We start from the raw sequence: 57,671 nt of genomic DNA on the forward strand, positions 1-57,671 counted from the left end.
ATTTGTTTCAAGTTCGGGTGGATCGGTTCGGTTGGTGGCCAGGTCGCTCGCTCCCGCGTGCATGACCAGCATTCCGACCACAAGCACAGGCGTCGCAAGCGCCAGCAGCCCCAGGAACAAACCTGTGAGCGCCGCCGGCACGCCGGGTCCGCCATAGGTCCAGATCCGGTGGAAGCCGAACAGGGCAAGCAGGATGGCGGCGAGCGCAATCGTAGCCGCTGCAATCAGAGACAGGACAAACACATCCGCGTCGATCAGGCCGAACCGCTTTTCCAGAAAGGCAATTGCCGCGAGCGCCAGCGCCACGGAGCCTGTCGTGCGACTGGCCGGTGCCGAAGCTGTTTTATAGACGGCGTAGCGCTTCATGAGATCCTATCTCGCCTGGCTTGCCGCATCTGCGCGGCAAGGTGTCCACCTGATTGTTTCTTCGTTTACAGCCAATTTGTCAAAAATGAACTTCACTTCGACAGCGAACACATCATACATTCCTTCTGGGCAAACGATAAACGTGCAAGCAAGACACGCCGGAAATACAGTTGCAAATCGGGGTAAGGCATGACCGGATTGCGGTCCCGTCATACGGCGAGCGAACAGGAACACCGCGCTGCCGGTGACGGAAAACAAAAGGCGTTTTCACCATTTGGCGTGTTTCGGCCAGGCTCTGCCAATATCTGCCTGTGCCACCTGCTGGTTCTGACGATACTCCTGTCGCCCATCGCCCTGGCATTTGCGATCCTCTATGCCGAACCGGGCGGACGCTGGCTGCAAGCCCACTATCACTACCTGCGGACAACCATCGCCCTCTTGGTCATAGGCCTCGGCACAGGAGGCCTGATGATCCTTCTGGGAGCTTCGATCTCTTCTATATTGATGCTGGCCGGACTGGGGCTTTGTGCCACGACGGTACTGCTCAGCTACGCGCGATCACTGCTAGGATTCTGCAGTGCCTTGCGAGGCTCTCCACTACGGAATCACAGAAGCTATTTCATATGAATGGGCAGTCATATACTTGCTCAAATGACTGGCAGGCCTAATTCGTAAATAAATCCTTACTGTATTACTTCAAATCCGGCCGGGATTCGTTACATCTTGTTATTGTTTTTGACTGGCCGATTTCCGCCAATAAGCGCATGCTTTTTCACATCCATTGCGAAAACCGGCTGAAAGGCGTGTTTTCTGCCTTCCGTTTGCCGCAATTGGATACGACATGCACACCGCCCGCGAGCCATGAAAACTTTAACCCAGAGAGCGGGCACTGGAAAAGACAACGGACGAGACAAATGTCTGAGCAATCTGCCCGCCCTGCCCCGAAGCAAAGCGCCGATGCGAAACTGGTGAACCTCTACAAGCCCGTCGGCATCGCAGCCCTCAATGCAGCTGCCCTTTGCAAGAATTCGGGCACGGTGGCCAAAAAGAAGAACTGAGCCGCTGCGCTATAGCGTCCGAAGACGCGGCAAGCCGCTGGTGACGGCCAGCTTGCCATGTTGTTTCGAGACGCTGGTTGACGGCCGGCGTGACCGGTCCAGGATAGCGTTCGGACATACAATCGGTGACGATTGAATGTCCGCCATCCTGAAGCGGCCAAGCCCCGTCGGGGTGCCGCAAAATCACTTTCTTCAGACGGTTGCCGTCTTCCGATCTGTTGGGCAAACTGCCGCCGAACAGGGCACGCTCCGTGTCCTTCGGCGGAGATTGCCTGCATGATCATTGCCTACTGCCCGACCGTCAAAGGTCTGGAGCGTCTTGAGCTTGCCTCCGGCGCGCCCCTTCCGACCACGTCTGTATGGATCGACCTGATCGCCCCGACGCAGGAAGAGCAAAAGGCAGCAGAAAAGCTGATGGGCGCGGAAATCCCGACACGGGACGAGATCGCCTCCATCGAAACCTCCGAACGCCTTTACCTGGAACCTGGCGCCGTGGTGATGACCGCGCAGCTTCCGATCGCCACGCAGATGATCGACCCGGCGCTTTCGTCTGTCACATTTGTCGTCAATGCCAAGCGGCTGGTGACTGTGCGCTATGGCGAACCGAAATCCATCGCCCTTCTGTCCCGCAAGGTTCAGGCCGATTCGACGATCGCCCACAAGGGGCCGGCTGTTCTCTTCACGATGCTCGACATCATCGTCGACCGGTGTGCCGATGAAATGGAAAGCGCGTCAGCACGGTATGACAAGCTGGCAGTGCAGGTGTTCGGCGACGGCCTCAACATGCGCAAGACCGCAAGCTATCAGATCGCCATCAAGCAACTGGGGCAGATCGGACTGCATGTGTCCAAGATGCACGATGTCTGCACCAGCCTGTCGCGGATGATGCTTTACCTCAGCACACATGCCAAACGTCTGAACCTGAACGAAGAGCAGGAAGCCGACTGCAAGATGTTCGGCAGGGACATCCATTCCATCAAGGAACACGGCGACGCACTGGACAACAAGCTGTCCTTCCTGCTGGACGCAACGGTCGGCCTTGTCACGCTGGAGCAGAACCAGATCTCGAAGATCTTTACGGTCGTCAGCGTGATCTTCCTGCCACCGACCTTGATCGCATCGATCTACGGCATGAACTTTGCCAACATGCCCGAGCTGAACTGGCAGCTCGGGTTCCTGTTCTCGTTGGGCCTGATGGTGTCGTCAGTCGGGCTGACGTTCCTGTTCTTCCGCTGGAAACGCCTGCTTTAACCGGTCCGGCATCTTGCAAGTTTCAGCCCTGGTCGCAGGCGCGTTACGGATAAAGGCGCGCCTTGGACCATGGCTGATCCGCGCCAGTTCGGGTGAACTGCACGCGGTCATGAAGCCGGAACGGCCGGTCATGCCAGAATTCGATGGAAACCGGCACCAGGCGCATGCCTGACCAGTGGTCGGGCCGCGGAATGTCGCCGATACCGAACTTGGCGGTATATTTCGCCACTTCCTTTTCCAGCGCGAAACGGCTTTCCAGCGGCCGCGATTGCCTGGACGCCCAGGCACCGATCCGGCTGCCGCGCGGCCGGGAGCGGTAGTACTCGTCCGCCTCCTCGTTCGAAACCTGTTGGACAAGACCACGGATGCGAACCTGCCGGCGCAAGGACTTCCAGTGGAAGCACATGGCAGCCTTGCCGGCGGAGAGCAGCTCCTGCCCCTTGGCGCTTTCGAAATTTGTGTAAAAAACAAAGCCGCGTTCGTCGAAGTCCTTCAGCAGAACCATCCGCACATTCGGCAGGCCGTCTGGGTCGACGGTCGACAGCGCCAGTGCGTTGGGATCGTTGGGCTCCGAAGCCCTGGCGTCCTCAAGCCATTCTGCAAAAAGCTCAAATGGCTTCACTACCTCTGTAAAGTCACCTTTTGTTAACTCTTCAGGGGGATCTTTAAGGTCTGTCATCGGTAACCTGTCGAAGGAAACGACAGCCTTTAAAGCGGCTCGAAAAGCCGGACCGGGGGGCTGCCTGAAAAATGTATCGTATGCGTTCATATACTGCCGGGCACATAAAGATCCAACCCTTAGCCGCACTTTGCATGGCCATTGCAACCGCGCTTGGCGGCTGTAGCCAGTTGTCCGTTCCGGTGGGCAGCAACAACATCGATTCCCCGACAGTCCTGACCGGCTCCATTCCGTCCGCATCCGACGTCGCCTATGCCGATATCAACGAGGACGACCGGTCTGTGATCGCGCAGAACCTCGACACTATCAGCCAGGACCTTGCCGCCGGAAAGCCGACGCAGGCCTTGTCGCTGACTTGGCTCAACGCGATCAGCGGCAATTCCGGCACATTGTCGAACATCAATGCATCCACCTACAGCGAGACAGGCTGTCTCGGCTTTCAGACGACGGCGAATACCATCGTCGGCATCAAGCTGTACTCCGGCACGGCCTGCCGGGACATCACGCAAAAATTCGCGGTCACCAGCCTGACTGTCGCCGAAGCTTGAACCCCGTCAAAAAACCGCTAAAACCGGAAGGTCCTCAAGACGAATTCGGGGTCTGGAATTTTTTCCTATCCATCCCGATATAGAGGACAAGTCCGGTCAAGCATGACCTGCTAAACTTGCACGCTTGTGTTCGGCTCGCCGAACGGAGCAGTGCGCGGGGCAGCCTGCCGGAAAATCTTAGGAACCTGGTGAGACGAATGCGTGATCCCTATAGCGTTCTCGGGGTGGCAAAATCTGCCAGCGAGAGCGAAATCAAGAAGGCCTTTCGGAAGCTGGCCAAAAAATACCATCCGGATCAGAACAAGGATGATCCGACGGCCGCACAGCGTTTTTCCGAAGCAAATCAGGCCTATGAAATTGTCGGCGACAAGGAAAAACGTGCCAAGTTCGACCGCGGAGAAATCGATGCGGAGGGCAAGCAGCGCTATCAGGCGCATGGTTTTGACGGCTTTTCCGGATATGAAGACTTCGGCGGTGCACGCACCCAGAAGACATCCGGTGGCGGCGGCAGTTTCGACGATATTCTGAACGACATTTTCGGCAGCTTCGGCGGTGGCCGTGCACGCGCCGGCGCAGGTGCAGGCGCTGGACCCGGCGCAGGTTTCGGCGGAGGCGCCCGTGCGAAGGCGCCGCCCAAGACAAAAGGCGCCAACGCGGAAATCGTCGCCCGCGCCTCGCTGGAGGACATCGTCAACTCCGGCAAGACCCAGGTAACGCTTCCAAGCGGCAAGACGGTGAATGTTACCCTGCCCAAGGGGGTGGTCGAAGGCGAAAAGATCCGGCTCAAGGGCCAGGGGCACCCCGGGGAAAACGGCGGTCCTGCAGGCGACGCCCTGGTCGAGATCCGTTTCAAGCCTCACAAGCTTTTCGAAGTGAAGGGATCCGACCTCCACCTCGACCTGCCTCTGACACTTTATGAAGCTGTTCTGGGCGCAAAGGTGCGTACGCCGACCCTGTCCGGTGCTGTCAACCTGACCATTCCGGCCAACGCCTCCAGCGGCAAGTCCATGCGGCTGAAGGGCAAGGGCCTGCCGACCAAGACCGGTGGTCATGGCGACCTTCTGGTCAAGCTGCAGATCGTAATGCCGCCGCACGGCGACGACGAGTTGGACACGCTGATGCGGGCCTGGAAGGAAATCACTCCGTACCGCGCACGCGGACCGGAATTCGACTAGGCGGCGCCTTCGTCAACTGTTGACCGTCACCTCGCCCCGCCAGTGCCACTGGTGGGGCGACGTTTTTGACTTTCCTCATCTCAGCCTCGGATCAGTCTCCAACTACTTCACCCACCAGGCCTTGCGAATTTACATAACTAGTTATATATCAAGTTATGTAAATGGAGTGACCCATGAGCGAAGATGTCGTCCGCGCGCTTGGCTATGCCACCCTGGGCAGCCGGCTGAAACGGATCGGGGAAATGCTGCAGGCACAAACGCAGATCGTTGCGGCCGAGCTTGCCGACACCAGTCTGCCGACGCCGCACAACCCCGTTCTTGCCGCACTCGACCGGCAAGGCCCGCTGAGTATCGGCGATCTGGCGAAGACCCTTGGCCAGAGCCAACCGGGCGTTACCAGAACGATCAACAAGATGAAGTCGGATGGACTGGTTGAATCCGTTCCCTCGCAACAGGACCGTCGCGTGACGACAATCGGCCTGACCGACAAGGGAGTCGCCCTCGTCGCCCATCTGAAAGAAACGCTCTGGCCCGCGATCACACTGGCAGTTGCCGAAGCCTGCAACAGTCTGGAAGGTCCTTTGCTAGACCAGCTTGCAGGTCTTGAGGATGCCCTTTGCACGAGGCCGCTTTCCGTCCGCTGCAAGGACAGGCCGTTGCAGGACTGGAACTCTCTGCAAACGCCCCCGGAGATTGAACGATGATCAAGCGCATCTGGCACGGCTGGACGGATCCCGGCATGGCCGACACCTATGCCCATGTTCTCACGACACAGGTCATTCCGGGCATCGAGGCGAAAGCCATTCCCGGATATCTCGGCATCGAGGTCCTTCGAAGGAACCTGGAAACCGAGGTGGAGTTCATCACCATCATGAGTTTCCGCTCGCTTGACGACATCATCGCGTTTCAAGGCCCGGATTACGAGCGCTGTTATGTGCCCGATGCCGCCCGGGACGTGTTGAAGCGATGGGATCTGATTTCACAACACTATGAGCTCGAAGATGCACGCAGTTATGAATGAACCGAGCCGGGACAGCCTTCTGAAGCGGGTTGTCTGGTCAGCCCTGACCTCCCGGCATGCGCAATTCAGCCAGGGAGGCGACCTTGCCCGCCGTTTCGATCCGGCCATCTCCCCCTTTGCGGCAGCGGCGAACAACTCGCCCGAAGCTCTGGCTGCGCTGGCGGAGCTGATTCAACCGGGTGACGACCGGGCGTTCATACTGCAGGCGGATGACATCGCACTGCCTCATGAACTTGAGGCAGAGATCACCGCGCTGGGTGTCCTCATGGTGGAAGTTTCCCCGTCAGAAGGCCCATCCCGATCGACTTCAATCGTGCAGCTGGACGAAACCGATGTCCCGGAGATGGTCGAGCTTGCAGCACTTACAAAACCGGGTCCGTTCACCGCGCGCACGCCGGAGCTGGGCACTTTCTTCGGCATCAGGCTGGACGGCCGTCTGGCTGCAATGGCGGGTAGCAGGATCAACCTCGACGGCTATACGGAAGTCAGCGGGATCTGCACTCATCCCGATTTCCGAGGCAGAGGCCTGGCATCCGAGCTCTCTCTTCATGTGACTGAAGTCATCAGGAGCCGCGGCGACATTCCGTTCCTTCACGCCTATGCGGACAATCACGGAGCAATCGCACTCTACCGCAAGCTGGGTTTCGAGATATGGCGGGAGGTCAACGTAGCCGTTGTCAGACGCAAGGCTCAGATCGACCCGGACTGATCCCTTACATCGGAATTGCGCCGGTCTCTTTCCTCCTGAAACTGAGAAAGACGTTGGCGAAGATATTTCGAAGCCGACCGGTAATGGCTTGGACCGGCGGCTTCCGCCCAGCGTCCCGTCGTCCACTTGTTGTTGGAGCCTTTCATCGGTTCGCCGTAGAGTTCGTCATTCTCCAGACTTTCCACGAGGGCGAGCAGTTCGGCGTGGTTTCCCTCCAGAAGGGATCGCACCGATCGCCAGGAAAGACCGGATTGCTTTTGCCGCAAGTCGGCATTGTATCTGGGTGTCTCGTTCCACTTGTAGCCTTTGGCCGGAAACCAGACCGGTCTGCCAGCCTGGCCGTCCCGGTACCAGCCCAGAAACAGGTCTATCCAGTGGGCCCGGTGACCGACGATATCCTTTGGAGATATGCCGTCCGCATCCTTTTCAAGACGCAGCATCGCGGGCAGGTCATCGAGGAGCGTTTGCAGCTTTGAAAACTCGCTCTCGCTTGCGGCGAGCAATTCCGTTTTCGTGGTTGCAGGCATTCCGCTCTCCCGTGACCACAACATTCAGTGCGAACTATGCGGAGCTAAAGCCTTGTTGGCCCGTGGCGACTACAGGCTTCGCCCGCACCAGATGGTGCCATGAGATCCGCTGTTGCTGACTGTCAGAACCGGATGGAACTCCCGTGCTGTCCAGAAAGCAAGCCCGGCTTCGTTGGCAGCGCTCACCCCGGCATGAACGGCCGAGACACCCTTCAGTTTTGCAGCGGCAATCCAGGCGTCCAGCAGCCTGGTACCAACTCCCCTCCCGCGCGCACGCGGCAGGAGGTTCATGTGAATATGCGCCGGATATTCATCGATGACGGCCCGTGGCACGGGCGACGGATTGTGGATCGTGCGGATCCGCTGATCATCTGCTGACTGGTCGGTTTCCTGCTGCACCGGTTCCGGGTAACGCTCCCGCAAAGCCGGCCACCATTCCCGCTCCAGTTCGCGCTCGAAAGCCCGTGTATCGCTGACGCCGACGGCATAACCGAATACGCCGAGATCATCTTCAGCGACAAAGCTGATGGGACCTTTCAAAGCCACATAGGGCCCTGCGTAGATATGGCCGATCAATGCGGGGTCAGAATAAAGATCCGTGGCGTCGCGCCCGGCCTGGCCGGTTTTCAGGCAGATATCGTAAACGGCTTCCAGGTCCCGAAGCTCGGCCTGCCGAACGATCATGGTATCAGTCATAAGCATCCGATTTCTGTCTTCAATGGTCCCGGATCATGGCGAATGCAGATCTGCGGTTTACCTGTCCTGCCAGCCGTACCACCAGTAAGCGCCCTGAAGATAGAGTTTGCGCAGTGACGGCAGGGGAAACCTTGCAAAAGGCCGGCGCAGGGCAACCGGCAAATCTTCCGGCTGAAGCTTGCCCAGGATCAGTCCGGCGACCTTCTCCCCCGAGATCGATGCCATTGCTATGCCGCTGCCATGCCACCCCATTGCGGCATAGACGCCGCCAAGACCGGGCACTTCCCCAACGAAGGGGGTCAGATTTCGCGCCAGGCACACATGTCCATACCAGCTGTGTTCGGCCTCAATGCCCGCCCAGGCCGGAAACATCTCGTCGAAATCCGACCTTGCACGCTTGTACATCGCCGCGAGCGACTGGGCATTTTCGAAGATGCCGCCGCGCGTTCCGAACAGGAACCGCCGGTCGGGCAACAGGCGGAAATAATGCAAAAGGTTACGAGTGTCGGCAGCCATGGTGTCGGAGGTCCAGCCCTGTGCGGCGAGTTCACCCTCGCTCAGGGGGCGGGTCACCAGGATTGACGACATGACCGGCAGCGTACGCCCATGCAGCCATTTGGGCGCATCCTCGCGTGCATAACCGTTACCCGCCAGGACAACCTTCCGGGCCCGGATGAAGCCGTGTTCGGTCTCCAGTTGCCAGCGGTCATTGTCCCGGGTCATCCCTGTCACCGGCGACTTGCCGAAGATCTTGCCACCGGCTCGGCGTACCTGATCCGCCAGGGCCTGGACATAGGCCATCGGATTGAGTGCAAAGCCGTAGGGTACTTGCAGTCCGCCGTGGAATGTCGGCCCGCCATAGCCTTCCGCGTCCAGGTCCGTCTTGGAAAGCACCCGGGCCTTGATGCCAAAGTTCTCCTTCAGGAACGCTGCTTCCGCCTGAAAGCCGGCAAAATCCTTCCGACGGTGGGCAAGATAGATCTCCCCATTGGAATGGCGGTCGGCGTCAACACCCCAGCTGTCGAGCCTCTGGGCAACCAGATTGACGCCCGCGACCTGATAGGCAACGAAACGGCGCGCTTCCTCGAGGCCGAATTTCTTGATGAGGCGGCGTTCATCGAGTTTGGTACCACCCAGGCAACAAAATCCGCCGTTGCGGCCCGAAGCGCCGTAACCAACGTGTTCCGCTTCCAGAACGCACACGGAAACGCCTGCCTGCGCGAGCCGTAGCGCAGCGCTCAGCCCGGCGAACCCGGCGCCGATAATCGCAACATCGAAAAGCGCGTTGCCGATGAGCTGCCGGTCCAGCTTGACCTGCGGAACACTGGCTTCCCAGTAACTGCCGATCGTCCGGCGCGCTTCTGTACGGCTCTGCGGCATCTCAGAACCCGAGCCTGTCCCGCAGAGAGAACCACGTCATGGCAAGTACCAGAAGCGGGAAGCGCAGCCGGTCACCGCCGGGGAATGCCGGTACGTTCAGTTTTTCAAAGACATCGAAACGACCCGCAGTTCCCGTCACGGCTTCCGCCAGCACCTGACCACCAAGGGTTGCCATGGCAACGCCGTGGCCGGAATACCCACCTGCGGTCAGCATGTTGGGCGCAATCCTTGCGAAATAGGGCATGCGCTTGGGCGTAATCGCCAGCGTACCGCCCCAGCCGTAATCGATGGCCACGTCGCTGAGCTGGGGGAAGATTTCCAGCATCGGTTCGCGCACGAAGGCCTTGATGTCTTCCGGAAAGCGATAGCCGTAATTCTCACCGCCACCGAAAAGCAGCCGGCGGTCTGCCGACAGACGGAAGTAGTTGATGACGAACTTGCTGTCGGCCACGGCAACGTTGTTGCGGATGATCTTTTGCGCCTCGTCTTCCGAAAAGGGCTCCGTTGCGACGATGAAATTGTTGATCGGCATGACGTGCGCGGCGGTCTGCCGGTCGAGGCGGCCGAGATAACCGTTGCACGCCAGAATGACGTGCTCTGCACGAACGTCGCCCTGCCCCGTCCTCACGGTGATCCGTCCCGTGCCCTGGCCGTCAATGCCGGTGACTTTGGTTTCCTCGAAAATCCTGGCCCCTGCCGCTTCGGCTGCCTGCCCGAGACCCAGTGCGAAATTGAGTGGATGCAGATGGCCTGCGCCCGTGTCCAGAGAGCCGCCGTAGTACCGGGGACTGCCGACCTGTTCGCCGATTTCATCCGGACCGACAAAGCGAATGTCCTCATAGCCGTAGACGAGCCTGAGATGCTCGACATAGTCCCGGCTTTCCTCGACAAAACTCTTGCGGTGATCGGCATGCAGTATCCCCGGCGTGTAGTCGCAGGCGATCTGGTGCTTGATGATCAGGTCCTTGACCAGTGCCTTGGAATCCTCGGCAAGGTCCCACAGCAATCTGGCGTGAGACTTGCCGTGGCGTTCTTCCAGAACCGTCTGGTCCATGCGCTGGCCGGAACCGACCTGGCCGCCATTGCGGCCCGAGGCGCCCCACCCGATCCGGTTGGCTTCCAGGAGGATGACGTCAACACCCCGTTCAGCCAGATGCAATGCAGCCGATAGCCCCGTATAACCGCCACCGATGACGCAGACCGTGCAGGTGTGTGAGCCATCGAGAACCGGGTGAGCCGTTTGCCTGTTGGCAGTTGCAGCGTAATAGGAAGGTGGGTGTTGACCTGGCGTGTCATTAGCTGTCAGGAGATCAAGCGCAGTCAGCATGTCGGAAGCCAGGCTCCTCTTATCAACATGAAATTCCGTGGCCGGGAGTGGTACGCCACATTCCCTTGTTCAGCAGCCAGTTTCAAGGTGTAATCAGGTGATGGCAGGCAAGTTTTGCCTGATTTTGCAAGCTCTTGAGGCTCCCGCTACGTCAGCAAGCCCGGGCAGCTCGGCTCAGATGACGCAAAAGGAAGGCAAAACTGTGTTTGGTCCCGTAGAACATCCCTGGTTTGATGCGCTTTGGCGCAGAATTGTTCTGGTCGCTTTTTGCGCCGGCTGGACCGGAGTGGAATATGCATTCGGCAATATCACCTGGGTCTACATCATGGCGGCAATCACCGCCTATGCCGCCTGGGCGTACCTGTTCAACTACAAGGGACCTGACGACCCGAGCCGGGTGACCCGTCCGCGGATGGAAGACGATGAAGGTTGATGCCTCTGGCATGAGTGCGGCCGGCCGCCTTCAGGCTCTCTGGTCCCGGATCCTGAAACAGGCGTTTCGCGCCATACTGCTGATTTGCTGTGCCGGCGCTGCATCGGCGCAGGAGGACACGTCAGCTCTCGATGTCCTCAACAAGCGCTGCGTCGTCTGCCACGGCTGCTATGACGCGCCTTGTCAGCTCAAACTGTCATCCGCCGCGGGCTGGATGCGCGGAGCAAGCAAGCAGAAAGTCTACGATTCCTCGCGTCTGGAAGATGCTCCGATGACACGCCTGGGGATCGACGCAAAGTCTGTTCCGGGCTGGCGCGCCAAGGGTTTCTTCGACGTTGTCGGTGCACAGGACGGGCCATCCGTTCTGGAACAACTGCTGCTGGCCGGCCGCAAGAATTCGTTCAAGCTCGGAGCGCCGCTTCCTGACGACATCGACATTTCGACGCTGCGTGCAAACACCTGCGCCATGCCCGGCAAGGTGAATGACTATCTCAAGGAACACCCGCAGGGCGGCATGCCCTTTGCCATGGCGCCGCTTGCAGATGGCGACTACGCGACCCTGCTGTCCTGGGCCAGGGATGGGGCACCTGCACCGGACGCCGGCAAAGGATTGCCACAGAGTGTCGAACAGTCGGTGCACACCGTCGAAACGTTCTTCAACCGCGGCGACAAACGGTCGAAACTTGTCGCGCGCTATATCTATGAACACCTGTTCCTGGCCCATCTGCACCTGGAAGGCGATGACCCGAACCGCTTCTTCCGCGTAATCCGTTCCAGAACCGCGACCGGCTCGCCTCCAGATGAGATTGCCTCGCGCCGCCCCTTTGACGATCCAGGTGGCCCCTTTCATTACAGGCTCATCCCGATTGACGGCACCATCCTGCACAAGGAGCACATGGTCTATGAGATCGGCCCCAAACGCCTGAAGCGCTATGAAGACCTGTTCCTGAAAAGTGACTGGGAGATTGCGAGCCTGCCGCCCTATTCAACGGCTGCAGGCGGCAACCCGCTGTCGACCTTCCGCGCCATTCCTGCCCGCAGCCGCTACCAGTTCCTGCTGGACGAAGCGCTTTATTTTGTCCGCTCTTTCATTCGTGGTCCGGTCTGCTACGGCCAGGTCGCGGTGAACGTGATCGAGGACCGTTTCTGGGTCTCCTTCCTGACACCCGACGCCGATCTCTCCATCACAGACCCGAGCTTCCTGGAAGCCGCGACCCCGATCCTCGAACTGCCGGTCGCCCAATCAAAGGGAAAACTGTCCAAGCGTCTGGAAGGCTTCCTGTCGCTCGGACCGGTCAAGTATCAGGAGTTTCGCAAGGGGCGGTATGAACGCAAGTTCCTGGCGGAAGGCGGCCCCGACTACGGTGACATCTGGCAAGGTGATGGCTCCGAAGTCGATGCCCGTCTGACCGTCTACCGTAATTTCTCTTCCGCCTCGGTGGTGACAGGCTTCGTTGGCGCGGTGCCCGAAACCGCCTGGGTAATCGATTTCCCGCTGTTCGAGCGGATCTACTACAATCTCGTTGCCGGGTTCGATGTCTTCGGCAACGTGGAACACCAGCTCACGACACGCCTTTATATGGACAGCCTGCGCCGTGAAGGAGAGCGAACCTTCCTGTCGTTCCTGCCGCCACAAGTGCGCAAACCCATGCACGAAAGCTGGTATCAGGGTCCGCTTGTCAGCATGGTCGATCTCTGGAAGGAAAGCGCGCTCGACACCAGGTCTCCAACAGGTATCGCCTTTTCCACCAGCGATCCCAAGGAGGAGTTCCTCACCGAGCTGCTGCGCGAACCTGCTGGCCTGTGGGCTGAACAAGACCCTATCAACCGCTGCACCGGCAATGCCTGTGCGTCCAGTGACACGCCTGCCGGGCAACTACGCCCGCTTGCCCAGAAACCAGCGCCATATGCAAAGTTCCTGCCTGATATCTCGGTTCTGCTCGTGGAAACGGAACGGGACACGCAGGTCTTTACCCTGGTGCATGACATGGCCCACAGCAACGTTGCCTTCATCTTCAACGAGGATCTGCGCCGCGAACCCCAGAACGACAGCGTGACGGTCGTGCCCGGCCAGTTCAGCAGCTATCCGAATTTCATGTTCAAGGTGAAACAGGATCACCTGCCGGCCTTCGTGGAGACGGTTCGGGAGATCAGGTCACAAGATGAATTCCTCAAGCTCGTTGACCGTTTTGGCGTCCGCAGAACCGACCCGGAATTCTGGACCGACTTCGACCGGATCCAGACCGCCCTGAAAGACCAGGACACCCTTCAGGCGGGCCTGCTAGACCTCAATCGATACCGCGATCCCAAACCGCTCGACCCGATTGACCGGTTGTTCGAGTTCACCTTCTCGCTGGATTAATCTTGCAGCTTGAGCGGATGAGCTCTTGCGCAGCCAAACTCTCTTCCTCATCCTGAGTGTCTGATCCGAAAGTGGTGCCCGGGGCGACTGTGACAACTGAGCAAGACGCAAGTTCGTTACACGACCCACGTCAACTGCGTCCTCTGATATTTTCAAGCCAAACTATGAGGAGCGGCGCCTCGAAGAATGAACCGGAATTTGTTGCGATCAACCAGGCAAGCAGCTCGTGTCCCTGGACAAATTCCTTATCCCGCTTCGCCGCCAAGTTCCCGGAACATCCAGTCGCAAAAGATCTGGGCGTCGGGGCCGAGTGCCTGACGCGAGCCGTCGGTGACGAGATAGTAGCTGTGCCGGCTCTTTATCTTCTTGTCCGATGAACGGATCAGCCGGCCGCTGTCGAGATACGGTTGGGCCAGCGTTTCCAGAACCAGAGCGTGTCCATGGCCGAGAGCAGCCAGTTCCAGGGCAGAGAGGGTCTGGTCGACCTGCAGGCCGTTGCGTTTTGGAACCGCATGACCGTGGCTGCGGAAGAAGCTCTCCCAGGTGTCGATCACGCCCATGATGTCGAGCCGGGTTGCTTCCGCCAGCGCCTCGATTTCACGCTTGCCAGGGTCAAGCGCCAGATCCGGATGACAGACCGGGATGATCGGGTCGTTCAACAGAAACGCCACCACTCCGTCAGTCCAGCTGCCGTCGCCGAAGCGGATATCGATGTCGAACAATTCCGGGCTGAGAGTTTCCGCCCAGGAGGCCGAGATCATCTGCAGGTCGATGCCCGGATGTGCCTCCTGAAAAGCGCGCAGACGCGGGATCATCCAGAGCTGGCCGAAGCTGTTGAGGCAGCGAAAACGAACCGGCTGCCTGTCCCGCTCGCCAAACACCGAGACGGTGGCGATGGAAAGATCCGAAAACGCCTTCTCGACCGTCGGCAGGTAAGTCTGCCCCAGTCTGGTCAGGGCCAGTTCCCTGTGAACACGGTCGAACAGCGGGTAGCCGAGGAGCTGTTCCAGCTGGCGAACCTGGTAGCTGACAGCAGCTGGAGTGATCAGCAGCTCCTCCGCCGCCCGGGTGAAGTTCCCCAGGCGCGCAGCCGCCTCGAAGGCGCGCAGCCATGTGAGCGGTGGCAGGCTGTAGGCCATTTCGTCTTCCTTCCATCATCAGGTGCGGAAGCTGTTTTCATTTTCTGAAACGAATTCGCACCTGTGCAACAAGCATCTCCTTCAAATTTTTTCAAAGCTATACCAAATATTTTTTCGTTTCAGGAATTTTCCATCCTCGCAGACACTTCTCCGAAACAGCGGTCAACCGGCAGCGCATCATGGACAAGGTCGATTACATCATCGTGGGAGCCGGCTCGGCCGGATGTATCCTGGCGGAACGCCTGAGCGCAGATCCGCAGACGCGTGTCCTGCTGCTGGAGGCCGGTGGGTCCGATGCCTCACCCTGGGTGTCGCTGCCACTCGGCTATGGCAAGCTGAATTCCGACCCAAAACGCACGTGGCGCTTCATGACCGAACCAGACGAAGGCCTCGGCGGGCGCAGTGTCTATTGGCCCCGCGGTCGATTGCTGGGCGGCTCCGGCTCGATCAACGCCATGGTCTATTGCCGAGGTCTGCCTGGCGATTTCGAAGACTGGGAGGCCTCCGGCGCGGCAGGTTGGGGCTGGGCGAATGTAAAGGCAACTTACGAGCGCCTTGAAACCCGGGTGACCTGCGAGGGGGTGAAGCAAGGCGAGGGACCGATCCATATCCAAAATGTGTCCGACCAGATCCACAGGGTGAACCGGCACTTCTTTGCCGCGATCCGCGAAGTGGGCCTGCCCTGGAGTGACGACTTCAACGGTGATGCTCCGGAAGGTGGCGGCATTTACCAGATCAACACGCAAGATGGCCGCCGGTGCTCGTCCGCACGCGCCTATCTCAATCCTGCCCTTGCCCGCAAGAACCTAAGCGTCCGGACACAGGCCCAGGTTGCCCGCATCCTGTTTGAAGGAAGAACGGCTGTCGGCGTCGAACTCCTGAGCGGGGAAACCCTGCTTGCCAGCCGAGAGGTCATCCTGGCGGCAGGCGCAATCGGTTCGCCGCAACTGCTTCAGGTTTCCGGCATCGGCCCGGGAAGGTTGCTGAGCGAGCTCGGCATTCCGGTGATCCAGGCCAATGACAATGTCGGCGGCAATCTGCAGGATCATCTGGCTGCGAACTTCACCTTCCGGGCCAAGGAACCGACACTCAATGCGATCCTGCGTCCCTTGCTGGGCCAGGCCCTGTCCGCCATGCAATATGCAGCAACCCGCAAGGGTCCTCTGGCTCTATCCGTCAACCAGTGCGGCGGATTCCTGCGCTCGCGCCCCGAGCTGAGCCGGCCGGACCAGCAGCTCTATTTCAATCCGATCAGCTATCGCCTGAGGCCTTACAAGGACAAGACACGGCTGAGCATCGATCCGTTCAACGGCTTCATCATTTGCGCACAGCCGGCCCGCCCGACGAGCCGCGGCCGCATCGACATCAAAAGTGCCAATGCCAGTGCAGCGCCTTCGATCCAGCCCAATTCGCTGGCGACCGAGGAAGACCGCCAGACCGTGATCGACGGCGGCAAGCTCTGCCAGAAGCTGATGGCAAGCCAGGCCTTGAGCGCGCTTGTCGAAAACCCCATCGCTCCGAACCTCGGAGACCTTGACGGCGACGGCATCCTGGCGGACTTCCGCGCCCGGGCCAGCACCGTCTTCCATCCGGTATCGACTTGCCGCATGGGCGAGAACCGCGAGACAACCGTCGTCAACAGCCGGCTGCAGGTGCACGGAATTGAAGGGCTTCGCGTTGCCGACGCCTCCACCTTTCCGAACATAACCTCCGGCAACACCAACGCCCCGACCATGATGCTGGCTCTCAAGGGAGCCGATCTCATTCTAGAAGACCAGAAGCGAGCCCTCTCATGACCGTTCAGGACATCGCCCAAGACTATCTGACCACCGGCAAGCTGGATGCCTTGCCCGACGGGCATTTCATTGCCGGCAAACGCACTCCGGCCTCGAACAAGAAGATGGAAAGCTTCGATCCGGGCCGGGCAGAAGCCTTTGCCGAATTTTCTCTCGGGTCCGACACCGATATGGATAACGCCATCGACACTGCCGAGAAAGCTGCCCTGCATTGGCGGCAAGTCTCACCGGCAGAGCGCTGCCGTATCCTCAACAATGTTGCCCGGGTCTTCCGCGACAACGCAGACCGGTTGGCCGTGATAGAGGTGGTCGACAGCGGCAAGACGCTGTCGGAGGCCCAGGGTGACGTTCAGTCCTCCGCGCGCCTTTTCGAATATTACGCCGGCGCTGCCGACAAGCTCGATGGCCGATCGGTCAATCTTGGTCCGGCCTATACCGCCTTCACCGTGCGCGAACCGGTCGGCGTTACAGGACACATCATTCCCTGGAACTATCCCACCTCGACCTTCGCGCGTGGTGTCGCCCCTGCCCTTGCCGCGGGCTGTTCCGTTGTTGCCAAGCCGGCCGAGACCACGCCCTTTACCGCGCTGGTCATGGCGGAACTGCTTTGCGAGGCCGGGGTGCCGGAAGGGCTGGTGAATGTGGTCACCGGCCTGGGCAGTAATGTCGGCGCGCAAATGGCGCGCGATCCGCGCATCAAGCAGCTGACCTTCACTGGCTCCGTCACCACCGGTATCAATGTTGCCCAGATGGCCGCTCCGAACGTGACCCGCCTGACGCTGGAACTTGGCGGCAAGTCACCGCTGATCGCCTTCGCCGACGCCGATCCGGAAAAGGTCGCCGACGGAGCCTACTGGGCAATCTTCTCGAACTCCGGTCAGATATGTTCGGCCGGATCCCGGCTGATCCTGCATAAATCGATCCGCGACGAAGTGCTTTCCATCCTTGCCGAACGAGCCGCCAAGATCAGGACCGGTCACGGACTGACAGCTCCAGACATGGGGGCCATCAATTCCGAGCTGCACCTGTCCCGTATCAAGGCCCATGTGGATGCCGCAAAGGCGCGCGGTGCCAACATCCTGACCGGCGGCGACGCTACAGGCGACGCAGAGACGGGCAAAGGCTGGTTCTTCCAGCCAACGGTAATTGCGGACCTTGCACCGAACGATCCGGCAATCCAGGAAGAGATCTTCGGCCCTGTCCTGTCGGTGCAACTGTTCGAAAGCGAAGAAGAAGCCGTTGCCCTTGCCAACGGCACGGACTTCGGCCTGATTGCCAGCGTCTATACCAATGATGTCGGGCGGGCGATGCGGGTTGCCGGCGCAATGGATTGCGGCCAGGTGTCGGTCAACGATTATTGGGCCGGGGGGCTTGAGCTGCCTTTCGGCGGCAACAAGAAATCAGGTTACGGCCGCGAAAAAGGCTGGGAAGGCCTCGACGCCTATACCAAGGTAAAGTCCATCACGATCAGCAACGCGAGCTAAGCGGACCAACATGAAACTCGACCAAATCGAGACCTTCGTCGTCGAAAACGCCCCGCCGCGCCATGGCGGGCGCTACTTCATCTTCGTCAAGCTGGTGACCGCTTGCGGCATCACAGGCTATGGCGAGATCTACAACGCCACCTTCGGCCCGCACCTGGTGGCCGAGATGGCGAAGGACGTGTTCCAGCGCCAGTTCGAGGGCGAAGATCCGCATCATATCGAGAAGCTGTGGCACAAGACCTATGGTGCCGGATATACGCAACGTCCTGATGTGACCGTGATGGGCGTTTTGTCAGGTCTGGAAATGGCTTGCTGGGACATCATCGGCAAAGCCGCCGGCAAGCCGGCCTATCAGCTTCTGGGCGGTAAGGTGCATGAGCGCCTACGCTCCTACACCTACCTTTATCCCTCCGATGGCGATGTCTATCCGGACCCGTCGAAACCCAATGTCTACAACGATCCAGACATGGCGGCCGAAGCGGCGGTCAAGGCCGTCAGCCAGGGTTTCACGGCGGTGAAGTTCGATCCGGCTGGTGCCTATACGATCTACGATGGCCACCAGCCGAGCCTTGACGATCTGGAACGCTCGGAAGCCTTCTGCCGGCAAATCCGCAATGCCGTCGGCACGAGGGCCGACCTTCTTTTCGGTACCCACGGACAGTTCACCGTTTCCGGGGCCAAGCGGCTTGCACGCCGGATCGAAGGATATGATCCGCTCTGGTTTGAAGAACCGATTCCGCCCGAAAAGCCGGAAGACATGGCCGAGGTTGCGCGGTTTACATCCATGCCAATTGCGACGGGTGAGCGTCTGTGCACCAAGTATGAATTCGCCCGCGTGCTTGAAACCGGTGCGGCCAGTATCCTGCAGATGAACCTTGGCCGCGTCGGCGGCCTTCTGGAAGCCAAGAAGATTGCCGCCATGGCGGAATGCCGGTCAGCGCAGATCGCCCCGCACCTTTATTGCGGTCCGCTGGTGGCACTCGCAAACATCCAGCTGGCAACCTGCAGCCCGAACTTCCTGGTGCTGGAATCGATCCGGACCTTTGACGGGTTCTATGCCGACCTCTTGAAGACGCCGATCTGCTGGGAAGACGGCTATGTCATTCCTTCAAGCGAACCGGGCCTCGGTCATGATCTGAACGAAGACGTCGCGCGGGCCCATCCCTATACCGGCAACGAATTGCATCTCGGGTTTCAGGAAAGCCCGGCTTTGCCGCTGTAAGGGGATCAGTGCCGGCAAGGCGGTATTCCTTTGCCCGGCCCATGCCTTTGTCATCCCATGGTCAAGCCATGGGGTGACGGGAAAGAAGGCTGGTGTCTTTCTTCAGACCGACGCTGCCTCAGGCCACCTTGCTGATCAGGGTCATGTCCTGCGTAGGCTCAGCGGGCGGAACCGGTTCTTCGACCCGGATGGCGGTTGAGGTCATCAAGGCACGGCGGACATCGGCCACCGGCATGGGCCGGCCAAACAGGAAGCCCTGAACCTCGTTGCACCCTTGCGAAGCAAGAAAGCCGAGATGGTCTTCCGTTTCCACACCTTCGGCCAGCACCGGAATATTGAGACTTTCACCCAGAATGATCGTTGCCTTGACGATCGCTTCTGACTGCTTGTTGCCCCCGAGATCCTTGACGAACTCCCGGTCGATCTTGATCTTGTCGAACGGAAAGGCCTGCAGTGTGGCAAGCGACGAATAGCCGGTGCCGAAGTCGTCCATGGCGATGCGAATACCGAGACGTTTCAGCTGGTGGATGATCTGAAGCGCGTGCGATGTGTCGGCGATGATGCCGGTCTCGGTGATCTCCAGTTCGAGACGCTCCGGCGACAGGCCGCTTTCCTTCAAGGCGTGGGCAACGACATCCGGAAAGCTGCTGTCGGCAAGCTGCACTGGCGCCACGTTGACCGCAATCTTGACCCGGTTGTCCCAGGACGCTGCCTCACGGCAGGCGGTGCGAATGATCCAGGCGCCGATTTCACGGATCTGGCCGGTCTCTTCCGCAATCGGGATGAACTCGAACGGCGGGATCATGCCGCGCTGCGGATGGTTCCAGCGCAGCAGAACTTCCGTGCCGGTGACTTCCCGGGTCATGACATCGTTCTGAAGCTGATAATAAAGCTCGAACTCGCCGTTCTTCAGGGCATTGCGCAGGTCCATGGCAAGGGCGCTGCGCTCGCGGGTCTGTTGATCAAGTTCGACGTCATAACAAAGCGCGGCATTGCCGCCGGCAGCCTTGGCACGGTGCATGGCCCGCTCCGCGGCTTCGATCAGCTGCGCACCCGACGACGCGTGATCGGGATAGTTCGCGTAGCCGACACTGCAACTGACGCGAATTTCTTCGCCCTGCCATAGCAGTGGCTGAGCGACCGTCTTCTGGATGCGCTTGCAAAGGTCAAGGATGTAGCCCCGGTAATAGACCGGCTTGCCGACGATCACGAATTCAACGCCGCCGTTCCTGGCGATATATTCATCGGCCTCGAGGTTCTCCGACAGATGCTTGGCAACGTGCCGCAGCAGGGCATCTCCGCACGCATGGCCATGAACTTCGTTGACTTCCTTGAACCGGCTCAGACTGCAGTTGAGCACGACGACCCGGGCATTGTCGGCAGCATACCTAGTCAGGAAACTATCGAGATGGCGGTCGAGTGCCCGGCGGTTCGGCAGACCGGTCAGCGGGTCGTGATGGGTAATGTGGTTGACCCTGCTTTCGGCAACCTGGGAGTTCGCACTGTCGATCGAATAGGTGATCATCGCTGACAGCAACAGGACGCTCATGGTGAAGACCACCGAGATGCCGATCAACTGGTTGGAGACAAGGTCCTTGACGCTGCCATCCAGCCGCAGGGGCAGAATTTCGACACCAGCCATCGCAACAAAGTGCAGGCTGGCCACAGCCAGGATCAGGCTGAGTACAGCCCCGTATTTGCAGTAGCGTGTCACCGGGCGGGCGACACGGCTGGTGGCAATGAGGCAGAAGACGCAGGCCAAAACGATGGAAACGACCACGAAAGGCGTCGACAACATCATGATGCCGGATATCTGAAGCGCCTTGATCCCGATGAAATGCATCGCCGCAATAGAGGCGCCAAAGATGACACCCCCAACCTCGATAAGTGCCGAGCGCTGGGAGATGCTACTGACGAGAAGTCCCGCTGTCGTCCCGGCAATGGCGATAACCAGCGAGAAGGCCGTCAGTTTGAGATCGTAACCCAGTATGAACGGGCTCTTGTAGGCGATCATGGCAACGAAGTGCGTGCTCCAGATCGTACCGCCGGCGATCAGGCCGGACAACAGCAGCCAGAGATACTTGAGATCGCCCTGTGTCCGCCGGACACGCGCAAACAGCCGCATAGTCAAAACGGCACCGACCGTCAGGATTATTACCGCCAGGGCAACAAACAACGGGTCGTGCTCGAAAGCTATGCAAGACAGGACGGTTAGCATCATCAACTCCAGATGATGCAAGATAGCGTTTTTCTGCTCTAAAGTAGTAAAAACACCTATATCCCCCGCAATATGGATAACGGTTGGTAAATCGCTTTAACCGATTGTAAATGCTTGAGATTTCTTGAGATGACTGCGTCTCTTCGATCGTCGACAGTTTGCTTCGATTTTTACCCGTTTACCATTCCCGTATTGCGCAGCACAAAACGAAGAAACACGCCCTGCGGGAACAGGGGATCATAACGATTTCGGCCGCCGGGATCGCTCCCGGCGGCCGAAACTTCAAGACCTGGTGACAAATGTCAGGCTGCGGTTTTCTCCTTGAACTCGATCCTGCGGCGATGCAGCACCGGCTCGGTGTAACCATTTGGCTGGCTGGTGCCTTCGAACACCAGTTCGCAAGCTGCCTGGAAGGCGACCGAACCGTCGAAATCCGCCGCCATCGGCCGGTAGAGCGGGTCGCCTTCATTCTGGGCGTCAACGACAGCGGCCATGCGTTTCATGGTTTCCAGAACCTGCTCACGGCCGACAACGCCATGGTGCAACCAGTTGGCGATGTGCTGCGAGGAAATGCGCAGCGTTGCGCGGTCTTCCATCAGGCCGACATCGTTGATGTCCGGCACCTTTGAACAGCCAACGCCCTGCTCAACCCAGCGGACGACGTAGCCCAGAATTCCCTGGGCGTTGTTGTCGAGTTCTGCCTGAATGTCTTCCGGAGCCCAGTTGGGACGTTCGGCAACAGGAATGGAGAGAATGTCTTCCAGCTTGGCGGAAGCACGGCTCTTCAGCTCGCTCTGACGATCTTTCACGGCGACCTTGTGATAATGCAGCGCGTGGAGCGTTGCGGCGGTTGGTGACGGAACCCAGGCCGTGTTCGCTCCGGACATCGGATGACCGATCTTCTGCTCCAGCATGGCATGCATAAGGTCCGGCATCGCCCACATGCCCTTGCCGATCTGCGCATGGCCCGGCAGGCCGCAGGCAAGTCCGACATCGACGTTGTTGTTCTCGTAGGCACTGATCCAGGTCGCGGCCTTCATGTCGCCCTTGCGGATCATCGGGCCGGCTTCCATGGACGTGTGCATTTCATCGCCGGTCCGGTCGAGGAAGCCGGTGTTGATGAAGAACACCCTGTCCTTGGCCTGGCGGATGCACTCCTTCAGGTTCACCGTGGTGCGACGTTCCTCGTCCATGATGCCCATCTTGAGCGTGTTGCGCTCGAGGCCCAGCGCATCTTCAACGCGGTTGAAGATCTCGCAGGCGAATGCCACTTCTTCCGGTCCGTGCATCTTCGGCTTGACGATATAGACCGAACCCGCGCGGCTGTTGAGCTCCCGGCCGTTCGGACCAATGTCGTGCAGCGCAATCAGCGAAGTGATCATGCCGTCGAGGAGGCCTTCCGGCACTTCGTTGCCGTCCTTGTCGAGCACGGCATCATTGGTCATCAGGTGGCCGACGTTGCGGATCAGCAGCAGCGAGCGACCGTGCAGCGACAGCGCGGAGCCGTCGGGAGCGGTGTAATTGCGATCGCCATTCATGCGGCGGGTAACGGTTTCGCCGCCTTTGACGAAGGTTTCTTCCAGGTCGCCCTTCATCAGGCCAAGCCAGTTGGTGTAGACGACGACCTTGTCTTCCGCGTCGACAGCGGCAACGGAATCCTCGCAGTCCATGATCGTCGACATGGCCGATTCCAGGATCACGTCGGCGATGTGGGCGGCATCGGTCTTGCCGATCGGATGCTGCGCATCAATGTCGATTTCAAGGTGCAGACCGTTTCTGACCAGCAGGACCTTGTAGGGAGCCGCATTGTCCCCGGAATAGCCGGCAAACTGCGAACCGTCGGCAAGGCGCGTGGAGCCTGTCTTGGTGGAAAGAACCAGAGCTTCGCCTTCAACGGCAAATCCGGTCACGTCGGACCAGCTTCCATCAGCCAGCGGTGCAGCCTCATCCAGGACCTTGCGTGCATAGGCGATCACCTCGGCACCGCGTGCCGGATCAAATCCCTTGCCTACCGGCAAAGAACCCATCGCATCGGTGCCGTAAAGCGCATCGTAAAGAGAGCCCCAGCGGGCATTGGCGGCATTCAGCGCATAGCGCGCGTTCATCACCGGAACGACAAGCTGCGGGCCCGCGACAGAGCCGATTTCCGGATCGATGTTGGCGGTACCAACGGCAAAGTCCGCACCTTCCGGCACCAGGTAACCGATTTCCGTCAGGAAGGTCTTGTAGCCGTCCATGTCCGGAGTCCCGGGGTTGGCCTTGTGCCAGATATCGATCTTTTCCTGCAGGCTGTCGCGCTTTGCCAACAGTGCCCGGTTCTTCGGTGCCAGATCGTGGATCAGGCTGGACAGGCTTTTCCAGAAATGGTCCTGATCGACGCCGGTATCCGGAAGGGCCTTTTCATTGACGAAGTCATAAAGAACCCTGGCAACTTGCAATCCATGGGCATCGACGCGGCCTGTCATCTGTCAGCTCCCCTAAACGAACTTGAATGTCTGATATTAGCCCGTGTTTTGGGGTCTTAACACGCAATCGTCAATTGCCGGGTCGATTGGATGACTTTTTCCATTTTGGAAAAGATCCAGATCATTATCTCCAACAGTATAAGTCGGTATACAAAAAGTTAGCCCTTTGCCTGCGCCCGCCAATCCGTTACCGATGGATTTCCACTCCACCTTCCACGCAACGGTTTTCATGTTTTCGCTGGTTAAACGTGTAGGCGATCTGACCTACGGCAACGCCCTGTTGATGCTGGCCCTGACCACATTGTTCTGGGGCGGCAACACCGTCGCTGGCCGCCTTGCGGTGGGGGAAGTGTCTCCGATGGTGGTGGTGTTCCTGCGTTGGGTGATCGTTGCCGGCATCCTGGTCCCGCTGCAATGGCGGCACATACGTGCGGAGTGGCCCCTGATGCGGCCCTATTCCTTCCGCATGGTGCTGATGGCGGTCTTCGGGTTCATCGGGTTCAACACCCTGTTCTACATAGCCGCGACGGAAACCACGGCCGTCAACCTTGGCATTATCCAGGGATCCGTCCCGATTCTTGTTCTGATCGGTTCCATGATTGCCTTCGGCAGCAGGATCCGAGCCTTGCAGGTGATCGGCATTCTCCTGACGCTTGCCGGGGTGACGCTGATTGCCGCCCAGGGCAGCCTGGACGTGCTGCTCGCGCTTGCCGTCAATCCGGGCGATGGCGTCATGCTGATCGCCTGTGTGCTCTATTCCGGCTATACGCTTGCCCTGCGTGACCGGCCCCAGGTCTCACCACTGGCCTTCTTTGCGGTTCTGTCCGGCATTGCGGCCATCACATCTCTGCCCGGACTTGCATACGACATCGCCGCCGGCACCGTTCAGTGGCCGTCACTCCAGGGCTGGCTCGTGGTCCTTTATATCGCGCTGTTTCCCTCCTGCCTCGCGCAGATCTTCTTCATGCGAGGTGTTGAACTGATCGGACCGGCGCGCGCGGGGGTCTTTATCAACCTTGTGCCGATCTTCGCGGCCATACTGGCGGTCTCCATCCTCGGAGAACCGTTCAAATGGTACCACGGCACCGCTCTGGCGCTGGTAATCGGCGGCATCTGGCTGTCGGAGCGCAAGGCAGGTTAAGCGGATCGGCACAGTGCCGCTCCAGTTGCAACCGGGTCGAGGCCCATTATCCTTGCTGCCGGTTTGAGTTTTTTGGAAACACCTTTTCTATCTGACCGGGATTTCAGGCGTGTTGCGCAGTTTCAAAGGTTCTCTCCGCGTGCTTGCCCTCGTGGCAGCCACCTTGTGTGTTGTCTCGACCGCCGACGCCGGGCTGTTGTCGCGGCTTGCGAGGGAAGCAGGCGATGCGGCCGGGTCCGCAGGCAAGCATATCGACACGCCCAAGCATCTTCTCGATGAAGGCGCTTCCCTGGCAAAGCGGTTGCCCAAGGTCACTGGTGCTGCATCCCTTGCCCTGATGCCGGCACCAGGCAACGCCTGGCAGCTTGTCACGCCTGACGGGAAAAGCCTTCAGCTCGCCTCCCTGCACGACTTGCCGAATGCCCTGGATGACGCCGCCAGACAGAACCACCGGCCACTGGCGGGTGATCTCCCGGGCAAGGCTCCTGTGCCCGACGCCCTGCAACTTGCGCTTCGGGAAACCGATTTTTTCAAACTTCGGGACCAGCTTGACAGCCTGCCCCTCAAAGCCCGGCCGGTGATGGTGAGGCCAAATGGCAAGACCTACGACCTGAAACCGATCAGCACTTCAAAAGGCACGCGGCTTGCGGTTGCGCTTTCTCCAGACGTCCTGATCAACCCGGCAACTGCAAGAGCGCTCGACGGAAACATCAGGTTCCTGTCCCGGCCGGTTAAACGCGCGGATCTCAAGATGGCGCGGTTCAACAGTTCCGAAGCAGCCAATGCTTCAGGTCCCGGAGACATGATTGCCGATCTGAATGCCGACATTCTGGCCTCCAACCTGGCGAAGTACAAAAACAGGACGCTGGTTGTCACCGGCCGCATCACCCCGCACCCGCAAACCGGTCGACCTCAGCTCAGCGTGCGTGACGGCAAGTCCGTGCGCGAAATCGACCTCGACGCATTTCAGAAGGCGGCTGAAAGCCAGCGGGTCAACCTGATGCTTGTAGAAAGCAAGTCAGTGGTTCAGCCCGGCAAAAGCTGGTTTTCAAGAACAGCACTCGAAAAGCGCTTCGAGGCCGCGCAGTCGGCAATAACCCAGACGGAGCTGCTCAAGGCACTTTCGCCTCCGAACAGCACGACACTGATCCACGCTGCCGATGAACGAAACTTCCGCCTTGTTACCGCAAACCGTTTCAGCCCGGAGGCGACCCCCGTAACGACCTCCCCTCAGGTGTCTGCCACTGCCGGAGACGACTATTCGCTCGCAGGCTGGTTGCTGGACGCAAGCTTGCGCACAAGTGTCAGGACCATTCACCGCAATGGCGAGGACCCCGAGCACACGGAAGAAATCGAAAGCCGCTGGATACCCTGGATATCAAATTTCGACCTGATCCTGCTCTCGGTCCTTTCCGTCGTAACGCTGTTCATGAGCTGGTATCTCTGGCGCTGGTGGAACCGCTTCTGGCGCTTCGTGCTGGGGAACCGGGCTGCCGCCGATGCTCCCTCTTTGCCGCTCAAGCTCGTGAAGATCGTCTTCTTCCTGCCGTTTGCACTGATCATGCTGGTTCCGGCGATGATCTGGCTCTTTATCGGCGACTGGGTGAGATTTCTTACATGGCCGTTCCGAAAAGCATTCGGACGTTAACGCATTTGCGCGTAATCCTGTGCCCTATTGCCCGTGGCGGCAATAATTTTGGATGGCCAATTTGAAATTGCCGCAATCGCGGTGCACCATAACGACATGGAAACTCCATTAATTACAGGCGCTTTCGCGCTGCTCCTGATTACGATTTCCCTGCTGCAGCCCCTTGCCAGACGGCTTGGGCTGGCGCCCAGCGTTTTGCTGGCAACGGTCGGCACCATGATCGGCATTCTGGCGATCTATCTGCGCTACACTGCCGAAACGAATGCCTTCAACGCTATTGCGGACGTCTTCATCAATCCCCCGCTGGATTCGGAGATGATCCTCTACATTTTTCTGCCAATCCTTCTGTTTCAAACCGCCCTCACCCTGGAAGTTCGACGGATCGTCGAGGACATTGCCCCGATCCTGCTGATGGCGGTTGTCGCCGTCTTCGTCGCAACAGCCTTCATCGGCTTTGCCCTTTATCCGCTGGCAACGCTGTTTTCGCTCACCGACATCACGCTGATCGCCTGCCTGCTGCTGGGTTCGATTGTCGCCACGACGGACCCGGTTGCCGTTGTCGCCATCTTCCGGGACATTGGCGCGCCCGCGCGGCTCGGCCGCATCGTGGAAGGCGAGAGCCTGCTGAACGATGCTGCCGCCATCGTGATCTTCGTCATCCTGCTGCACATGCTGGCCGGTCACGAGACCATGACCGTCGGCGAAGCCGCCATTGCCTTCTGCCGCTCTTTCGCCGGTGGCATCATCGTGGGTGCGCTGCTTGGCCGGATCGCGGTTTCCCTTCTGCCGATCATGCGCGACATTCCGCTGGCACAGGTGACCCTGAGCCTGGCACTGCCCTATGGCACCTATGTGCTCAGCGACCAGTTCGTTGATGTTTCCGCCGTTGTTGCCGTCGTCTGTGCGGGCACTGTGTTCAACCTTTACGGCCCGGCCCGCATTCAGCCGGCCAGTTGGCAATTTCTCCATGCGGTCTGGGAGCAGATCTCCTTCTGGGCTGCTTCGCTCATCTTCCTCCTGTCCGCCATCCTGATCCCGCGTTTCGTGGAAGGCTTCACGCCTGTCGACATCCTGTTGCTGTTCGTCGTCATCGTCGCCGCATTGGCCGCCCGTGCGGTCGTCATCTTCGGACTGCTGCCGGTGCTCAGCGTGTTCCGGATGGGACAGGCGGTCAACGACCGCTACAAGACGGTGATCCTGTGGGGCGGCATGCGCGGCGCCGTCACGCTGACTCTGGCGCTCAGCGTGTCCGAGCATGCAATGCTCTCGGACGAAGTGTCGGTCTTCGTCACCAAACTGGCGACGGGCTTCGTCCTGTTCACGCTGCTGGTTTACGGCACCAGTCTGAAGCCGCTGATCCGGCTGCTCGGCCTCGACAAGCTGAATGCCCGCGACGAGGCCTTGCGAACACAGTTCCTGGCCCTGGCTTTGTCAGACGTCCGGCACGAGCTGGAAACCGCCGCCCGCAACTATCACATTGCACCGCGCGTCACGGACGATGTGCTGAAAGACTACGAGAGCCGTGCGGAAGCCGCAGCTGCGGAAACCAACAAGCTGGAAGAACTGAAGGACTGGGACCGCGTCCGCATTGGCCTGATCGCCCTGGCCGACCGGGAACAGCAGCTCGTGCTGGAGCATTTCCATGAAAAGACCATCTCCGGACGGTCTGTTTCGCGGTTCCTGGCCCTGACCGGACGTACCGGCGACCTGACACGAAGCGACGGCCGGTCCGGCTATAATCAGGCTGCGCGTCAGCCGTTGAAATTCGGCCTCGGCTTCCGCCTCGCCCAGACACTGCAGCGGCGGCTCAGGATTGCCCGGCCACTGGCCATCCGTCTTGCCGACCGGTTCGAATTCCTGCTGGTTTACCGGATCCTTGCCGACGAACTGGTCGACTTCAACAACAAGCGGATACGCCCCCTCCTCGGTGACCGTGTTGCCGACATTCTGCAGGACACCCTGGCGATCCGGCAGGACGAGACCCTTGCAGCCATCGATGCCCTGCGCCTGCAGTATCCGGATTACGCCGACGCCCTGGAAGGACAGTTCCTGCGCAAGGCCGGCGTCCGGCTGGAAGAAACCGCCTATGACGAAGCCAAGGAGCAGATGCTGATCGGCACCGAACTGCATCGCGACCTTCTGCGGGATGTCGAGCGGACCCGAAAAGCCTGTCACACGCGGCCTAAACTCGATCTTGGCCTGAAGACCCGCGAACTCGTCAGCGCGCATCCGCTGTTTGCGGACCTCACCCGCAAGCAGCAGAAGGCCATTCGCCGGATGATGCGGCCGCAATTCGCGACCCCGGGCGAGAAACTGATCCGCAAGGGTGACCGCGGTGATGCTGCCTATTTCATAGCGTCCGGCGCGGTGGAAGTGCGTGCACCCAGCCACAACATCCGTCTTGGCCGCGGTGACGTGTTTGGTGAAATCGCGCTGATGACCGGCGGCCGCCGCAGCGCGGATGTCGTCGCACTCGGGTATTGCCAGTTGCTCAACCTCAGGGCGCAGGACTTCAAGGCGCTGCTGGCCGAAAACGAGGACTTGCGCAACCACGTCGCCATGCTGACCAAACGGCGTCAGCTGATGAACCTGGACGACGGCGAAACGGAAATGGAAGATCCTGTCTTTCCCATTTTCACCGAGATCAGAACCAGCAACCAGACCGGCGAGGAGCTGTCCCCGGAGACCATTCTTGCGGAGCCTGATGCAGGAGAAACAGAAACCGAAATTCTCACCTTCGATGAGGCGGACGCGCAGAATGACCCGTCGCTCATGGAGAAGTTGAGCGCGGCGGATACCGTCACTGCAACGCCTGAAGAGCCGTCTCAGTTGGAGAAGGACAAAGACAGCCACGCCGAAGAAGGCGAAGAAGTACAGGAAGTCGCCAAGAGTGACGCCGGCTCTGCCGATGCGGAACCGGAAAAGGGTGGCGCTGAAGGCACACAGCCACACTCAAAAGGCTTCGAAGCTTCTGCAGCGGACGCATCAACGCCGAACCAGGGCAAGTCGGAACCGACTGAAGAGGCCACCGCCACGAGCGAGCCTGAGGAAACTCGAAAGCCGAAGACCAAGACCCGCGAGACGGCATAGGCTTTTGATCGGAATACAATCGCCGCAGCGGACGTTCCCCTGCGGCGATGGTACGCCGTATTATCCAGCTTTCTGAATTTCGACCGAATGCGGATAGGGAATGGAGATGCCACCGGCATCAAACGCTTCCTTGACCGACTTCAGCATGTGGAACTTCAGTTCCCAGTAGTTTCCGGCATCACACCACAGCCTGACGCCAAGATCGACCGAACTGTCTCCCAGATTGGTCAACCGGACCCAGGGCTCCGGATCCTTGTGAACGCGTTCGTCCGTGTTGGCGACATCGAGAATGATCTGCACCGCCTTGTCGATATCGTCGCCATAGTCGATGCCGAAGGTCAGATCGAGACGCCGGGTGGAATGCGCCGAGAAATTGGTGATGACCGTGCCCCAGGCCTTGCCGTTCGGCATGATGATCTGAACGTTGTCCGGCGTCACAAGCTCGGTGACGAAGATGTTGAGATCCTTCACCGTTCCGGACGTTCCGCCGATATCAACATATTGGCCCATCTTGTAGGGCCGGAAGATGATCAGCATCACGCCTGCGGCGATGTCGCTCAATGTTCCCTGCAACGCCAGGCCGATGGCCAGTGTACCGGCGCCCAGCACGGCAACAAGACTGGTGGCCTGAATGCCGAAGAGCTGCAGAACCGCGATAACCGTGATGAGCAGGATGAGCCAGCGAACGATGGATGCGGCAAAGCTGCCGATCGTGTCGTCGATGCGCGGGTGAGCCACGATCCTGCTCTTGACGATGCTCGACAGGAAACCGGCCAGAAACCAGCCGATCACCAGAACGATGATGGCTTTCACTGCGTTGATGATCAGTGGCGTATAGACACTCACCTGGTCGATTGCGCTTTCCATGAAGTCCCTCCGTTCCCGTACAATCACTTGAATACGTGGAAGTACTAACAGCAGATTTGGGCACTGGCCAGCAATGCACCCTGAGATTGCTGTAACTTACCGGAATATTGCCGGGGAGCCGGCTTCATCGGCTGAACCGGCAAGCCAATCCTCGAGAAACTGTGCCATTTCCTCGTTGCCGCATCCGCTGATGTAGCGCGGATCAAGCAAGCTGCCGGCTTCAAGCAGCAGACGTGCACAGGCAATATGATCGGCTTCACGGCGTTTCGGGGAAAATTCCGAACCGTGGACGACAGTGTCGAGAGCATCGCCGCCAAAGCGGTTCTTGCGGGTAAGATCCGGTCCAAGCGAGAGGAAATAGGCCATTTCATCCGCAAGGCCGTTCCAGCCTGCCACCTGCAATGGTGGCAGCCCCATGTCGTCGGGCTCATTCGGGTCCAGTCCGGCCGCAATCAGCGCCTTCATGTGTTCCAGCTTGCCTGGAATGAAGGCGAGCCGCGTCAGCAGGCTTTTGTCTTCCTTGCTCAGACGCGCAGTATCGAGACTACCCGGATTTGTCTTTCCCTCGGCGCAGGCGGCCAGAACCTGTTCGTTCCGGTCCAGCTTGTGCGCATGACCTTTCTCCACCAGGTATTTGGCGACCGGCAGATTGCCGTAAATCAACGCCATGGCGTATCCGGTATGGCCGTCCCAAACCGTGTCCGGATCAGCGCCATGGGCAAGCAACAGCTCGACAATCTTCACCGAGCAACCGCGCCGGGCTGCCTGATGCAGGGAAGGAATCGTGTTCATGGGCTGGCCGCTCGGATGGTCCGGTACGGTGATGTTCGGATCGGCTCCGGCTTCCAGAAGCAGACGGACCTTGATTTCATCGTCAAAGTCGAGCGCGCGCGGCAAGGCATTGGTCCCATCCGGCTGCGCGCCATGCTTCAAGAGGAGTTCGAGCGCACGCGGATGCTCAAGCTCGGTGGCGTGGTAGAGGCTTTCGTTGTCGTTGGGACTGGCTTCCTGTTCCAGCAACCAACGGCCAAGTCCGAAATTATCCGCGTGACACAACGCGCCGTAGAGTGCGGACAGCCTGTGTTTGTCGCCCGGCCTTTCCGGGTAACCGTCATTCACGTCCGCTCCGTTGGCGACCAACAGTTCGGCAATGGCGATCATGTCTGCCGCCCGTTCCGGACGCCGATGTATTTCCTTCGAAAATGCCAGATGCAGGATCGGCGAGCGCACACCGACCAGGCGCGTGGCGGCTGCAGCGTCCGCTGCCACCACCCCGCGAACGGCGTCAAGGTCGTACAGGGCAACCTGAAGGCCGAAATTGTCGTCCTTCAGCGTCGGGTCACCGGCAAGCAGTTTTTCCGTAACCCAATGCTGGCCGAAATAGAGCGCCTGTTTCAAACGCTCTGCCCGCTCTTCCCTGCTCAGAGATGCTGCTTCGAGGGTGAATTTCAGCTTCGGCCAGCTGTCATGACCGGCTTCACGGGCAATCACATGAAGAAAATCCGCGTGGCGAAGGGGCTTTGCCGGGTCTACGTGGGCGGATACACGTTCAGTGGCTCCCGCCTCGCCTTTCAGAAAGGCTTTTCTGAGACGGCGTGCGGATTTCTTGAAGTCGTCGAGGGAAGTTGCAGGTCCTGCGGACATGGCTTTTCTCCTGTGTCGAAAGCCCGGGCGATCCGCTGGTGTCGGGCGCAGGTGAAAAACCGGCATATGTCGTCAGAAGTCAGGGTGCTTTCGCTTTCCGCGGATCCGGCAGCCGCCCTCGTCGGCGACGCCAAATTGCATGAGGACACAACGGATTGCAAGCCCGCAGGTCAGTCCGGACCGTTCTCCCGTTCGAACCGTTCGCGAGCCGAGGAGACAGCGGCTTCGTTCTCGATCGCCCAGTTAGTGAGCGCTTTCAGCGGCACCAGAAGCGTCCTGCCGAGCGGCGTCAGCGAATAGTCGACACGCGGGGGGATGCTGGGGGTCACGACGCGGTTGACCAGGCCGTCCTTTTCAAGTTCACGCAAGGTCGCTGTCAGGGATTTCTGGGTCACGCCGCCAATCGACCGCTTGAGATCGGAAAACCGGCGCGGTTCATACTCAAGATGGGCAACCACCAGGCTGCACCATTTGCTGCCGACAGTTTGCAGCAGTCTTCGTACCGGCACGCAGCGCGGATCCTCGTGGTGCGGCAGCTGTTCGCGCGGCAGCTCTTCGACGGTTTTTACCAGCGGTTTCATCAAGGATACCTCGGTTTCCAAAAAGTGCCGTCTTGCGGCCGGCTCAGTCTTACATCATTTCATACCAGTATCCAACGTATACCGAGGTATCGTCTGGATACTCCTCCCAAGCTTTTGTTTCTTAAGGAATTCATCATGTCGCTGAAACTGAAGATCATCTCCGGGTCGACCCGACCTGGCCGCGTCGGGCCGACGATCGCGAAATGGGCAGCCAGTGCCGCCGAAGCGCATGGCGGCTTCGAGGTGGAAAGCATCGATCTCGCCGACATCAACCTGCCGCTTCTGGACGAGCCGGCGCATCCGGCTGCCCAGCAATACACCCACGACCACACCAAGCGCTGGAGCAGCATTGTCGCCGACGCAGACGCGTTCCTGTTCCTGACCCCGGAATACGACTATTTCACGCCGGCATCGCTGGTGAATGCCGTTCAGGTGCTTTACCGTGAATGGAACTACAAACCGGCCGGCATCATCAGCTACGGCGGGATTTCCGGTGGCCTGCGCGCGTCGCAGACGCTGCGCGAGCTGCTCGGCAACGTCAACGTGATGGCTCTGCCGCAGGTGGTTCCGGTTCCTTTCTTCCCGGAATTCATCAACGATGAAAGCGTCTTCACGCCGAACGACAAGATGAGCGAAGGCGCCACCCAGCTTCTGGGCGAGCTGACCAAGTGGGCGACCGCCCTGAAAACCATGCGCGGTTAAATGACAAGGCCGCCGGATCGACATCCGGCGGCCCCTAGATCTTCTGAACAGTCTGGAAGACCAGGCTCTACTTCTTGACCGGCCCCAGGTCGCACGGCGCCTTGCTCTCGTCAGGGACGAAGAAATCAGGTGCCAGTGCCAAGCTCGGGTCCACCCGATACTTGTCGAAATCGGTCACACCGCGACTGGCCAGGAACGTGTCGTCAATGACGAATTGTCCGGTAAATTCCTTCGACGGTGTGGTGAAGATCTCATAGGCTGCATCGGCCAGAATGTCCGGCGTCCGGCTCTGCTGCATCATCTTGTCACCACCGATGATGTTCTTGATCGCCGCTGTCGCGATGGTCGTGCGTGGCCATAGCGCGTTGACCGCAATCCCCTTGGAGCGCAGCTCGCCTGCCAGCCCCAGCACCACCAGGCTCATTCCGTATTTGGCGATCGAATAGGGCGTGAAGGGCGCGAACCATTTCTCCTGCATGTCCAGAGGGGGCGACAGCATCAGGATATGCGGGTTGTCGGACTGTTTCAGATATTCGATCGCATGCTTGGAACAGGCAAGCGTTCCACGGGTGTTGATCTGGTGCATCAGATCGAACCGCTTCATGTCGGTCTGCTGCAGCGGGGTCAGTTGAATGGCACTGGCGTTGTTGACCAGAATGTCGAGCCCGCCGAAATGCGCCGCGGTCTTGTACATTGCTTCCTTGACCGCTTCGTCGTCGCGCACGTCGAGCAGCACCGGCAGTGCCTTGCCACCCGCCGCCTCGATCTCTTCGGCAGCGGAATAGATCGTTCCTTCCAGTTTGGGATGTGGCTCGGCGGTTTTGGCGGCAACGGCAACGTTGGCTCCGTCACGCGCGGCCCGCAGCGCAATAGCCTTGCCGATCCCGCGCGATGCGCCAGTGATGAAAAGTGTCTTGCCCTTCAGGGACATGGTGGTTCCTCCGTAAGCCGCTCTCCGGCGACAACCTTGCGGTCTGAAATTTTCTCATCCGAGCAAACGTGGCTCAGGCCTTCTTTTTCGTCATGAAAGCCTGGAAGGCAGCTATCGTTTCCGGCGCACTCAGCCGGCTGGCGAAGATCCTGATTTCTTCCTCTACGCGCTCGGACAGCTGAGACGTGTCGCCGCGCAGAAGCTTCCTGGAAAGCGCCATTGCTTCGGGCGGCTTTGCGGCGATTTCCTTCGCGCAGGCAAGTGCTGCCGCGTCGACGTCACCCTCGACAACCTCGTTTACCAGTCCGGCCTGTGCCGCCTTTTCGGCCGAAAAGGCGTTGCCGAGGCAGAGCAGCTCAAAGGCCCGGGCCGGCCCCATGATCTGTGGTCCGAGCAGGCTGGACCCTGCCTCCGGAACAAGCCCAAGATCGACGAAGGGGGAACGGATGAGGGCGCGCGGGCTGGCAAACACCATGTCGCAATGCATCAGCAAGGTCGTGCCGACACCGATGGCGATACCGTCTATCGAGGCAACCAACGGCTTTTCGTTGCGAACCAGAGCCCTCAGGAACCGGACGACCGGTGTTTCCCCAAGCCCGGTCTTGCCGGCGTATTGCAGGAAGTCGCCAATATCGTTGCCGGCGGTGAAAACCTCCGGCAGGCCGCAGATCAGATGACAGCGAATATCCGCATCCGTGTTGCCAGTTTCCAGAGCTTCGGCGAGATCACTGTACATCTGCCCGGTCAGGGCGTTCTTCTTTTCCGGCCGGTCCAGACGCAGGGTCTGGACTCCGTCTTCAAGGGACTTGCGGATCATCATCTACTCCGATCAGGCGGTTCAGGACGCCAGGGCTTCGGCGTCGAACGCCTGAATGGCTTCGGCGGACAGAAGAATATCCGACTTCAAACCGGCGGTTTCCCCCATTGTGGTTTCACAGAAACTGCGGGCAAGCAGAGTACGTTCTGACAGCCGCTGTGCCGGTTCACCTGTCGAGGCAAGCGCACCCTTGGCAAGCAAGGCGCCGCCCAGGGTCAGCCCGGCCAGTCGCAGATAGGGCGTCGCCCCGGCCAGGGCATCGCCGACCCTGCCGTCCGCCTGCGCGCTCAGCATGAAGCTTGTTGCGTCCTCAAGATCCCGGATACTGGCCGAGAGCCGATCTGCGGCGGCACCGAATTCCGGGCGGTTGGAGGCAGCAACCTCGTCGGCCACCGTTTGCAGTTCCGCGATAAAGCCCTTGATGTGCTCACCGCCGGACAGCGGCAACTTGCGCATGACCAGGTCGATGGACTGGATTCCGTTGGTGCCTTCATAAATCGGGGCGATGCGGGCGTCGCGCAGATGTTGTGCGGCGCCGGTTTCCTCGATGAAGCCCATGCCGCCGTGTATCTGAATACCCAGTGAAGCGACCTCGACGCCGAAGTCGGTCGGCAGCGCCTTGGCGATCGGCGTCAGCAGGCTTGCACGCTCGTTCCAGAAGGTCTTGCCAGCGTCGTCTTCGGCAATCTTCGACATATCGATGGCGTGGGCACAGGCATAACAGATGGCGCGGGCAACCTGCGTGCGCGCCTTCATGCCCAGCAGCATGCGTTTGATATCCGGGTGGCGGGCAATCGGGCTCATGCCTTCGCCGGTCTCGCCCGGAGCCCTGCCCTGCTTGCGCTCCAGCGCGTAGGCAAGCGCATGCTGATAGGCGCGCTCGGCCACGCCAAGCCCCTGAATACCGACCGCAAGGCGAGCGTTGTTCATCATCGTGAACATGCAAGCCAGACCGCGATTTTCCTCACCGACCAGCCAGCCGATAGCACCGCCCTCGTCGCCATAGACCATGGTGCAGGTGGGCGAACCGTGAATGCCCATCTTGTGTTCGACACCGGCCACCTTCACGTCGTTTCGCTCGCCCAAGGAACCGTCGTCATTGACCAGGAACTTCGGCACAAGGAACAGCGAAATGCCCTTGGTGCCTGCTGGCGCATCCGGCAGGCGTGCCAGCACCATGTGGACGATGTTGTCGGTAAGATCGTGGTCGCCGTAGGTAATGAAAATCTTCTGGCCGAAGATGCGGTAAGTGCCGTCGTCCCGACGCTCGGCCTTTGCCTTGAGCGCGTTCAGATCCGAACCGGCCTGCGGTTCGGTCAGGTTCATGGTGCCCATCCACTCGCCGGAAACCAGCTTCTCCAGGTATTTGGCCTTGAGCTCTTCCGAAGCGTGTTTTTCCATCGCCTCGATCGCGCCGATGGTCAGGGTCGGTCCGATGGCGAATGCCATTGAGCCGGAGTTCCACATTTCCAGAGCCGCCGCCGACATCATGACCGGCAGGCCCTGGCCGCCGGACTCCGGATCGGCAGTCAGGCTGTTCCAGCCTCCCTCGATCCATGCGTGATACGCTTCGCGCCACCCCGGAGGAGTAGACACCTTGCCATCGGCAAGCGGTGTGCCGTGCTTGTCGGCAACTGCATTGAGAGGTGCGATTTCCTCGGCGGCGAACCGGCCCGCCTCCGTCAGGATGGCATCGACGAGATCGTCGCCGAGTTCGGCATGACGGGCACTCTTTTGCAGGTCGGACAGACCGCAGACATGTTTCAGAGTGAAGGCAATCTCATCGACGGGTGCGCGATACATTCAGGTCCTCCCAAAACCAATTGGCTTTCGATTCTTGCCGCCGGATGGCGGTTTTCGCTGTTCCGAGCTTGACGGCGGCAAGGCTACTCCGCAAAAGGCGCTATCGACAGCGGTTTGAAAGGACAATAGACCCGTTGACGTTAACGTCAACCCGTATCGCAGCGGCAGGTCATCGTCTTTTTGGTCAATTGCGGAAATGACATGTCCGGTCGGCTCGAGCCCTTCCGGAACTCATTGTACCGTCATTGTCGGAACCGAAATCTTCGCACATCCGGTCAGCTCTCGACTGCCGGGTACGCAAGCGAGTGAGGCACATGCGGACTTGGACGCTCGACATCGCGGCACCTGACTGGAAGGAAGCGCCTGAAGCAGATGCGGTGTGCGCTGCGCTGATGGCGGGTTACCTTGTGGCGGTGCCGACCGAAACCGTTTACGGCCTTGCCGCCGATGCCACCAACGGCACGGCCTGTGCGAAGATTTTTGCCGCCAAGGGCAGGCCCCAGTTCAATCCGCTCATCTCCCACGTCCAGACGCTGGATGCAGCACTGGAACATGGTGTTTTCGACGAACGCGCACTTGCACTGGCTGAAGCCTTCTGGCCCGGCCCCTTGACGCTGGTCGTGCCCAAACGTCCGGATTCCACGATTTCCGATCTGGCCACTGCCGGACTTCAGACTGTTGCGCTTCGGGTTCCGGTCGGTCCGGTGATGCGATTTCTGGCAGAAAAGACCGGCAGGCCTCTCGCCGCGCCAAGCGCAAACCGCTCAGGCAAGATCAGTCCGACGCGCGCAGAGGACGTCGTTGCCGATCTCGGCCCTTCGCTCAGCTTCGTCATTGATGCGGGCGCTTGTGCCGTCGGTATAGAATCCACCATTGTCGGACTGGTTGACGGCACACCGCGCCTGTTGCGGCCAGGCGGCCTTGCTCGCGAGGACATCGAACGCGTACTTGGCCAATCGCTGCAAGGCGCCAGTCCCGACATGCGGCCGGACGCCCCGGCGGCCCCCGGCATGTTGACGTCTCACTATGCCCCCGACGCTGCGATGATACTGAACGCCAGCGAGGTGAACACCGCAGACGGACTGCTCTCCTTCGGAGCTGATCGTTTGCCAGGGGCTGATCGTGCACAGGCTGAATTCAACCTGAGCCCGGCAGGTGACCTTGCCGAAGCTGCCGCAAATCTGTTTCGCGCCATGCGATTTCTGGACGCCAAGGGTGTCCGCGTCATCAAGGTGCAGTTTATCCCCAGCTTTGGATTGGGCGAAGCGATCAACGATCGGCTGCGCCGTGCGGCAGCACCACGCGACTGACCCCGATCAACGCTTGCGATGGAATGAGCCGGCTAAATTCATCCGGCAATGTTTTGGCGCATTCTTCGGCACCAAAACAAAAGGCCTTAAAAAACAGCAACTCGGAAGCAGGCGCTAAAATTCAAGCTGAATCCGGATCGCCTTAAGTTAACCGAAAAGAGACGCAAGTTTCCGCTTTAACGGACAAGCAACCGTCGCCGTCGCAACTCGATTTTGGTTAAGCAAATCATACAATATCTATCGAGATACGACCCTCTACTGCAAACTTATCAACACCATGCCCCAAATGGATTACGGTAAAAAGCTCGCATTCCCTTACTGGAATCACGTAGTTTAAGAATCAGATTTGAGATGCAGCGGACCTCCCCTCGGGCATTGCGGTGCTCGCACCTCGGTAAGGGCCGGCAAAGAGCCGGCCCCTTTTTTTGACCCTCCCTTTCATGACCCAAGTCCGATCAGCCGAAGTTGAAGCCGGCACACCGGGACGCGTGCGACACTCGCCCAGTCAGCTGCCTCATGTACGACACCTGCCTCAAACGCACTCAATGCGATGGCGAAAGTTTTCAAGCGAAGTTCAAGCGAATTCCCAGATCAGACTTAAGCCACCTCTCCCGCGATGCGGGACAAGCCCCATGTGGAACCGGTATCGGGGTCCGAGTTCAGCCTGACCTGACTTTCTAAAATGCCCCCCCCGAACTCCCGGCTCTCCTTTCCGCGGTTCACCAATTTTGCCGCAGTCGTTATTCCAATGCGGGAATTGACAGCCTGTCCGGCAACCGTTCTGATGCAGAGCCGACAAAAGATAACAATCGACCTTCCGGAAACGCCCCCTTGTCTACCTTGCTTCTGCATCATTCGTCCTATCTCGACCACCTGACACCCGTGGGGCATCCGGAGCGACCGGACCGGATCCGGGCGATCGACAGGATCCTGGAGCACGAAAAATTCCAGTCCGTGGAACGCGACCTTGCCCCCATGGGAACCGTTGAGGACATCGCCCGCGCCCACCCGATGAGCTACGTCGACCAGATCCACCGGCTCGCGCCGGCGGAAGGAACAGCCCGGGTTGATGCGGACACCACCATGTCGCCCGGCACCTGGGAAGCAGCGCTTCGCGGCGTTGGCGGTGCATGCCGTGCCGTCGACGAGGTCTTGACGAAAAAGGTCAACAACGCCTTTTCCGCCTCGCGCCCACCAGGCCACCACGCTGAAAAAGACCGCGCCATGGGCTTCTGCTTTTTCAACAACGCAGCGGTCGCCGCGCGTTATGCGCAGGCAAAGTTCGGACTGGAGCGGGTAGCCATCGTCGATTTCGACGTTCACCACGGCAACGGCACGCAGGACATTTTCTGGGACGATCCCACGGTAATGTATTGCTCCACCCACCAGATGCCGCTCTATCCGGGCTCAGGAGCCGCCTCGGAGACCGGAGAAGCCAACACGATCGTAAATGCACCTCTGGCCCCGGGGGAGGATGGAACCGGCTTCAAGGAAGCGTTCGAAGTCCTGCTGCTGCCTCGCCTCAATCACTTCGCGCCGGAGCTGGTTATCATTTCCGCAGGTTTCGATGCGCACATGCGCGACCCGCTTGGGGGCCTTAATCTTGTCGAAGCCGACTTTGCCTGGGCAACGCGCGCGCTGATGGACGTTGCCGATGCTCATAGTAACGGTCACCTGATCTCCGTCCTTGAAGGCGGATACGATCTCGAGGGCCTGGCGCGATCGGTCGCAGCCCATGTCATGACGTTGATGACGGGCTAAGCGATCCCGCTTCGGCGCGGCAAGATCGAAAAGCACGGGGATGACCGTCTGAAGGCCCAAATGAAACCTTGACCTTCGGCCCTCAGACCGCAAGTTTCCCTCAAGACCAGATGCCATCCAGACAAACGGGATCCGACCGATGACCGATGCTGCCAACGATATTGCCGGCCTTTCCTTTGAAGAAGCGCTGAAGCAGTTGGAAACCATTGTGCGGGAACTCGAGCAAGGGAACGTGCCGCTGGAGCGAAGCATCGACATGTACGAGCGCGGTGACGCGCTGCGCAAACATTGCGACACACTTCTGAAATCGGCGGAAGCCAAGGTCGAGAAGATCCAACTGGGTCAAAATGGCGAAGCCAGCGGTACCGAAGCACTCGACCCGCAGTAATCCGACAAGGTCATTTTCCAGTTCGACCAGACGCAATACCGTCAAATCGCGATCAGAGCAGCCTTGAAACGCGGCCTGTTCAGCCGGCGGACGCTTTTAGCTTACGTCATCCCTCATCGTCTTGACCGGCTAGCGGCTGCTCAATCGCCAACCGGAATATCGCCGGCTTTGCGAGCGCGCCGCCTCGTTGATGTGTCGGCCACCTTTATCGAGAAGACGGCGTCAACTGCGGCCAATCCACCAGCACAAGCCAGCATCCACTGTATTCATTTTGAAGTAAGCCCAAGTTCCACCCATATTCTGACATAATAAATTTCATACTATTCAACGATCATTCGACCACGCGTACCCTAGGTTACTATTGGCAGATTTATTGCAATTTATTCGATAAGTTGATAAAAATATTGTCAAAATAGAGCCTCGACAATGTAATCATTAATAGACACAGCAGAGCATGCCGGCACTCAGCCAACGCGACCACATAGAACTACTTATGCGGATACTCAAGCGTCCGCTACAACCTGAAGGTTGGCCCCCAGTACTGAACTTCATCGACGGCAAACTGAACTGCAGAACCTTTCTTGCCGAATACGATGGAGACGGGACACCGTTAAGGTCCCTTGGCGGCGAAGACCAGGCCAGAGAGCTCGCGACCCTTTTTAGCCGCATTGAAACGGTGAGCGGCAACTCCGCATTTGAGTTCCTGCTCACCGAAGCCTCCCCGCTCTACCCCTATTCAAAGACATCCCTGGCGAACCATCGACAGACGACATCCGCCCCCGCCACCGGATCGCAGGAAACTTCGCACTCAGATGCGAATATGGCAGACAACTGGCTGAAAAATGCTCCCGGGCTGATTACCCCAGTCAGGCGCACTGCACACTCTTCCGTCCTGTTTGGCTGTCTTTTCAGAGGATACAGCACCGAAAGGATTGACGCGGACCGGGCCAGCGCGACCTTTCACACCCTCGTCAGTGCGCTGCTGCCCGCACTCGATCTGCACTTCCAACTGGAAAAACAACGGCTCGAAAACCAGCTCCAGGAATTGATGCTTTTGGAACAGGAGAGCGCTGCGGTTCTTGTCGACGCTAACCGGGTGATACTTGCTGAGACGTCAGAGGGGTTGGAAAGGTTGAACGAACTGGATATCGCCGTCCGTCGGCAGCGGCACCTGGCGATCAACAGCAGACGCCTTGAGATTGCCCTGCAGGAACAACTGGCGACTTTCGAAGACGGCGGCATCGCAGACCCGACAAGCGTCCTTTTTTGTCCCGCACCGGAGAGCGGTCTTGTCTGCCGGGTGTCGCTGGAGACCATTTCGTGCCCGAGCCTGCCGCCGGACGCCTGCGCACAACCTTTGTTTTTGATCCGCACGACAACATCAAAAGACCCTCCGGAAGAGGTCGAAATTTGCCTTCAGGATCACTACGAACTTTCACATTCCGAAGCACGTCTGGCCTGGCATCTGACCATGACCGGCGCACTGAGCACCACGATCCAGGATCTCGGCATCACGCAGAACACTGCAAAAACACATCTGCGACGGATATACGAAAAGACCGGAGCGCACACACAACTTCAACTCGCACGGCTCGTCCACCGGATCGCCCGCCTGTTTTGAAAGTACTCAGGAACGCAGAATTTTGTGTTGAAGCCAGTTGCTATCACTATTGATTCAGCAACCGGAAAGCGACCAACGCACAAAAAAATGGAGCCGTGGATTACGACTCCCAGTTGATCACTGTGCACGTGGCCCCATCGACCACACCCATTCCCTAGGCCAGTTCCAAATGCTTTGCATCACCCAATGGGGTGATTGCGCGTATTTTCACTAAAAATTGCACGGTTTCTGCCAAACACCGTCTTAAGTCTTTTGAGGCAAAGGCGGGGTAAATTTTCGACCGAAATCATGAGGCCAATTTGGCGCATACCCCCTGCCCGATTTGCGCCCTATATCCGGTTGGTGTATGCCTGCCCGCCATGTTTCAAATCGTGGAGCTACCTCCAGAGTGACTTCCAAGCTCGATACCCCGCTTCTTGACAAGGTCAAGTCCCCGGCCGATCTGCGCCTGCTCGATGAAAGCGAACTCAAGCAGCTCGCCGAAGAGTTGCGTGCGGAAACGATTGACGCCGTGTCGATTACTGGCGGACACCTGGGCGCCGGGCTTGGCGTCGTGGAACTTACTGTCGCACTGCACTACGTGTTCAACACGCCGGAAGACAAGCTCATCTGGGACGTCGGCCACCAGTGCTATCCGCACAAGATCCTGACGGAACGCCGCGACCGCATTCGCACGCTTCGCCAAGGCGATGGCCTGTCCGGCTTCACGAAACGCGCCGAAAGCGACTTTGACCCGTTTGGTGCAGCCCATTCCTCGACGTCGATCTCGGCAGGCCTCGGCATGGCCGCCGGACGGGATCTGAAGGGCGGAAACAATAATGTCATAGCGGTGATCGGTGACGGCGCCATGTCCGCCGGCATGGCCTACGAGGCGATGAACAACGCCGGCCATCTCGGCTCTCGCCTTATCGTCATCCTGAACGACAATGACATGTCCATTGCGCCGCCGGTCGGCGCCATGTCCGCCTATCTGGCCAGGCTCGTTTCAGGCCCGACCTACCAGACCCTGCGCGATGCGGCCAAGAACCTGGTGAAGAACCTGCCCAAACCCATGTTCGAAAAGGCGGCTCGGGCTGAAGAATATGCCCGCGGGTTCTGGACGGGCGGCACGCTGTTCGAGGAACTAGGTTTCTATTATGTCGGTCCGGTGGACGGTCATAACCTGGAACACCTGCTGCCTGTTCTGAAGAATGTCCGCGACACCCACCATGGCCCGATCCTGATCCATGCGGTCACGCAGAAAGGCAAGGGTTATGCTCCTGCCGAAGGGGCGAAGGACAAGTATCACGGCGTTGCCAAGTTTGATGTCGTCACCGGCAAGCAGTCCAAGCCGAAGGCCAATGCGCCCAGCTACACCAACGTCTTTGCGACGTCCTTGATCAAGGAAGCGGAAACGGACGACAAGGTGGTCGCGATTACAGCTGCCATGCCGGACGGCACAGGCCTTGATCTGTTCGGCGAAGCCTATCCGAAACGCACCTTCGACGTTGGTATCGCCGAACAGCACGCGGTCACTTTTGCTGCGGGTCTTGCCACCGAAGGCTTCAAGCCCTTCTGCGCGATTTACTCCACGTTCCTGCAGCGCGCCTATGATCAGGTCGTCCACGATGTGGCGATCCAGGGTCTGCCGGTGCGTTTCCCGATTGACCGTGCAGGCCTCGTTGGTGCGGATGGCCCGACCCATGCCGGCGCTTTCGACACCGCTTTCCTGACCTGCCTTCCCGGCTTTGTCGTCATGGCGGCTTCGGACGAAGTGGAGCTGCGCCACATGGTGGCAACTGCCGTTGCCTATGACGAAGGCCCGATCTCCTTCCGCTATCCTCGCGGCGAAGGTGTCGGCCTGGAGATGCCGGAGCGCGGCAGCGTGCTTGAAATCGGCAAGGGGGTCATCCGCAGGGAGGGCACCAAGGTTGCCCTTCTCAACTTCGGTGGCCGCATGAGCGAATGCCTCAAGGCTGCGGACGAACTGGATGCGGCCGGTCTTTCGACCACAGTCGCAGATGCCCGCTTCGCAAAGCCGCTCGACATGGACATGATCCGCCGTCTTGCCCGCGAGCATGAAGTTCTCGTGATGATCGAAGAAGGCTCCGCCGGTGGTTTCGGCAGCCATGTGCTGACCCGGCTTGCCGAGGAAGGCTTGCTGGACAACGGACTGAAAGTGCGGTCCCTTGCCTTGCCGGATGCCTATCTCGACCACGACAAGCCGGACCTGATGTATGCCCGGGCAGGCCTCACCTGCGACGGCATCCTGAAGACCGTCTTCACCGCACTCGGAACGGCCTCCGTCAGCGCGCCGCAACGCGCCTGACCGGTCTTCAGGCTACAGGCTACAGCACGCGACAAGCTGCAATGGACAAAGTCGATTGGGGAGCGGGTTTCAAAGCTGATTGACACAGGCCGCCATACCTGAAAAGGCTGGTCGAAAGAAACAGACGCGTCGGATCAAACCGGCGCTTTTGTTTTATTTCTGGAGCACGATACCGGCCGCAACGCTTCTGTTGGAGCTGCGGCGATCCATCGTCAGGATGCAGCCATGGCTCAGACCCTTCTTTCCGTGTCCGCTCTCTTGTTGTCCGTTGCCCTGCTCATATTCGGGCACGGTCTGCAGACGACACTGCTGCCGCTGGCCGCCGAACGGTTTTACTTCACCGACTTCGAAATCGGTCTGGTCTCTTCGGCCTATTTCTTCGGCATGGTGCTTGGCTGTCTCGGCGCGCCTCTGGTGATCATGCGGGCCGGGCACATTCGTGCCTTTGCCGCACTTGTCTCGCTGATGTCGGCCGCCGCCATCCTGCATCCCGTGCTCATCGATCCCTACGCCTGGATGATCATCCGCATGATCTCCGGTTTCAGCCTTGCCGGCTTCTACATGATCGTCGAGAGCTGGCTCAACGAAAGCGCATCCAACGAGAACCGCGGCACGGTGATGTCGTTCTACATCGTCATCCTGTTCGGCGCCTTGATGCTGGGCCAGATCTCGATCGCGTCGATGAATATTGCCGATTTCATCCCCTTCGCGATTGCCTCGGTGATGGTGTCCCTTGCGGTGATGCCCGTATCGCTGACCACCTCGACCCAACCTGCGCCGATCACGCTGGTGCGGTTCCAGCCCGTCAAGCTCTACAAGAACTCCCCTGCCGCCTTCATCGGCGTGCTGTTTATCGGCAGTTCTCAAGGAGCCCTGCTGACGCTGTCTTCGCTCTATGGGTCCCAGATCGGCCTCTCGACCAAGGAAGCCGCCTTTTATGCGGCAGCCATCGTCGGCGGCGGGCTTATCGCACAGTGGCCGGTTGGGCGTTTGTCCGACCGCATTGACCGACGCCTTGTGATCGCAGGGCTGGGGATCGCGACCGCTGCCGTCTCGGCTGCTATCGTGTTCTTCTCGCCGAAGGACTTCACGGTTGCCGTACTGAGCGCCGTGGCCATGGGCATGGTCGTCCAACCGCTTTATGCAATCGCGGTTGCGCACGCCTTCGACCACGCGGCAGCGGAAGATTTTGTCGCCACGTCGTCTGGCATGCTGCTGTCGTTCGGGATCGGATCGATCATCGGGCCGCTGGCCGCCTCGATGATCATGAGCAACACCGGCCCGTCCGGGCTCTACATCATGATCATCGGTTCGAATATCCTGATGGTGATCTTCATCCTTGCCCGCGTCCTGACCCGTCAGGCACCGACAGCGGAAGAAAAGACCGACTTCGAATACGCCTCCACGGCACAGGTCGGTTCGGTTATCTCGGCTGAACCGCTGGATGCAGCAGCAGAAGAATACGTCATCGCACCTGAAGATTTCCCCGCCTACGAAGATGACATCTACAATTTCGAATCGTCATCCGATGCAGAGGCAGAGGAAAACAACGCGTCCGCTGAAGGCGCCGCAACGGAAGAAGCGCCGGATGCGACTGCAGACAAGACAACTCCAAAGAGCTGACACAGCCACGCCGCGGGTGACAGGCCTCAGCCCATGCACCTGCGCGGTTTCGCCCCTCGACACGGCATTGCAACCGGCTTATAGCCGCTAGCATGAATGCGCGCATCACAAAGCTGCAACAGCTAAGGCAGGAGCGCCACCCTCTGGTGGCGCTGGCAACCCTTGCCTTTGCAATGCGGCTTGTTCTGCTGGTTCTCGCCAGCGCGCTGACGCCGGACGCAGCTGTTGCAGCGGGCCTTACCAGTCTCTGCCAGCCCTCCGGGCAAGAACAAAGCCTTCCTGGGCCACACAACCCGCTCACCTGCCAATGCGGCCCGGTCTGTGCTCATGGCTGCGCTATCGCGCCCTGCCTTGCGAGTGCTTTCGCCCCTGTGAACCTGTCACCCGCGATTTCCGCCACTGACCGTGTTCCGGCAGGGCAACAGGCTGTTCTGGCCGTTCCTTATAGAGCTACTGCCATCAGGGCTCCCCCTTCCTTGATCTGAAAGAATATCCAACTTCTCAGACCTCAAGGAATAGCATTATGAAACTCTGGAAATCCGTTGCGGCTGCAGCCGCCCTTTCGCTTGTCTCCCTGTCCGCCCTTGCCAGTGACTACAAGGTTGGTGAACTGACGCTGACCCAACCGTGGACCCGCGCGACCCCGCCCAAAGCAAAGGCTGGTGGTGGTTTCGTCGAGATCGTCAACAACGGTACCGACGCAGACCGCCTTGTCGCGGTCAGTTCAGATGTTGCCGCCAAGGTGGAAATCCACGAGATGGCAGTCACCGACGGCGTGATGAAAATGCGCAAGATGGAAAATGGCATCGACATCCCGGCTGGCGAAACGGTTGCACTTCAACCGGGCGGCTTCCACATCATGTTCATGGGCCTGAACCAATCCTTCGAAGAAGGCACCAGCATTCCGGTTGTCCTGACCTTCGAAAAGGCCGGGGACGTTGCCATCGAACTTCCTGTTGCCAAGATGGGCGCCAAGGCACCTGATGGCGAAGCTGCGCATGGTGCGATGGACCATAGCAAGATGGATCACGGCAAGAACTAAGCCCCGTCAGCGGGCGCTGTCTCGGTGAAGAGACAACGCCCGGCAATTTCTTTTTCAAGCGTCAGAGCCGCCAGCCCGTCTCGAAGCCGGCACTGAAGGCTCTGGCCAAAGCAGGACGAAACCGATGTCTGGTTTGAAACTCTTCCGGTATGTGGCCTGGGCTGCTGTTGCCGTGCTCGCTGTCGTGTCCGGTGTTCTGGTCTATCAGCAGACTGCCGGCAACAAGGGCACCGGTGCCTTGATCGAGCCGCTTGCGGCCATTGGCGGCCCGTTCGAACTTGTCAGCGGCACAGGCGAAACGGTGACCGACGAGACCTTCTCCACCAAGCCGACAGTGATGTTCTTCGGCTTCACCTTCTGTCCGGACGTCTGCCCGACCACCCTTTCCGAACTTCAGGGCTGGATGGCCGAACTCGGACCGGATGCGGACAAGCTCAACTATGCTTTCGTCACTGTGGATCCGGAACGCGATACGCCCGAAGTCATGCGTGACTATGTCTGGGCATTCGACAAGCGTATCGTTCCGCTGACCGGTTCGCGGGAACAGATCGATGCGATGCTGAAGGCCTATCGGGTCTATTCCAAGAAGGTGCCACTTGACGATGGCGACTATACGATGGACCATTCCGCTGCCGTCTACCTGATGAGCGCCGACAACAAGTTCGTCGGAACCATTGCCTATGGTGAGGCGGAGGAAAATGCCCTGAAGAAGCTGCGCAGGCTGATCGACAACGCGCCCGCCTCTTCCTGAGGCGATAGCTGGAGCAAGCCGGACACGATGCGCATGCCGCTGTTCATGGGACTGACCGCCGGCGCGACGGGCCTCGTCGCGCTTTCGGCGTTTCTGTGGCTGTATGCCGGTGAGCGGGTTTATGCCGACCGCCTGATCTCGGCAATCGCCGGCTGCTTCTGAAGGCTGCATGTCCAAACAACGCCTCGACCAGCATCTTGTCGATACGGGTGTCTTTCCGAGCCGCGCACGGGCGCGTGACGCAATCCTACGCGGAACGGTGAGCGTCGATGGTCATCTATGCACCAAACCGGCGCAGAAGACTTCGGCGGACGCCAGCATCACGGTTGAAGATCCCGCTTCCGGTTATGTCAGCCGGGCCGCGCTGAAGCTGATCGAAGGCCTCGACCGGTTCACGGTCGACCCCACAGGCCGGATCTGCCTCGATATCGGCGCGTCCACAGGCGGATTTACCCAGGTTCTGCTGGAACGTGGGGCCAACAAGGTTCACGCCATCGATGTCGGGCATGGTCAGTTGCACGACAGTCTGAAGTCAGACCCGAAGGTGGCCGCACGCGACGGCCTCAACGCCCGGGACCTGACCTCACAGGACCTTGGAGGAGACGCTCCGGCTCTACTTGTCTCGGATGTCAGCTTCATCTCGCTAAAGCTTGCCCTTCCTCCCGCTCTTGCGCTGGCTGCACCGGGTGCTGAAGGCGTCTTTCTGGTGAAGCCGCAATTCGAGGCGGGCAAGGACAAAATCGGCAAAAGCGGTCTGGTCGATCCGGCAATTGCCGAAGAGACCGCAAAATCCCTGCAAGCTTGGCTGGGCACCATTCCCGGCTGGCAGGCAGGCGACCTCGTCCCCTCGCCCGTCAAGGGTGGTGACGGCAATGCGGAATGGCTGCTCTACGGAAAGAAAGCCGACTGAGGGCTGTCGCCTTTCATCTCCTTCGACGTCTGGTGAAAGCGCAAAAGCCTGTTTCCATCAAGGGAGCGGAAAGCACGTCCCATGATCAAGACTTGCCCAAACCCCTACTTGGCGTTATCGCTCGCCCATGAGCGAGAGAGAGATTGAAATCACCACGCTCGGTCACCGCGGCGACGGCGTTGCCGAGACGGAGACCGGGCCGATCTACGTGGCCGGGGCCCTGCCCGGGGAAATCGTCCGGGCGAAAGTCGTGGACGGGCGCGCCCAAAAGCCTGTGATCGAAAAGCCGTCACCGGACCGGATCGAACCCGTGTGCCGTCATTACTCCGCCTGCGGCGGCTGTTCCGTACAGCACCTTGCGGAAGAGCCATACCTTGTCTGGAAAAGCGGGCTGGTCGAAAAGGCCTTGCGCGACCGTGGCATCGAGACCGAAGTTTCCGGGACGGTAGCTGCGACCATGGGGGGGCGCCGCCGGGCTGTACTGACGGCCACCCGCGCCGGACGCCACACCTTGCTCGGTTACCATGAAAAGGCCAGCCACAGGCTGGTCGATATCGCCGAATGCCCGGTGCTGGACCCGGTCATCGTTGAAGCGCTGCCCGGCCTCAAGTCCCTTGCCTCGGAAGTGCTGCCGAAAAAGGGTGAACTGCGGATGACCGTCCTGGTAACGACCACCGGTCTGGATGTGGCTCTCGACAAGGCCGACAAAGGATACGAGCGCAAGATCCCGGCCCTGTCGCAAAAGGTCGTCGATCAGAACCTTGCCCGGCTCTCGGTCAACGGCGAAGTCATTCTGGAGCTCCGCCCACCGCTGCTCGACATGGGCGGCATCGGTATTGTTGCCGCGCCCGGCGGGTTTGCCCAGGCGACGCTGGCAGCGGAACATGCGCTTTCCAAGCTGGTAATTGACGGTGTCGGCAAGGCCAAGACAATTGCAGATCTCTTCTCCGGCGTCGGCACATTCGCGCTCAGGCTCGGCCGACAGGCAAATGTGCATGCGGTCGAAGGCGATGCTGCGGCACTGGCCGCCTTTGACAAGGCCCTGCGCAAACCCCAAGGCCTGAAGAAGGTAACCTTTGAACGGCGAGACCTGTCACGCAGGCCGCTGGTGAAGGAAGAGCTGGAGCCTTACGACGCCGTGGTTTTCGACCCGCCGCGCGCAGGCGCTCAAGCCCAGGCAGAGCAACTGGCGCTATCCAAGGTCAAGACGATTGTTGCCGTCTCCTGCAATCCGGCGACGCTTGCCCGGGATCTGCGCATCCTGCTCGACGGCGGCTACGTGCTGCAAAGCGTCACACCAGTGGACCAGTTCCACTATTCGCCCCATATTGAAGCAGTGGCGGTGTTGACCAGACCTTGATCAGGGAGTGAGCCATGAGCGCGGCGGATGAGGAATTCGGACCTGTCAAAGGAACCCGCAGCCTGCCGCCGCTCCTGAGCCTTGCCCGGCGAACGCGCTATGCGCTTTACCAGGGCAGCCGGGTCGCGCTCTACACCCTTCATTCCGAAGCCATGCGGCGGATGAACCGGGATCTCCAGAAACAGCTTCCGGAAACGCCGAAGGTGGTGCCGATCGGCCCGGTGCCGAGCCAAAGGCGCATGCTGTCGGACATCGTCAAGCTTTTTGCGGATGATCTGAAGTCCGTCGAGGACGGGATTTATCCGCTGCCTTCCGATGGCACCATGACGCCGGGCGAGCTGATCGCGACCAGCCGTGCCTTCTTCAAGGACGTGCCGGAGGTGGCACGCCGTCGCGCAAGCGGTGCACATCAGGAGGTCAATGCCACCGAAGGATTTGCCGCTGCACTGCCGCGCTATTACCGGCAGAATTTTCACTTTCAGACCGATGGCTGGCTGTCGGAGGAAAGTGCCAGGCTCTATGACTTCCAGGTGGATGTGCTTTTTTCAGGTGCCACTGCCGCCATGCGCCGACGGGCCCTGGTACCTTTCGCCAGGATCTTGCGCCGCAAGGACCAACGCCACGTTTCGTATCTTGATATCGCCTGCGGCACCGGAGGTCTCTTGCGGCCTGCCCTGGCCGCATTTCCGCGCCTCAAGGGCACGGGGCTCGATCTGTCGGAACCCTATCTGAACGTTGCCCGTGAGCGCCTGCCGTCGCGCCGTGCCGGCTATATCTGCGGCCTGGCCGAAACCCTGCCGTTTGCGGACAATTCTCTCAACGTCGTATCCTGCGTCTTCCTGTTCCATGAACTGCCGCCGAAAATCCGGCGTCAGGTCATCTCGGAGGTCGCACGCGTTCTGAAACCCGGCGGCTCCTTTCTTTTCGTCGACAGCCTGCAAACCGGAGACGTGCCGGAATATGACGGCCTTCTGTCGGTCTTTCCGCAGCTTTTCCACGAGCCCTATTTTACCTCTTATCTCAGCGAAGACCTGACGGGTATCGCCAAGGCCGCAGGGCTTGAAGAGAGCTGGATGGTGCCTGCCTTTGTCTCCCGCGTCGCGGAGTTTATCAAAAGCGACTGATCTTTCAGTAATACTGAAAAATCTCGTTCCTTCTCTTGAGACTGAAAACAATCAGGCGTATATCGAACGCCATGAGATTGGATCTATGGCTCTTGCAGACAGGGGAAAGCCGCAGCGCCTTTGCGCGCCGCGCCAACCTGTCGCCTGCCTCCGTAACCGCCCTATGCAACGACCCCAATGTCTGGGTCTCGCGGGATATGGCCCGCAAGATCGCCATTGCCACCAATGGCGCCGTAACCCCCAACGACTTTCTCGGACTGTCTACAACCAAGGAGCATCCCGTGTCCCAGGCCCGTGTCGCAGAAGCAATCCGCGCATTCGAACGTGGAGAAATGGTGGTCGTGACTGACGATGACGACCGCGAGAACGAAGGCGATCTGATTGTTGCCGCCGCCAAGGTCACGCCGGAACAGATGGCCTTCATGGTGCGTCACACCTCAGGCATCATCTGTGCGCCGATGACGGTTGCCCATGCACGGCGCCTGCGTCTTGACCCTATGGTTGCCGAAAATGATGCTCCGCTTGCGACCGCTTTCACCATTTCCGTGGACTACCGCCAGGGACTGACCACCGGCATTTCGGCCGAAGAGCGCTGCTCTACCGTACGCGCACTTGCAAACCCCAATGTCGGCGCTGACGACTTCGTCCGCCCCGGGCACATCTTCCCGCTGGTGGCCAAGGAAGGCGGTGTCATGATCCGCTCCGGCCATACGGAAGCTGCCGTCGACCTGTGCCGTCTCGCCGGACTGGAGCAGGTTGGCGTCATCAGTGAGCTGGTCAACGACGATGGCACCGTGAAACGCGGCCAGCAGGTTGCCGAGTTTGCAGCCGAGCACGACTTGAAGATGGTTTCTGTTTCCGACCTGATCGCCTGGCGCCAGCGTACCGAGAAACTGGTGGAACGGGTCAACGAACAGCCCGTCGACACGGTTTTCGGCCCGGCCTATGCCACCACCTATTCCACCCCGTATGACCCGATGCACCATCTGGCCATCGTCTACGGCGACATTCTGGACGGCCGCAGCGTCCCGGTGCGTCTGCAACTGGAATCCGTGCTCGATGATGTCTTCGGAGACGTCCAGCCACTCGACCAGATCATGAAACACTTTGCGGATCGAGGCCGGGGTGTCATCGTCTATCTCCGCGAAGGGTCGGTGGGCGTTGCCCGTCAGTCCAAGCGGCCGAGATCCGACTTTGAAGCCGCTGATTCCGAGGAACACAGCTCCGCACAAGCTAGACAGGAACAATGGCGTGAGGTCGGGCTTGGTGCACAGATCCTGAAGGACCTGGGCGTCAGTTCAATTCGCCTGCTGGCCTCCCGTGAGCGTCATTACGTTGGGCTGGAAGGCTTCGACATCAAGATTGACGAAACAGAGATCCTCGACACCTGAGGATCCTTCGGAAGGGGCCTTTCATGGCGGCGAACAAAGAGGCAGTCAAACAAGAGGAAAACGTGAAGCCGACACCGGTGCCCTTCACCGTCGGCTTTAACCGCAGTCAGAGCGAAAGCATTGTCTACGGCAGCCTCATCCTCGGCATTCTGTTCGCCGTGATCGGGATTGTCGGCAATCTTCCCTTGCTGGCCCTCGCCGCCCTCGCCCCGCTCGCAATTGCCTTCTGGCACTATCCGATGATCGAAAAAGGCAAGCCACAGCTCGGCGCCAACGAAGACGGGCTTTATGTGGAACGCATCGGTTTCATCGACTGGGCCGCAATCCGGATGACGGACGTCAAACGGACGTCCGTCCGCAACATTGAGCTGGTCCGGCTGGACGTCCTCCTGACCCGTTCACTGGATGACGCCGTCACCAAGGCACAGACCTTTCCGGTCTGGAAAAAGTTCATGATGCGCAACTGGAAGCGCACGCCGCGCGAGCATGGCCGGGAGCTGATTGCGATCAACCTGCACACGCTTGCAGCCGACCCGGAAGAAATCCTGAGCCGCATCCGCGCCTTCAAGTTTGTCTGAGATATCGCGGCCCCGGCACCAAGCCGGGCCGCAATTTATTGGAAAACGACCAAACCAAGCCTGCTCATCATGATCATCCCGGCGGGGCAAAGCCGGAACCGGGATGAGGTGAGACGAGCAGACCCAGGCAACCCTACATCAGGTTTTCCTTGAAGAAGTCGACGGTTCTCTGCTCTGCGAGCTTTGCAGCCTCTTCGTCGTAGCGTGGTGTCGTATCGTTATGGAAGCCGTGGTTCACGCCCGGGTACATATGCGCCACGTAGGTCTTGCCGTTGGCCTTCAGAGCTTCCTCATACGCCGGCCAGCCTGCATTGATACGCTCGTCCAGCTCTGCATATTGCAGCATCAGGGGCGCTTCGATCTTGGAGACATCCGCAGGATCCGGCTGACGTCCATAGAAAGGCACGCCCGCGGCAAGCTCCGGATAGGCGACCGCAATTGCATTGACCACACCGCCGCCGTAGCAGAAACCAACCGCCCCTACCTTGCCGGTGCTGTCGTCACTGTTGAGGAGATACTCGAAGCCGGCGAAGAAATCGTTCATCAGCTTGGTGCCATCGACCGTACGCTGCAATTCGCGACCCTGATCGTCACTGCCCGGATAGCCGCCGACCGAGGTCAGTCCGTCCGGCGCCAGCGCCATGAACCCGGCCTTGCCGAGGCGGCGCGCGACATCCTCGATATACGGATTGAGCCCTCGGTTCTCATGCACGACCAGCACCGCCGGCAGCTTGCCGGTCGAACCTGCGGGCTTCACCAGATAACCGTTGACCTCGCCATGGCCGTTTGGTGACGGGTAAGTGATGCGTTCGGTGACGATCCCCGCATCATCGGGAGCAACCTGTTGTGCCAGCGCATAATTGGGAGAAAGCTGATCCAGCAGCATGGCCGCCGTCAGTCCACCAACCGCGAATTTTGCTGCCCCGTTCATGAACTCGCGCTTGGTAATCTTTCCATGCGCGTAGAAATCATAAAGATCCAGAAGCTCCTGAGGAAAGTCCTTTGCCGTCATACGGCGCACAGGCGTCATTTCATTCATGTCATTACTCCCTGAAATGCATGAGACGTCATGCTGGAGATAAAACTAGAGAGATGACGGGCAAGGTCCATGGCCCTTGCCTTCCGGAATTGTAACGAGTTGTAACGCTGCGAAGCTGCCCGTCAGCCGATCTGGCCGCGATGACGCAGGAAATGGTCCGCCAGAACGCAAGCCATCATCGCTTCGCCGACCGGCACCGCGCGAATGCCGACGCAAGGGTCATGCCGGCCCTTCGTCATGACGTTGACCTCTTCACCCTTGCTGGTGATCGACTTGCGCTCGGTGAGGATCGAAGACGTCGGCTTGACCGCGAACCGGACGACCAAGGGATCGCCGTTGGAGATCCCGCCCAGAATGCCGCCTGAATTGTTGCTCAGGAAGACGGGCCGGCCGACATCATCAAGGCGGATCTCGTCTGCATTGTCTTCACCGGTCAGGCTTGCGGCATCGAACCCGTTGCCGACCTCGACCCCCTTGACCGCATTGATCGACATCATCGCAGCAGCAAGATCCGTGTCCAGCTTGCCGTAGATCGGCGCGCCCCAACCGGCGGGAACACCTTCGGCAACGACTTCGATGACGGCACCGACGGAAGACCCGGCCTTGCGGATGCCGTCCAGATAGTCCGCCCAGAATGCGGCGGCCTTTGCGTCCGGAGAAAAGAAGGCGTTGTTATCGACTTCCGCCCAATCCCAGTTGGCCCGGTCGATCTTGTGCGGTCCAACCTGCACCAAAGCGCCGCGAACGGTTACGCCCTGCAACACCTTGCGTGCGACGGCCCCGGCGGCAACACGCATGGCGGTTTCGCGCGCCGAGGACCGGCCACCGCCACGATAGTCGCGGATGCCATATTTGGCGTCGTAGGTGAAATCGGCATGGCCGGGACGGAACCGGTCCTTGATCTCCGAATAGTCCTTGGAGCGCTGGTCGGTGTTTTCCACGAACAGCGAAATCGGCGTCCCGGTCGTTTTCTGGATACCGTCCTCGTCAACCATGACGCCGGACAGGATCTTCACTTCATCCGGCTCGCGCCGCTGCGTGGTGAAGCGGGACTGGCCCGGCTTGCGCTTGTTCATGAAGCCCTGAATATCGGTTTCCGTCAGGGGAATGAGCGGCGGGCAGCCGTCCACCACGCAACCGATAGCGGGACCGTGGCTTTCGCCCCAGGTGGTGACCCGGAAAAGATGACCAAAACTGTTATGCGACATGAACGGTGACCGAGGCTTGCAATTGAACTGTCAGGCGCCGAGCGATACGCCATCGCGCCCGCAAGCTCAAGCCCGCAGCCGGGAATACAGGTATTTTTGGCAAGTCCATTCGTCCACCACCCTTGTCAAAATTAAAGGCAAGTAGATTTCGAATGGAAGCTGGCGTCCTTGGTACGCGTTTCACGATGTCTTGAATTAACGACCTAGGAAATCGCGCGAACCGTTCGCAAAAATTCGACCCTTGATTTGCTAATCCTTAAACCTCTACCGTTATTACACGTTGGGATCTAATAAACACCAAGAGGCAAAACGTTGCGGATCAGGGGCTGGCTGACTGGACTGATCGTATTTCTGCTGGCACCCAGCCTGCTCTTTGCCTCACTCTGGTTTCATAATAAATTCGAGAAGGTCAACTCGATCGACCACAGCCTGGCCGGGCTGCACCTGATCGAGGCACTCGGGCCGCTGATGCAGGAGAAAGCGCTCACCGGCAAGATCAGGGAGACGCCGGTCCAACTGCGCGAACGCCTGGAAACACTCGGGGGAAATGAGCTTTCCGCCGACCTCGTTCAGCCGCTCGACACCTTCCTGAACGAAGGCAATATTCCGCTCGCACTTCGGCAGGCCCGTATCCTCGCCTCGATGATCTCCCAGGTCACCAGGCTGAGTTCGACTTCATCTTTCGAGACCGCAAAACTTCCGCATCTGATCACCGACACCATGCCGACCGTCGTGATCGAATCCGCGATCATGGCAAGCAATGCGAAAAGCATTTCCAGCCGGGGCGAGATCAATGTCTGGGACAAGATGCTGATCCCGGTGCAGGGAGGCCAGTACAAGATTGCCGCCGACGGGGCGTCGCGGGACACGGTTGATTACTTTAACGACCTGACCGGTGAGCAAGCCGATCTCTTGCAAAAACAGGCGAGAGCCTTCCGGACAACGAACGTCGCCTTTCAGACCGCAGGCTCGAAACTGCTCTCTTCTACTATCACCGCCTCAAAGGGGGCGGATGTCATCGCCCAGCCCGTGGTGGAGATGCAGCCGGCCCTGGTCAGTGCCGCTTTCGACCTTTGGCAGTCCACCGTCGACTATCTCCTGATGGACCTGCAGAGGCAGCGATCCGAGACACTGTTTGCCGTAACACTTGCCGGACTTGTCGGCGGACTGGTCATTGTTGCAGCTTTTGCAATCGCCATCGCCCTGTCGCGCGCACTTGCCGACAGGACGCAGCAGGAATTCGAAAATCTCGGATTTCACGATCCCCTGACCGGACTGCCGAACCGCCGCGCCCTTTTGAATACGATACGCAACCTGCCACCGGCAGAGCCGGGAACGCGCACGGGTGCGATCCTGATCGACTTGCGCCAGTTCAAGAAGGTGAACGACCGGTTCGGGGACCACAACGGCGATTCACTTCTGCGCCAGGTGGCCGAACAGCTGACCCAGCACGCGGAACCGGAAGACTTCCTGTGCCGGACTGGCGGAACGGAGTTCCTGTTTCTGCGTCCGCGCCTCAAGAAGGCGGCGCAGTTCGAGCAACTGGCTTTCACACTTCTCCAGGAAATTGCGACCGACCGGTTCATCGGCAACAACAGATCGGCGATCGAGGCGAATGCGGGCATCTTCATCAGCAGTCCGGGCGAGCAGGTCTTCGATCATTTGCTGACCGATGCGGCTCTGGCCCTGAGGGCGGCCAAGCAAAAGGGGCCGCGCAAGTTCGATCGCTTCACCCCGGCAATGCGCGCTGCCTTCGAGGAAAGCGACGAGATTGCCAAAGAGCTGCAGAATGCGCTCAAGAACGGCAATATCGTTGCCTGGTTCCAACCGCAGGTGAATATTCACACGGGCGAAGTTGTCGGCGCAGAAGCCCTCGCTCGGTGGATAGATGACGACGAGATCCGGTATCCAGGCTCTTTCCTGCCCGCCGCAATGGAAGTCGGGTATCTGGAGGAGATCGAAGAGGCCGTGCGCAGCCGGGCGCTGAAGTTTGCCGCCAGCCTGAGCGGCAAGACGAGGCCAGCCATACATCTGGGCCTGAACGTGACCGCCAGTCTGCTGACAAGCGCCAAGGCGGTGGATGCGCTCCACAGGCAGGTGCTTGACCTGGGACTTCAGCCTGCAGATGTCAGCCTGGAAATCCTGGAAGCGGTGATGATCGACGAAATCACGGCCAC

Annotated in this window: 49 protein-coding genes (2 of these 49 running past the window's edge); 32 read left to right on the top strand and 17 right to left on the bottom strand. The window is 59.5% G+C overall.

Translation table 11 applies throughout. From position 1 onward, the window contains the following. Positions 1-366, bottom strand: the start of a protein-coding gene (locus FIU93_RS28100; protein WP_152507429.1) for a DUF1499 domain-containing protein. Its footprint begins 633 nt before the window's first position; only the first 366 of its 999 coding nucleotides appear in the window; the start codon lies at positions 364-366; the stop codon falls past the left edge of the window. A 189-nt stretch (positions 367-555) separates the two neighbouring features. Here FIU93_RS28100 and FIU93_RS28105 point away from each other — a divergent pair, with 189 nt between their 5' ends. From FIU93_RS28105 to FIU93_RS28110, 3 genes are all read left to right on the top strand, one after another. Further along, the gene (locus FIU93_RS28105; RefSeq protein ID WP_152507430.1) at positions 556-993 is read left to right on the top strand and encodes a hypothetical protein; all 438 of its coding nucleotides are present in this window, start codon (positions 556-558) and stop codon (positions 991-993) included. Positions 994-1,280: 287 nt separating this feature from the next. Continuing rightward, on the top strand, positions 1,281-1,424 hold the full coding sequence (locus tag FIU93_RS31525; protein WP_023001827.1) for a hypothetical protein: 144 nt from the start codon (positions 1,281-1,283) through the stop codon (positions 1,422-1,424). 276 nt (positions 1,425-1,700) lie between these two features. Next, entirely contained in the window at positions 1,701-2,675 is a 975-nt protein-coding gene (locus FIU93_RS28110) for a magnesium transporter CorA family protein (protein ID WP_055658081.1), read from the top strand. 43 nt (positions 2,676-2,718) lie between these two features. Here the strand turns inward: FIU93_RS28110 and pdxH are convergent, their stop codons facing one another. Next, positions 2,719-3,354: a pyridoxamine 5'-phosphate oxidase gene (pdxH, locus tag FIU93_RS28115; protein ID WP_152507431.1), complete on the bottom strand. Its 636-nt coding sequence runs from the start codon at positions 3,352-3,354 to the stop codon at positions 2,719-2,721. A gap of 134 nt (positions 3,355-3,488) precedes the next feature. Between pdxH and FIU93_RS28120 the strand changes: the two genes are divergently transcribed. The 5 genes from FIU93_RS28120 to FIU93_RS28140 all read left to right on the top strand — a co-directional run bounded on the left by FIU93_RS28120 (position 3,489) and on the right by FIU93_RS28140 (position 6,807). Continuing rightward, positions 3,489-3,902, top strand: a complete 414-nt coding sequence (locus FIU93_RS28120) for an RT0821/Lpp0805 family surface protein (RefSeq protein ID WP_055658077.1) — start codon at positions 3,489-3,491, stop codon at positions 3,900-3,902. Positions 3,903-4,099: 197 nt separating this feature from the next. Then, complete coding sequence (locus FIU93_RS28125; protein WP_023001831.1) at positions 4,100-5,077, top strand: J domain-containing protein; 978 nt, start codon at positions 4,100-4,102, stop codon at positions 5,075-5,077. 173 nt (positions 5,078-5,250) lie between these two features. Then, complete coding sequence (locus FIU93_RS28130) at positions 5,251-5,781, top strand: MarR family transcriptional regulator (protein ID WP_152507432.1); 531 nt, start codon at positions 5,251-5,253, stop codon at positions 5,779-5,781. Then, positions 5,778-6,098 (top strand): antibiotic biosynthesis monooxygenase, encoded by a 321-nt coding sequence (locus FIU93_RS31795; RefSeq protein WP_075281439.1) that lies wholly within the window; start codon positions 5,778-5,780, stop codon positions 6,096-6,098. The genes FIU93_RS28130 and FIU93_RS31795 overlap by 4 nt, the downstream gene beginning before the upstream one ends. Further along, complete coding sequence (locus FIU93_RS28140) at positions 6,079-6,807, top strand: GNAT family N-acetyltransferase (protein ID WP_286202390.1); 729 nt, start codon at positions 6,079-6,081, stop codon at positions 6,805-6,807. The genes FIU93_RS31795 and FIU93_RS28140 overlap by 20 nt, the downstream gene beginning before the upstream one ends. Here the strand turns inward: FIU93_RS28140 and FIU93_RS28145 are convergent. The 4 genes from FIU93_RS28145 to FIU93_RS28160 all read right to left on the bottom strand — a co-directional run bounded on the left by FIU93_RS28145 (position 6,789) and on the right by FIU93_RS28160 (position 10,737). After that, positions 6,789-7,334, bottom strand: a complete 546-nt coding sequence (locus FIU93_RS28145; protein ID WP_077290636.1) for a ClbS/DfsB family four-helix bundle protein — start codon at positions 7,332-7,334, stop codon at positions 6,789-6,791. The genes FIU93_RS28140 and FIU93_RS28145 overlap by 19 nt on opposite strands. Before the next feature lie 69 nt (positions 7,335-7,403). Further along, positions 7,404-8,036, bottom strand: coding sequence for a GNAT family N-acetyltransferase (locus FIU93_RS28150; protein WP_205838461.1), 633 nt, complete (start codon positions 8,034-8,036; stop codon positions 7,404-7,406). Positions 8,037-8,087: 51 nt separating this feature from the next. Further along, the gene (locus tag FIU93_RS28155; RefSeq protein WP_023001837.1) at positions 8,088-9,410 is read right to left on the bottom strand and encodes an FAD-binding oxidoreductase; all 1,323 of its coding nucleotides are present in this window, start codon (positions 9,408-9,410) and stop codon (positions 8,088-8,090) included. A gap of 1 nt (position 9,411) precedes the next feature. After that, positions 9,412-10,737, bottom strand: a complete 1,326-nt coding sequence (locus FIU93_RS28160) for an FAD-binding oxidoreductase (RefSeq protein WP_062490063.1) — start codon at positions 10,735-10,737, stop codon at positions 9,412-9,414. 202 nt (positions 10,738-10,939) lie between these two features. Between FIU93_RS28160 and FIU93_RS28165 the strand changes: the two genes are divergently transcribed. Together FIU93_RS28165 and FIU93_RS28170 are read left to right on the top strand one after the other, a co-directional pair. After that, a complete protein-coding gene (locus FIU93_RS28165) occupies positions 10,940-11,170 on the top strand; it encodes a hypothetical protein (RefSeq protein WP_208984440.1) in 231 nt (76 codons plus the stop codon). Beyond that, the gene (locus FIU93_RS28170; protein WP_152507434.1) at positions 11,160-13,532 is read left to right on the top strand and encodes a fatty acid cis/trans isomerase; all 2,373 of its coding nucleotides are present in this window, start codon (positions 11,160-11,162) and stop codon (positions 13,530-13,532) included. Before FIU93_RS28165 ends, FIU93_RS28170 begins: the two co-directional genes overlap by 11 nt. A 245-nt stretch (positions 13,533-13,777) precedes the next feature. Here FIU93_RS28170 and FIU93_RS28175 read toward each other — a convergent pair whose 3' ends face one another. Beyond that, positions 13,778-14,671: a LysR substrate-binding domain-containing protein gene (locus tag FIU93_RS28175; RefSeq protein WP_077290639.1), complete on the bottom strand. Its 894-nt coding sequence runs from the start codon at positions 14,669-14,671 to the stop codon at positions 13,778-13,780. A 179-nt stretch (positions 14,672-14,850) separates the two neighbouring features. Here FIU93_RS28175 and FIU93_RS28180 point away from each other — a divergent pair, with 179 nt between their 5' ends. Genes FIU93_RS28180 through FIU93_RS28190 form a run of 3 tightly spaced genes read left to right on the top strand, consistent with a single transcriptional unit; the run spans position 14,851 to position 19,173 of the window. Then, the gene (locus FIU93_RS28180) at positions 14,851-16,467 is read left to right on the top strand and encodes a GMC family oxidoreductase N-terminal domain-containing protein (RefSeq protein WP_152507435.1); all 1,617 of its coding nucleotides are present in this window, start codon (positions 14,851-14,853) and stop codon (positions 16,465-16,467) included. Then, positions 16,464-17,951: an aldehyde dehydrogenase family protein gene (locus FIU93_RS28185; protein WP_152507436.1), complete on the top strand. Its 1,488-nt coding sequence runs from the start codon at positions 16,464-16,466 to the stop codon at positions 17,949-17,951. Before FIU93_RS28180 ends, FIU93_RS28185 begins: the two co-directional genes overlap by 4 nt. 10 nt (positions 17,952-17,961) lie before the next feature. Next, positions 17,962-19,173 (top strand): mandelate racemase/muconate lactonizing enzyme family protein, encoded by a 1,212-nt coding sequence (locus tag FIU93_RS28190; protein WP_152507437.1) that lies wholly within the window; start codon positions 17,962-17,964, stop codon positions 19,171-19,173. 118 nt (positions 19,174-19,291) lie between these two features. Here the strand turns inward: FIU93_RS28190 and FIU93_RS28195 are convergent, their stop codons facing one another. After that, positions 19,292-21,394 (bottom strand): EAL domain-containing protein, encoded by a 2,103-nt coding sequence (locus FIU93_RS28195; RefSeq protein WP_152507438.1) that lies wholly within the window; start codon positions 21,392-21,394, stop codon positions 19,292-19,294. A gap of 299 nt (positions 21,395-21,693) precedes the next feature. Further along, positions 21,694-23,856 carry a malate synthase G gene (locus FIU93_RS28200; protein ID WP_152507439.1) on the bottom strand — a complete coding sequence of 721 codons (2,163 nt, stop codon included), beginning with the start codon at positions 23,854-23,856 and terminating at the stop codon, positions 21,694-21,696. A gap of 229 nt (positions 23,857-24,085) precedes the next feature. On the opposite strand from FIU93_RS28200, the gene FIU93_RS28205 reads away from it, so the two are divergent. From FIU93_RS28205 to FIU93_RS28215, 3 genes are all read left to right on the top strand, one after another. Beyond that, a complete protein-coding gene (locus FIU93_RS28205) occupies positions 24,086-24,997 on the top strand; it encodes a DMT family transporter (RefSeq protein WP_031269674.1) in 912 nt (303 codons plus the stop codon). Between the two features lie 109 nt (positions 24,998-25,106). Next, positions 25,107-26,645 (top strand): hypothetical protein, encoded by a 1,539-nt coding sequence (locus tag FIU93_RS28210; protein ID WP_152507440.1) that lies wholly within the window; start codon positions 25,107-25,109, stop codon positions 26,643-26,645. A 96-nt stretch (positions 26,646-26,741) separates the two neighbouring features. Next, positions 26,742-29,735 (top strand): cation:proton antiporter, encoded by a 2,994-nt coding sequence (locus FIU93_RS28215; RefSeq protein ID WP_152507441.1) that lies wholly within the window; start codon positions 26,742-26,744, stop codon positions 29,733-29,735. Positions 29,736-29,795: 60 nt separating this feature from the next. Here FIU93_RS28215 and FIU93_RS28220 read toward each other — a convergent pair whose 3' ends face one another. The 3 genes from FIU93_RS28220 to FIU93_RS28230 all read right to left on the bottom strand — a co-directional run bounded on the left by FIU93_RS28220 (position 29,796) and on the right by FIU93_RS28230 (position 32,827). Then, on the bottom strand, positions 29,796-30,602 hold the full coding sequence (locus FIU93_RS28220) for a mechanosensitive ion channel domain-containing protein (RefSeq protein ID WP_075283300.1): 807 nt from the start codon (positions 30,600-30,602) through the stop codon (positions 29,796-29,798). 96 nt (positions 30,603-30,698) lie between these two features. Further along, entirely contained in the window at positions 30,699-32,246 is a 1,548-nt protein-coding gene (locus tag FIU93_RS28225) for an ankyrin repeat domain-containing protein (protein ID WP_152507442.1), read from the bottom strand. Between the two features lie 170 nt (positions 32,247-32,416). Further along, on the bottom strand, positions 32,417-32,827 hold the full coding sequence (locus FIU93_RS28230; protein WP_152507443.1) for a helix-turn-helix domain-containing protein: 411 nt from the start codon (positions 32,825-32,827) through the stop codon (positions 32,417-32,419). 135 nt (positions 32,828-32,962) lie between these two features. Between FIU93_RS28230 and FIU93_RS28235 the strand changes: the two genes are divergently transcribed. Further along, positions 32,963-33,529, top strand: coding sequence for an NADPH-dependent FMN reductase (locus FIU93_RS28235; protein WP_023001853.1), 567 nt, complete (start codon positions 32,963-32,965; stop codon positions 33,527-33,529). 67 nt (positions 33,530-33,596) lie between these two features. Here FIU93_RS28235 and FIU93_RS28240 read toward each other — a convergent pair whose 3' ends face one another. The 3 genes from FIU93_RS28240 to FIU93_RS28250 form a co-directional block, all read right to left on the bottom strand. Next, positions 33,597-34,460, bottom strand: coding sequence for an NAD(P)-dependent oxidoreductase (locus FIU93_RS28240; protein WP_152507444.1), 864 nt, complete (start codon positions 34,458-34,460; stop codon positions 33,597-33,599). Positions 34,461-34,533: 73 nt separating this feature from the next. Next, positions 34,534-35,277: a crotonase/enoyl-CoA hydratase family protein gene (locus tag FIU93_RS28245; protein ID WP_173017451.1), complete on the bottom strand. Its 744-nt coding sequence runs from the start codon at positions 35,275-35,277 to the stop codon at positions 34,534-34,536. 21 nt (positions 35,278-35,298) lie between these two features. Next, on the bottom strand, positions 35,299-37,080 hold the full coding sequence (locus tag FIU93_RS28250) for an acyl-CoA dehydrogenase (RefSeq protein WP_055658038.1): 1,782 nt from the start codon (positions 37,078-37,080) through the stop codon (positions 35,299-35,301). A 314-nt stretch (positions 37,081-37,394) separates the two neighbouring features. Between FIU93_RS28250 and FIU93_RS28255 the strand changes: the two genes are divergently transcribed. The 14 genes from FIU93_RS28255 to FIU93_RS28315 all read left to right on the top strand — a co-directional run bounded on the left by FIU93_RS28255 (position 37,395) and on the right by FIU93_RS28315 (position 53,247). Beyond that, positions 37,395-38,390 carry an L-threonylcarbamoyladenylate synthase gene (locus FIU93_RS28255; RefSeq protein ID WP_152507445.1) on the top strand — a complete coding sequence of 332 codons (996 nt, stop codon included), beginning with the start codon at positions 37,395-37,397 and terminating at the stop codon, positions 38,388-38,390. 831 nt (positions 38,391-39,221) lie between these two features. Continuing rightward, positions 39,222-40,151: a histone deacetylase family protein gene (locus FIU93_RS28260; RefSeq protein ID WP_031269678.1), complete on the top strand. Its 930-nt coding sequence runs from the start codon at positions 39,222-39,224 to the stop codon at positions 40,149-40,151. Between the two features lie 139 nt (positions 40,152-40,290). Next, entirely contained in the window at positions 40,291-40,539 is a 249-nt protein-coding gene (locus FIU93_RS28265; protein WP_006933521.1) for an exodeoxyribonuclease VII small subunit, read from the top strand. 454 nt (positions 40,540-40,993) lie between these two features. Beyond that, positions 40,994-42,160: a hypothetical protein gene (locus FIU93_RS28270; protein WP_152507446.1), complete on the top strand. Its 1,167-nt coding sequence runs from the start codon at positions 40,994-40,996 to the stop codon at positions 42,158-42,160. A gap of 346 nt (positions 42,161-42,506) precedes the next feature. Next, complete coding sequence (gene dxs / locus FIU93_RS28275) at positions 42,507-44,468, top strand: 1-deoxy-D-xylulose-5-phosphate synthase (protein ID WP_152507447.1); 1,962 nt, start codon at positions 42,507-42,509, stop codon at positions 44,466-44,468. A gap of 225 nt (positions 44,469-44,693) precedes the next feature. After that, on the top strand, positions 44,694-46,091 hold the full coding sequence (locus FIU93_RS28280) for an MFS transporter (RefSeq protein WP_209010255.1): 1,398 nt from the start codon (positions 44,694-44,696) through the stop codon (positions 46,089-46,091). A gap of 523 nt (positions 46,092-46,614) precedes the next feature. Next, a complete protein-coding gene (locus FIU93_RS28285) occupies positions 46,615-47,133 on the top strand; it encodes a copper chaperone PCu(A)C (RefSeq protein ID WP_152507449.1) in 519 nt (172 codons plus the stop codon). 124 nt (positions 47,134-47,257) lie between these two features. After that, a complete protein-coding gene (locus tag FIU93_RS28290; RefSeq protein WP_075283310.1) occupies positions 47,258-47,884 on the top strand; it encodes an SCO family protein in 627 nt (208 codons plus the stop codon). Between the two features lie 33 nt (positions 47,885-47,917). Beyond that, positions 47,918-48,046 carry a hypothetical protein gene (locus tag FIU93_RS31800; protein WP_267479109.1) on the top strand — a complete coding sequence of 43 codons (129 nt, stop codon included), beginning with the start codon at positions 47,918-47,920 and terminating at the stop codon, positions 48,044-48,046. Between the two features lie 7 nt (positions 48,047-48,053). Beyond that, positions 48,054-48,794 carry a TlyA family RNA methyltransferase gene (locus FIU93_RS28295; RefSeq protein WP_152507450.1) on the top strand — a complete coding sequence of 247 codons (741 nt, stop codon included), beginning with the start codon at positions 48,054-48,056 and terminating at the stop codon, positions 48,792-48,794. A 127-nt stretch (positions 48,795-48,921) separates the two neighbouring features. Next, positions 48,922-50,154, top strand: a complete 1,233-nt coding sequence (locus FIU93_RS28300; protein ID WP_152507451.1) for a class I SAM-dependent RNA methyltransferase — start codon at positions 48,922-48,924, stop codon at positions 50,152-50,154. 14 nt (positions 50,155-50,168) lie between these two features. Continuing rightward, positions 50,169-51,278, top strand: coding sequence for a class I SAM-dependent methyltransferase (locus FIU93_RS28305; RefSeq protein ID WP_152507452.1), 1,110 nt, complete (start codon positions 50,169-50,171; stop codon positions 51,276-51,278). A gap of 71 nt (positions 51,279-51,349) precedes the next feature. After that, a complete protein-coding gene (ribB, locus tag FIU93_RS28310) occupies positions 51,350-52,669 on the top strand; it encodes a 3,4-dihydroxy-2-butanone-4-phosphate synthase (RefSeq protein WP_031269683.1) in 1,320 nt (439 codons plus the stop codon). Between the two features lie 23 nt (positions 52,670-52,692). Beyond that, positions 52,693-53,247 (top strand): hypothetical protein, encoded by a 555-nt coding sequence (locus FIU93_RS28315; RefSeq protein ID WP_055658017.1) that lies wholly within the window; start codon positions 52,693-52,695, stop codon positions 53,245-53,247. A gap of 133 nt (positions 53,248-53,380) precedes the next feature. On the opposite strand, the gene yghX is transcribed toward FIU93_RS28315, so the two are convergent. Both yghX and aroC read right to left on the bottom strand, forming a co-directional pair. Next, on the bottom strand, positions 53,381-54,268 hold the full coding sequence (yghX, locus tag FIU93_RS28320; RefSeq protein WP_152507729.1) for a YghX family hydrolase: 888 nt from the start codon (positions 54,266-54,268) through the stop codon (positions 53,381-53,383). A gap of 140 nt (positions 54,269-54,408) precedes the next feature. Next, positions 54,409-55,494: a chorismate synthase gene (gene aroC, locus FIU93_RS28325; RefSeq protein WP_023001871.1), complete on the bottom strand. Its 1,086-nt coding sequence runs from the start codon at positions 55,492-55,494 to the stop codon at positions 54,409-54,411. Between the two features lie 312 nt (positions 55,495-55,806). On the opposite strand from aroC, the gene FIU93_RS28330 reads away from it, so the two are divergent. Then, positions 55,807-57,671, top strand: the 5' portion of a protein-coding gene (locus FIU93_RS28330) for a bifunctional diguanylate cyclase/phosphodiesterase (RefSeq protein ID WP_152507453.1). 409 nt of this gene lie beyond the right edge of the window; 1,865 of the gene's 2,274 nt are visible here — the first part of the coding sequence; its start codon is at positions 55,807-55,809; the stop codon falls past the right edge of the window.

This window comes from Labrenzia sp. THAF35, assembly GCF_009363595.1.
Classification (GTDB): Bacteria; Pseudomonadota; Alphaproteobacteria; order Rhizobiales; family Stappiaceae; genus Roseibium; species Roseibium algicola.

Coding starts and splice junctions, on each gene's coding strand:
- FIU93_RS28315 (WP_055658017.1), top strand. CDS start 52,693: ATGGCGGCGAACAAAGAGGCAGTCAAACAAGAGGAAAACGTGAAGCCG.
- FIU93_RS28245 (WP_173017451.1), bottom strand. CDS start 35,277: ATGATCCGCAAGTCCCTTGAAGACGGAGTCCAGACCCTGCGTCTGGAC.
- FIU93_RS28180 (WP_152507435.1), top strand. CDS start 14,851: ATGGACAAGGTCGATTACATCATCGTGGGAGCCGGCTCGGCCGGATGT.
- FIU93_RS28125 (WP_023001831.1), top strand. CDS start 4,100: ATGCGTGATCCCTATAGCGTTCTCGGGGTGGCAAAATCTGCCAGCGAG.
- FIU93_RS28250 (WP_055658038.1), bottom strand. CDS start 37,080: ATGTATCGCGCACCCGTCGATGAGATTGCCTTCACTCTGAAACATGTC.
- FIU93_RS28255 (WP_152507445.1), top strand. CDS start 37,395: ATGCGGACTTGGACGCTCGACATCGCGGCACCTGACTGGAAGGAAGCG.
- FIU93_RS28220 (WP_075283300.1), bottom strand. CDS start 30,602: ATGGAAAGCGCAATCGACCAGGTGAGTGTCTATACGCCACTGATCATC.
- FIU93_RS28160 (WP_062490063.1), bottom strand. CDS start 10,737: ATGCTGACTGCGCTTGATCTCCTGACAGCTAATGACACGCCAGGTCAA.
- FIU93_RS28235 (WP_023001853.1), top strand. CDS start 32,963: ATGTCGCTGAAACTGAAGATCATCTCCGGGTCGACCCGACCTGGCCGC.
- FIU93_RS31800 (WP_267479109.1), top strand. CDS start 47,918: ATGCCGCTGTTCATGGGACTGACCGCCGGCGCGACGGGCCTCGTCGCG.
- FIU93_RS28290 (WP_075283310.1), top strand. CDS start 47,258: ATGTCTGGTTTGAAACTCTTCCGGTATGTGGCCTGGGCTGCTGTTGCC.
- FIU93_RS28175 (WP_077290639.1), bottom strand. CDS start 14,671: ATGGCCTACAGCCTGCCACCGCTCACATGGCTGCGCGCCTTCGAGGCG.
- FIU93_RS28205 (WP_031269674.1), top strand. CDS start 24,086: ATGTTTTCGCTGGTTAAACGTGTAGGCGATCTGACCTACGGCAACGCC.
- FIU93_RS28190 (WP_152507437.1), top strand. CDS start 17,962: ATGAAACTCGACCAAATCGAGACCTTCGTCGTCGAAAACGCCCCGCCG.
- pdxH (WP_152507431.1), bottom strand. CDS start 3,354: ATGACAGACCTTAAAGATCCCCCTGAAGAGTTAACAAAAGGTGACTTT.
- FIU93_RS28110 (WP_055658081.1), top strand. CDS start 1,701: ATGATCATTGCCTACTGCCCGACCGTCAAAGGTCTGGAGCGTCTTGAG.
- FIU93_RS28230 (WP_152507443.1), bottom strand. CDS start 32,827: ATGAAACCGCTGGTAAAAACCGTCGAAGAGCTGCCGCGCGAACAGCTG.
- FIU93_RS28185 (WP_152507436.1), top strand. CDS start 16,464: ATGACCGTTCAGGACATCGCCCAAGACTATCTGACCACCGGCAAGCTG.
- FIU93_RS28295 (WP_152507450.1), top strand. CDS start 48,054: ATGTCCAAACAACGCCTCGACCAGCATCTTGTCGATACGGGTGTCTTT.
- FIU93_RS28195 (WP_152507438.1), bottom strand. CDS start 21,394: ATGATGCTAACCGTCCTGTCTTGCATAGCTTTCGAGCACGACCCGTTG.
- FIU93_RS28270 (WP_152507446.1), top strand. CDS start 40,994: ATGCCGGCACTCAGCCAACGCGACCACATAGAACTACTTATGCGGATA.
- aroC (WP_023001871.1), bottom strand. CDS start 55,494: ATGTCGCATAACAGTTTTGGTCATCTTTTCCGGGTCACCACCTGGGGC.
- FIU93_RS28200 (WP_152507439.1), bottom strand. CDS start 23,856: ATGACAGGCCGCGTCGATGCCCATGGATTGCAAGTTGCCAGGGTTCTT.
- FIU93_RS31525 (WP_023001827.1), top strand. CDS start 1,281: ATGTCTGAGCAATCTGCCCGCCCTGCCCCGAAGCAAAGCGCCGATGCG.
- FIU93_RS28105 (WP_152507430.1), top strand. CDS start 556: ATGACCGGATTGCGGTCCCGTCATACGGCGAGCGAACAGGAACACCGC.
- FIU93_RS28120 (WP_055658077.1), top strand. CDS start 3,489: ATGGCCATTGCAACCGCGCTTGGCGGCTGTAGCCAGTTGTCCGTTCCG.
- FIU93_RS28150 (WP_205838461.1), bottom strand. CDS start 8,036: ATGCTTATGACTGATACCATGATCGTTCGGCAGGCCGAGCTTCGGGAC.
- FIU93_RS28265 (WP_006933521.1), top strand. CDS start 40,291: ATGACCGATGCTGCCAACGATATTGCCGGCCTTTCCTTTGAAGAAGCG.
- FIU93_RS28170 (WP_152507434.1), top strand. CDS start 11,160: ATGAAGGTTGATGCCTCTGGCATGAGTGCGGCCGGCCGCCTTCAGGCT.
- dxs (WP_152507447.1), top strand. CDS start 42,507: ATGCCTGCCCGCCATGTTTCAAATCGTGGAGCTACCTCCAGAGTGACT.
- ribB (WP_031269683.1), top strand. CDS start 51,350: ATGAGATTGGATCTATGGCTCTTGCAGACAGGGGAAAGCCGCAGCGCC.
- FIU93_RS28145 (WP_077290636.1), bottom strand. CDS start 7,334: ATGCCTGCAACCACGAAAACGGAATTGCTCGCCGCAAGCGAGAGCGAG.
- FIU93_RS31795 (WP_075281439.1), top strand. CDS start 5,778: ATGATCAAGCGCATCTGGCACGGCTGGACGGATCCCGGCATGGCCGAC.
- FIU93_RS28130 (WP_152507432.1), top strand. CDS start 5,251: ATGAGCGAAGATGTCGTCCGCGCGCTTGGCTATGCCACCCTGGGCAGC.
- FIU93_RS28280 (WP_209010255.1), top strand. CDS start 44,694: ATGGCTCAGACCCTTCTTTCCGTGTCCGCTCTCTTGTTGTCCGTTGCC.
- FIU93_RS28305 (WP_152507452.1), top strand. CDS start 50,169: ATGAGCGCGGCGGATGAGGAATTCGGACCTGTCAAAGGAACCCGCAGC.
- FIU93_RS28215 (WP_152507441.1), top strand. CDS start 26,742: ATGGAAACTCCATTAATTACAGGCGCTTTCGCGCTGCTCCTGATTACG.
- FIU93_RS28155 (WP_023001837.1), bottom strand. CDS start 9,410: ATGCCGCAGAGCCGTACAGAAGCGCGCCGGACGATCGGCAGTTACTGG.
- FIU93_RS28300 (WP_152507451.1), top strand. CDS start 48,922: ATGAGCGAGAGAGAGATTGAAATCACCACGCTCGGTCACCGCGGCGAC.
- FIU93_RS28240 (WP_152507444.1), bottom strand. CDS start 34,460: ATGTCCCTGAAGGGCAAGACACTTTTCATCACTGGCGCATCGCGCGGG.
- FIU93_RS28285 (WP_152507449.1), top strand. CDS start 46,615: ATGAAACTCTGGAAATCCGTTGCGGCTGCAGCCGCCCTTTCGCTTGTC.
- FIU93_RS28225 (WP_152507442.1), bottom strand. CDS start 32,246: ATGTCCGCAGGACCTGCAACTTCCCTCGACGACTTCAAGAAATCCGCA.
- FIU93_RS28140 (WP_286202390.1), top strand. CDS start 6,079: ATGCACGCAGTTATGAATGAACCGAGCCGGGACAGCCTTCTGAAGCGG.